Annotated in this window: 58 protein-coding genes and 1 tRNA gene (1 of these 59 running past the window's edge); 43 read left to right on the top strand and 16 right to left on the bottom strand. The window is 54.8% G+C overall.

Features of this window, described 5'->3' with window-relative positions:
- Positions 1–775 carry the beginning of a hypothetical protein gene (locus tag AACZ64_RS05155; RefSeq protein WP_272992070.1) on the bottom strand. 989 nt of this gene lie to the left of the window's left edge, so only the first 775 of its 1764 coding nucleotides appear in the window; it begins with the start codon at positions 773–775; its stop codon lies beyond the left edge, outside the window.
- A 321-nt stretch (positions 776–1096) separates the two neighbouring features.
- On the opposite strand from AACZ64_RS05155, the gene uvrA reads away from it, so the two are divergent.
- On the top strand, positions 1097–3922 hold the full coding sequence (gene uvrA / locus AACZ64_RS05150) for an excinuclease ABC subunit UvrA (protein ID WP_293614160.1): 2826 nt from the start codon (positions 1097–1099) through the stop codon (positions 3920–3922).
- A gap of 123 nt (positions 3923–4045) precedes the next feature.
- On the top strand, positions 4046–4228 hold the full coding sequence (locus tag AACZ64_RS05145) for a hypothetical protein (RefSeq protein WP_036859744.1): 183 nt from the start codon (positions 4046–4048) through the stop codon (positions 4226–4228).
- Here AACZ64_RS05145 and AACZ64_RS05140 read toward each other — a convergent pair.
- Entirely contained in the window at positions 4225–5154 is a 930-nt protein-coding gene (locus AACZ64_RS05140; RefSeq protein ID WP_081890856.1) for a mechanosensitive ion channel domain-containing protein, read from the bottom strand. The genes AACZ64_RS05145 and AACZ64_RS05140 overlap by 4 nt on opposite strands.
- Before the next feature lie 8 nt (positions 5155–5162).
- Positions 5163–6134 carry a magnesium transporter CorA family protein gene (locus AACZ64_RS05135; protein WP_036859743.1) on the bottom strand — a complete coding sequence of 324 codons (972 nt, stop codon included), beginning with the start codon at positions 6132–6134 and terminating at the stop codon, positions 5163–5165.
- Positions 6135–6258: 124 nt separating this feature from the next.
- Here AACZ64_RS05135 and AACZ64_RS05130 point away from each other — a divergent pair, with 124 nt between their 5' ends.
- The 4 genes from AACZ64_RS05130 (at position 6259) to AACZ64_RS05115 (ending at position 9241) form a co-directional block, all read left to right on the top strand.
- Entirely contained in the window at positions 6259–7488 is a 1230-nt protein-coding gene (locus AACZ64_RS05130; protein ID WP_293614161.1) for a multifunctional CCA addition/repair protein, read from the top strand.
- Positions 7485–8222 carry a pteridine reductase gene (locus tag AACZ64_RS05125; RefSeq protein WP_293614162.1) on the top strand — a complete coding sequence of 246 codons (738 nt, stop codon included), beginning with the start codon at positions 7485–7487 and terminating at the stop codon, positions 8220–8222. Before AACZ64_RS05130 ends, AACZ64_RS05125 begins: the two co-directional genes overlap by 4 nt.
- A gap of 218 nt (positions 8223–8440) precedes the next feature.
- Entirely contained in the window at positions 8441–8839 is a 399-nt protein-coding gene (locus AACZ64_RS05120; RefSeq protein ID WP_293614163.1) for an Hsp20/alpha crystallin family protein, read from the top strand.
- 81 nt (positions 8840–8920) lie between these two features.
- Positions 8921–9241, top strand: coding sequence for a TraR/DksA C4-type zinc finger protein (locus AACZ64_RS05115; protein ID WP_293614164.1), 321 nt, complete (start codon positions 8921–8923; stop codon positions 9239–9241).
- A 22-nt stretch (positions 9242–9263) separates the two neighbouring features.
- On the opposite strand, the gene folK is transcribed toward AACZ64_RS05115, so the two are convergent.
- Genes folK through tsaD form a run of 3 tightly spaced genes read right to left on the bottom strand, consistent with a single transcriptional unit; the run spans position 9264 to position 11214 of the window.
- A complete protein-coding gene (folK, locus tag AACZ64_RS05110) occupies positions 9264–9815 on the bottom strand; it encodes a 2-amino-4-hydroxy-6-hydroxymethyldihydropteridine diphosphokinase (RefSeq protein WP_293614165.1) in 552 nt (183 codons plus the stop codon).
- The gene (folB, locus tag AACZ64_RS05105) at positions 9815–10171 is read right to left on the bottom strand and encodes a dihydroneopterin aldolase (protein ID WP_293614166.1); all 357 of its coding nucleotides are present in this window, start codon (positions 10169–10171) and stop codon (positions 9815–9817) included. The genes folK and folB overlap by 1 nt, the downstream gene beginning before the upstream one ends.
- A 5-nt stretch (positions 10172–10176) precedes the next feature.
- Positions 10177–11214: a tRNA (adenosine(37)-N6)-threonylcarbamoyltransferase complex transferase subunit TsaD gene (gene tsaD / locus AACZ64_RS05100; RefSeq protein WP_036859729.1), complete on the bottom strand. Its 1038-nt coding sequence runs from the start codon at positions 11212–11214 to the stop codon at positions 10177–10179.
- A gap of 195 nt (positions 11215–11409) precedes the next feature.
- Between tsaD and rpsU the strand changes: the two genes are divergently transcribed.
- The 12 genes from rpsU to AACZ64_RS05040 all read left to right on the top strand — a co-directional run bounded on the left by rpsU (position 11410) and on the right by AACZ64_RS05040 (position 24722).
- Positions 11410–11625, top strand: coding sequence for a 30S ribosomal protein S21 (gene rpsU, locus AACZ64_RS05095; RefSeq protein WP_036859726.1), 216 nt, complete (start codon positions 11410–11412; stop codon positions 11623–11625).
- An 81-nt stretch (positions 11626–11706) separates the two neighbouring features.
- Positions 11707–12156, top strand: coding sequence for a GatB/YqeY domain-containing protein (locus AACZ64_RS05090; protein WP_293614167.1), 450 nt, complete (start codon positions 11707–11709; stop codon positions 12154–12156).
- A 112-nt stretch (positions 12157–12268) separates the two neighbouring features.
- Positions 12269–14191 (top strand): DNA primase, encoded by a 1923-nt coding sequence (gene dnaG, locus AACZ64_RS05085; RefSeq protein WP_293614168.1) that lies wholly within the window; start codon positions 12269–12271, stop codon positions 14189–14191.
- Positions 14192–14299: 108 nt separating this feature from the next.
- Entirely contained in the window at positions 14300–16117 is a 1818-nt protein-coding gene (gene rpoD, locus AACZ64_RS05080; RefSeq protein ID WP_293614169.1) for an RNA polymerase sigma factor RpoD, read from the top strand.
- 123 nt (positions 16118–16240) lie between these two features.
- Positions 16241–16317 (top strand) — tRNA-Ile (locus AACZ64_RS05075).
- Between the two features lie 928 nt (positions 16318–17245).
- A complete protein-coding gene (locus AACZ64_RS05070) occupies positions 17246–18808 on the top strand; it encodes an MBOAT family O-acyltransferase (RefSeq protein ID WP_293614170.1) in 1563 nt (520 codons plus the stop codon).
- Between the two features lie 10 nt (positions 18809–18818).
- Entirely contained in the window at positions 18819–20042 is a 1224-nt protein-coding gene (locus tag AACZ64_RS05065) for a hypothetical protein (protein WP_293614171.1), read from the top strand.
- Between the two features lie 350 nt (positions 20043–20392).
- Positions 20393–21781: a hypothetical protein gene (locus AACZ64_RS05060; RefSeq protein ID WP_293614172.1), complete on the top strand. Its 1389-nt coding sequence runs from the start codon at positions 20393–20395 to the stop codon at positions 21779–21781.
- Positions 21782–22018: 237 nt separating this feature from the next.
- Positions 22019–22345, top strand: coding sequence for a hypothetical protein (locus tag AACZ64_RS05055; protein ID WP_293614173.1), 327 nt, complete (start codon positions 22019–22021; stop codon positions 22343–22345).
- A 3-nt stretch (positions 22346–22348) separates the two neighbouring features.
- The gene (locus AACZ64_RS05050; protein WP_293614174.1) at positions 22349–23044 is read left to right on the top strand and encodes a redoxin family protein; all 696 of its coding nucleotides are present in this window, start codon (positions 22349–22351) and stop codon (positions 23042–23044) included.
- A 197-nt stretch (positions 23045–23241) separates the two neighbouring features.
- Entirely contained in the window at positions 23242–23634 is a 393-nt protein-coding gene (locus AACZ64_RS05045) for a lysozyme inhibitor LprI family protein (protein WP_339639749.1), read from the top strand.
- A gap of 209 nt (positions 23635–23843) precedes the next feature.
- Positions 23844–24722 (top strand): mechanosensitive ion channel domain-containing protein, encoded by an 879-nt coding sequence (locus AACZ64_RS05040; RefSeq protein ID WP_293614175.1) that lies wholly within the window; start codon positions 23844–23846, stop codon positions 24720–24722.
- 71 nt (positions 24723–24793) lie between these two features.
- Here AACZ64_RS05040 and AACZ64_RS05035 read toward each other — a convergent pair whose 3' ends face one another.
- The gene (locus AACZ64_RS05035; RefSeq protein WP_293614176.1) at positions 24794–25255 is read right to left on the bottom strand and encodes a hypothetical protein; all 462 of its coding nucleotides are present in this window, start codon (positions 25253–25255) and stop codon (positions 24794–24796) included.
- Positions 25256–25420: 165 nt separating this feature from the next.
- Between AACZ64_RS05035 and AACZ64_RS05030 the strand changes: the two genes are divergently transcribed.
- Genes AACZ64_RS05030 through AACZ64_RS05020 form a run of 3 tightly spaced genes read left to right on the top strand, consistent with a single transcriptional unit; the run spans position 25421 to position 27821 of the window.
- Positions 25421–25810, top strand: a complete 390-nt coding sequence (locus AACZ64_RS05030) for a PepSY domain-containing protein (protein ID WP_293614177.1) — start codon at positions 25421–25423, stop codon at positions 25808–25810.
- Positions 25807–26478 carry a response regulator transcription factor gene (locus AACZ64_RS05025; protein ID WP_293614178.1) on the top strand — a complete coding sequence of 224 codons (672 nt, stop codon included), beginning with the start codon at positions 25807–25809 and terminating at the stop codon, positions 26476–26478. The genes AACZ64_RS05030 and AACZ64_RS05025 overlap by 4 nt, the downstream gene beginning before the upstream one ends.
- Positions 26475–27821 (top strand): HAMP domain-containing sensor histidine kinase, encoded by a 1347-nt coding sequence (locus AACZ64_RS05020; protein ID WP_293614179.1) that lies wholly within the window; start codon positions 26475–26477, stop codon positions 27819–27821. Before AACZ64_RS05025 ends, AACZ64_RS05020 begins: the two co-directional genes overlap by 4 nt.
- A gap of 43 nt (positions 27822–27864) precedes the next feature.
- On the opposite strand, the gene AACZ64_RS05015 is transcribed toward AACZ64_RS05020, so the two are convergent.
- The 5 genes from AACZ64_RS05015 to AACZ64_RS04995 are packed head-to-tail and all read right to left on the bottom strand — an operon-like array spanning position 27865 to position 30470.
- Complete coding sequence (locus AACZ64_RS05015) at positions 27865–28899, bottom strand: FAD-dependent oxidoreductase (protein ID WP_293614180.1); 1035 nt, start codon at positions 28897–28899, stop codon at positions 27865–27867.
- Positions 28900–28918: 19 nt separating this feature from the next.
- The gene (locus AACZ64_RS05010; protein WP_339639748.1) at positions 28919–29335 is read right to left on the bottom strand and encodes a DUF3429 domain-containing protein; all 417 of its coding nucleotides are present in this window, start codon (positions 29333–29335) and stop codon (positions 28919–28921) included.
- A 19-nt stretch (positions 29336–29354) separates the two neighbouring features.
- Positions 29355–29519, bottom strand: a complete 165-nt coding sequence (locus AACZ64_RS05005) for a DUF2256 domain-containing protein (protein WP_293614182.1) — start codon at positions 29517–29519, stop codon at positions 29355–29357.
- A 30-nt stretch (positions 29520–29549) separates the two neighbouring features.
- Positions 29550–30275, bottom strand: a complete 726-nt coding sequence (locus AACZ64_RS05000; RefSeq protein ID WP_293614183.1) for an SDR family NAD(P)-dependent oxidoreductase — start codon at positions 30273–30275, stop codon at positions 29550–29552.
- 33 nt (positions 30276–30308) lie between these two features.
- Positions 30309–30470: a hypothetical protein gene (locus AACZ64_RS04995; RefSeq protein WP_339639747.1), complete on the bottom strand. Its 162-nt coding sequence runs from the start codon at positions 30468–30470 to the stop codon at positions 30309–30311.
- A gap of 202 nt (positions 30471–30672) precedes the next feature.
- Here AACZ64_RS04995 and AACZ64_RS04990 point away from each other — a divergent pair, with 202 nt between their 5' ends.
- The 6 genes from AACZ64_RS04990 (at position 30673) to AACZ64_RS04965 (ending at position 35459) form a co-directional block, all read left to right on the top strand.
- Positions 30673–31281 carry a sigma-70 family RNA polymerase sigma factor gene (locus tag AACZ64_RS04990; protein ID WP_293614184.1) on the top strand — a complete coding sequence of 203 codons (609 nt, stop codon included), beginning with the start codon at positions 30673–30675 and terminating at the stop codon, positions 31279–31281.
- Entirely contained in the window at positions 31275–31505 is a 231-nt protein-coding gene (locus tag AACZ64_RS04985; RefSeq protein ID WP_036859696.1) for a hypothetical protein, read from the top strand. Before AACZ64_RS04990 ends, AACZ64_RS04985 begins: the two co-directional genes overlap by 7 nt.
- A 276-nt stretch (positions 31506–31781) precedes the next feature.
- The gene (locus AACZ64_RS04980) at positions 31782–32114 is read left to right on the top strand and encodes a hypothetical protein (protein WP_036859694.1); all 333 of its coding nucleotides are present in this window, start codon (positions 31782–31784) and stop codon (positions 32112–32114) included.
- A gap of 98 nt (positions 32115–32212) precedes the next feature.
- On the top strand, positions 32213–32869 hold the full coding sequence (locus AACZ64_RS04975; protein WP_036859692.1) for a DoxX family protein: 657 nt from the start codon (positions 32213–32215) through the stop codon (positions 32867–32869).
- 152 nt (positions 32870–33021) lie between these two features.
- The gene (locus tag AACZ64_RS04970; RefSeq protein ID WP_036859690.1) at positions 33022–34533 is read left to right on the top strand and encodes a thymidine phosphorylase family protein; all 1512 of its coding nucleotides are present in this window, start codon (positions 33022–33024) and stop codon (positions 34531–34533) included.
- Positions 34530–35459 carry a ribose-phosphate diphosphokinase gene (locus AACZ64_RS04965; protein WP_036859688.1) on the top strand — a complete coding sequence of 310 codons (930 nt, stop codon included), beginning with the start codon at positions 34530–34532 and terminating at the stop codon, positions 35457–35459. The genes AACZ64_RS04970 and AACZ64_RS04965 overlap by 4 nt, the downstream gene beginning before the upstream one ends.
- Before the next feature lie 5 nt (positions 35460–35464).
- Here AACZ64_RS04965 and AACZ64_RS04960 read toward each other — a convergent pair whose 3' ends face one another.
- Positions 35465–36100 (bottom strand): class I SAM-dependent methyltransferase, encoded by a 636-nt coding sequence (locus AACZ64_RS04960; RefSeq protein ID WP_272980970.1) that lies wholly within the window; start codon positions 36098–36100, stop codon positions 35465–35467.
- 161 nt (positions 36101–36261) lie between these two features.
- On the opposite strand from AACZ64_RS04960, the gene AACZ64_RS04955 reads away from it, so the two are divergent.
- Together AACZ64_RS04955 and AACZ64_RS04950 are read left to right on the top strand one after the other, a co-directional pair.
- Positions 36262–38559, top strand: coding sequence for an ATPase, T2SS/T4P/T4SS family (locus tag AACZ64_RS04955; RefSeq protein ID WP_293614185.1), 2298 nt, complete (start codon positions 36262–36264; stop codon positions 38557–38559).
- Between the two features lie 10 nt (positions 38560–38569).
- Positions 38570–39655 (top strand): AAA family ATPase, encoded by a 1086-nt coding sequence (locus AACZ64_RS04950; protein WP_272980969.1) that lies wholly within the window; start codon positions 38570–38572, stop codon positions 39653–39655.
- Between the two features lie 194 nt (positions 39656–39849).
- Here AACZ64_RS04950 and AACZ64_RS04945 read toward each other — a convergent pair whose 3' ends face one another.
- From AACZ64_RS04945 to AACZ64_RS04935, 3 genes are all read right to left on the bottom strand, one after another.
- The gene (locus AACZ64_RS04945; protein ID WP_272980968.1) at positions 39850–40632 is read right to left on the bottom strand and encodes a gamma-glutamyl-gamma-aminobutyrate hydrolase family protein; all 783 of its coding nucleotides are present in this window, start codon (positions 40630–40632) and stop codon (positions 39850–39852) included.
- A 92-nt stretch (positions 40633–40724) separates the two neighbouring features.
- Positions 40725–41909 (bottom strand): CaiB/BaiF CoA-transferase family protein, encoded by a 1185-nt coding sequence (locus AACZ64_RS04940; RefSeq protein WP_036861438.1) that lies wholly within the window; start codon positions 41907–41909, stop codon positions 40725–40727.
- A 22-nt stretch (positions 41910–41931) separates the two neighbouring features.
- A complete protein-coding gene (locus AACZ64_RS04935; protein ID WP_293614186.1) occupies positions 41932–42822 on the bottom strand; it encodes an AEC family transporter in 891 nt (296 codons plus the stop codon).
- Between the two features lie 172 nt (positions 42823–42994).
- On the opposite strand from AACZ64_RS04935, the gene AACZ64_RS04930 reads away from it, so the two are divergent.
- The 14 genes from AACZ64_RS04930 to AACZ64_RS04865 all read left to right on the top strand — a co-directional run bounded on the left by AACZ64_RS04930 (position 42995) and on the right by AACZ64_RS04865 (position 57548).
- Positions 42995–44434 (top strand): tetratricopeptide repeat protein, encoded by a 1440-nt coding sequence (locus AACZ64_RS04930; RefSeq protein WP_339639746.1) that lies wholly within the window; start codon positions 42995–42997, stop codon positions 44432–44434.
- A 31-nt stretch (positions 44435–44465) separates the two neighbouring features.
- On the top strand, positions 44466–45185 hold the full coding sequence (locus tag AACZ64_RS04925) for a hypothetical protein (RefSeq protein ID WP_339639745.1): 720 nt from the start codon (positions 44466–44468) through the stop codon (positions 45183–45185).
- A gap of 4 nt (positions 45186–45189) precedes the next feature.
- On the top strand, positions 45190–46371 hold the full coding sequence (locus tag AACZ64_RS04920) for a hypothetical protein (RefSeq protein ID WP_036859676.1): 1182 nt from the start codon (positions 45190–45192) through the stop codon (positions 46369–46371).
- A 5-nt stretch (positions 46372–46376) separates the two neighbouring features.
- Positions 46377–47876: a hypothetical protein gene (locus AACZ64_RS04915; protein ID WP_339639744.1), complete on the top strand. Its 1500-nt coding sequence runs from the start codon at positions 46377–46379 to the stop codon at positions 47874–47876.
- Positions 47873–49930, top strand: a complete 2058-nt coding sequence (locus AACZ64_RS04910) for a PEGA domain-containing protein (protein WP_036859671.1) — start codon at positions 47873–47875, stop codon at positions 49928–49930. Before AACZ64_RS04915 ends, AACZ64_RS04910 begins: the two co-directional genes overlap by 4 nt.
- Positions 49931–49936: 6 nt before the next feature.
- The gene (locus AACZ64_RS04905) at positions 49937–50218 is read left to right on the top strand and encodes a hypothetical protein (protein WP_036859669.1); all 282 of its coding nucleotides are present in this window, start codon (positions 49937–49939) and stop codon (positions 50216–50218) included.
- Between the two features lie 72 nt (positions 50219–50290).
- Positions 50291–51088, top strand: coding sequence for a MotA/TolQ/ExbB proton channel family protein (locus AACZ64_RS04900; protein WP_036859667.1), 798 nt, complete (start codon positions 50291–50293; stop codon positions 51086–51088).
- A 20-nt stretch (positions 51089–51108) separates the two neighbouring features.
- On the top strand, positions 51109–52434 hold the full coding sequence (locus AACZ64_RS04895; RefSeq protein ID WP_272992131.1) for a hypothetical protein: 1326 nt from the start codon (positions 51109–51111) through the stop codon (positions 52432–52434).
- A 1-nt stretch (position 52435) separates the two neighbouring features.
- Positions 52436–53500, top strand: a complete 1065-nt coding sequence (locus AACZ64_RS04890; protein ID WP_272992133.1) for a VWA domain-containing protein — start codon at positions 52436–52438, stop codon at positions 53498–53500.
- Entirely contained in the window at positions 53497–54504 is a 1008-nt protein-coding gene (locus tag AACZ64_RS04885; RefSeq protein WP_339639743.1) for a VWA domain-containing protein, read from the top strand. The genes AACZ64_RS04890 and AACZ64_RS04885 overlap by 4 nt, the downstream gene beginning before the upstream one ends.
- A gap of 3 nt (positions 54505–54507) precedes the next feature.
- Positions 54508–55185: a hypothetical protein gene (locus AACZ64_RS04880; RefSeq protein ID WP_339639742.1), complete on the top strand. Its 678-nt coding sequence runs from the start codon at positions 54508–54510 to the stop codon at positions 55183–55185.
- A complete protein-coding gene (locus tag AACZ64_RS04875) occupies positions 55182–55856 on the top strand; it encodes a hypothetical protein (protein ID WP_293614746.1) in 675 nt (224 codons plus the stop codon). The genes AACZ64_RS04880 and AACZ64_RS04875 overlap by 4 nt, the downstream gene beginning before the upstream one ends.
- Complete coding sequence (locus tag AACZ64_RS04870) at positions 55856–57280, top strand: M48 family metalloprotease (protein WP_293614747.1); 1425 nt, start codon at positions 55856–55858, stop codon at positions 57278–57280. The genes AACZ64_RS04875 and AACZ64_RS04870 overlap by 1 nt, the downstream gene beginning before the upstream one ends.
- Positions 57281–57359: 79 nt before the next feature.
- Positions 57360–57548: a hypothetical protein gene (locus AACZ64_RS04865; protein WP_293614748.1), complete on the top strand. Its 189-nt coding sequence runs from the start codon at positions 57360–57362 to the stop codon at positions 57546–57548.
- Positions 57549–57671: the final 123 nt, after the last annotated feature.

Genomic DNA, 57671 nt, shown 5'->3' with positions numbered 1-57671 from the left:
AAAGAGCGGTGATTTTGTCGTGATTTTTAGTCAGTGCATAGATATGTCTAACCACAGATCCCAGATTGGCTATTATTTGTCTGGAAAGAATAAAGCTGACAAATGCAATCAAAAAGTTGGGGGGTGAAAGATAGAGAAAATCTATCACTATAAAAATGAATACAATAAAAAAACTCGCACCTACAGAACTATTAATCTTAAATGCGATTTGCAAGTGACTGAGCTTATTGAAGGAATATTCTGAATTACCAAAAAATGCATGGAAGTTGAGCAGCAGTACGGTACAGACCAGAATAACGATTGCAATTTCAGGGTAAAACCAGAATAAAACTGTAAGTGAGATAACACTAAAAAGTAGACAGGAAAGTAACCCTGAAAACTGTTGGTAAGCATTTTTAGCTAGTTCTTTCTGGTTATCAAACAATAGAACTTTATTGGAGCTATCTAATAATTCCTGCGCTCCTTTTATGCTACTTTTTTCAGCTACTTTAGTAGCCGCGATTTGCAGGAAATAAAAGAATAGTGTCAGAACGCAGAGCACCAGAACTAACAGTTCCAGACCCATGCCCTGGATTGGGCTGGGTAAAAAGTCTGGCAGGCGCTGAGTACTAATCAGCATCAATATCTTTAGTGGGAGCAGAAATGTGGTCAGGAGTGATAGCTGTGCAACCAGCGAAGCAACTACGGAGATTATCGTTGCTGATGGTGTAACACGGGTTATTTCACCTCCAAGAGAAACAAGCCACTTGGTGATATAAGAAAATGTGTTTTGCATATTAGAAGCTGTGGCCGATTAAGTATGGAGTATCTTGAGAAAAACTAATGTGTCTGAAAAAGTTTTTCTATAGTACAGGATTTCACATGGATTCTGACACATTAACTATTGACCTTCTTCTCAAAGAGTATCCAAATCTCGGTATCAGCCAATCGGCAATCATAATCTGACTTGGGCATTGAACAGATCCATGGAGTGGGTAGTCAGCTATGACAGCCCTAGGCTGTCAACAAGTTTGACACGGGAATAAACACGCTCAATGCTTGCTTTCCCACCCCGAGTTCACCATGATTTCCGGTTTTCTATCTGGATATCTGTTGAATGCAATACATCTCGATCCGTGGCGCACGAACCCACAATCTCAAGGCCGTTGATCTCGATCTGCCCCGCGACAAGCTGATCGTGGTGACCGGACTGTCCGGCTCCGGCAAATCATCCCTGGCCTTTGACACTCTCTACGCGGAGGGCCAGCGTCGCTATGTGGAATCCCTGTCGGCGTATGCCCGGCAGTTCCTCTCGATGATGGAAAAGCCGGACGTCGAGCACATTGAGGGGCTTTCCCCCGCCATCTCCATCGAACAGAAGTCCACTTCACACAATCCCCGTTCCACCGTGGGCACGATCACCGAAATCCACGATTACCTGCGCCTACTCTTTGCGCGGGTTGGAGAACCCCGCTGTCCCGAACACGGCGAACCGCTGGCGGCGCAGACCATCAGTCAGATGGTGGATCAGGTGCTCGCCCTGCCCGACGAGAGCCGCCTGATGCTGTTGGCACCGATTATTCGCGGTCGCAAGGGGGAGCACATTCATGTGTTTCAAACCCTCAGGGCCCAGGGATTTATCCGGGTGCGGGTGGACGGCCTGGTGGTGGATCTCGACGATGTACCGGTTCTGGAAAAGAACAAGAAACACGATATCGAGGTGGTGGTTGACCGCTTCAAGGTCAAACCCGATCTGCAGCTGCGGCTGGCGGAATCATTTGAAACGGCACTGAATCTCTCGGAAGGCCTGGCCATCATCACCGGGATGGAGGGTGAGCAGCTCAAGGAACAGGTGTTTTCCTCCCGCTTTGCCTGCCCCGTCTGCAATTACAGCATCGACGAGCTGGAACCGCGGATGTTTTCCTTCAACAACCCCGCCGGGGCCTGCCCCGGTTGCGACGGCCTTGGCGTCAAACAATTCTTCGATATCGACCGGGTCGTGCAACACCCGGAGGTGTCCATTGCCGAGGGCGCGATTCGCAGCTGGGACCGCAAAAACCTGTTTTATTTCAACATGCTGACCTCGCTGGCTGACCATTACGGTTTCGATATCAACACGCCCTTTGAGCAGCTCAGCCCACAACAGCAGCAAGTGGTGCTGTTTGGCAGCGGTGAGGAAGTCGTCACCTTCAACTACGTGAATGACAAAGGTACCGTCTTCAAACGTGCCCATCATTTTGAGGGTATTGTCCCCAATATGGAGCGCCGCTACCGGGAGACCGAGTCGCAGATGGTGCGGGAGGATCTGGCAAAATACCTGAGCACCCAAAGCTGCCCCGAATGCAAGGGTGCCCGGTTGCGCAAATCGGCGCGGCATGTGTTTATCGACGAGAAGACCCTGCCAGAGGTGGGCAATATCCCCGTGGGCGAACTGACGGACTATTACGAGCAACTCAGCCTGTCCGGCAGCCGTGGTCAGATCGCCGAAAAAATTCTCAAGGAAATCCGTGACCGCCTGCGCTTTCTGGTGGATGTCGGCCTGAATTATCTGAATCTGAACCGCAGCGCCGAGACGCTATCCGGCGGGGAAGCACAACGGATTCGCCTGGCCAGCCAGATCGGTGCCGGTCTGGTGGGCGTCATGTACATTCTCGATGAACCGTCCATCGGTCTGCACCAGCGGGATAACGAGCGGCTGTTGGCCACACTTACCCGTCTGCGGGATCTGGGCAACACGGTGATCGTGGTCGAACACGACGAAGAGGCGATTCGGGCGGCCGACTATATTGTCGATATCGGTCCCGGCGCCGGGGTGCACGGCGGCGAGATTGTCGCCCGCGGCACCTACGAGGACATTATCAATGCACCGAACTCCCTGACCGGAGACTACCTGTCCGGGCGCAAGATGATTGCGGTTCCGGCCAACCGCACCAAAGCCGGCAGGCAGCAGCTGCGATTGCTGGGAGCGAGCGGTAACAACCTGCAACAGGTCGATCTGTCCCTGCCATTGGGCCTGTTTACCTGCATTACCGGGGTGTCTGGTTCTGGCAAATCAACCCTGATCAACGGCACCCTCTACCCCCTCGCCGCCACGGTGCTCAATAAAGCCACCACACTCAAGGCCGCCGCCCATCGGGACGTGGAGGGACTGGACCTGCTGGACAAATGCGTGGATATCGACCAGAGCCCCATTGGCCGCACCCCTCGCTCCAATCCCGCCACCTACACCGGCATTTTCACCCCCATCCGGGAGCTGTTTGCCGGCACTCAGGAAGCCCGCTCACGGGGCTACAAACCGGGCCGTTTCAGTTTCAATGTCAAGGGCGGTCGTTGCGAGGCCTGCCAGGGCGATGGTGTCACCAAAGTGGAAATGCATTTCCTGCCAGATATCTATGTGCCCTGCGATGTCTGCAAAGGGCAGCGCTATAACCGGGAGACGCTGGAAATTCGCTACAAAGGCAAAAATATCCACGAAGTGCTGGACATGACCGTGGAGGATGCCTGGGATTTCTTCGAGGCACTGCCCGCCATTGCCCGCAAACTGCAAACCCTGATCGACGTGGGACTGTCCTACATCCGGCTGGGACAGGCAGCCACCACCCTGTCCGGCGGCGAAGCCCAGCGGGTGAAGTTATCGCGCGAGCTGTCCAAGCGGGACACCGGCAACACCCTCTATATTCTCGACGAGCCCACCACTGGGCTGCATTTTCACGATATTCAGCAATTGCTGGCCGTACTGCACCGGCTGCGGGACCACGGCAATACCGTGGTGGTGATCGAGCACAACCTCGATGTGATCAAAACCGCCGATTGGGTAGTAGACTTAGGGCCGGAAGGTGGCTCGGGAGGCGGCCAGATTATCGCCACCGGTACACCGGAACAGGTGGCCACTATCGATCGATCCCACACCGGGCAATTCCTGCGCAAACTGTTGGACAGTTAGGCTTTCTGTCATCGGGCAACCCCGTGCAGGCACCACTAGCAGTCATTTTTTTCTGTTGGGGTATTGTTATTTCAGCGAACATCGCTAAGATACTGTATAAATATACAGCCTGGAAGAATACCCATGTTTTCATCAAGACTTGTCTACCAATTCCGCTCACGGATTCGACTGGCAAAGTATGCCAGTCACTATCAAAAAAACCGCAAGCTGTTTGGCTGTGATGCCCATCCGGTCACCCTGGGGCCAGAGCAGCTGAGTCGCTTTTTTGCCTTTGTCGCCAACAATGAACGACAGCAGTGCCGCTAAGCGGATGACTCGCTGTCGCGCAGGTTAGTCGGCAGAGATTCCTCCTCAGTGTCAGGAACACTGGCCGCCAGCGGCACCGAGGAGGAACGCAGGTGCAAGTCCCGTTGCGGGAAGGGTATCTCGATGTGGTTGTCAACCAGCGCCCGGTGAATTGCCAGCAGGTATTCTGACCTGACAAACCCGGCCCGCTTGATCATCTCCCCTCTCACCCAGACCGACAGAGAAAAATCCAGACTGCTGTCGCCAAAGCCCTTCATAATTACAAAAGTTTGACGATTATTACCTTCGTAAGTCAGTGGCACAGCCTTTGCGGCCGCCAGCACCACCGCCAGAACCTTGTCGGTATCTGAGCCGTAGGCCACACCAAAGGGAATACTAAAACGGCGCTCGTCGTCCTCCAGTGTCCAGTTATTCACCCGTCCATTAATAAACTCCGAGTTCGGCACCAGAATATCGGCATTGTCCAGAGTGCGGATCAGTGTGCTGCGGATATTGATCTGTCTGACTTCGCCGAAGAGGTCGGCTTCCAGTTCCACAAAGTCACCGACCCGCAGGGATTTTTCGAACAGAATGATGATCCCGGAAATAAAATTGTTGGCAATGTTCTGCAAGCCAAAACCAATCCCCACGCCCAGAGCACCAGCCACCAGCAACATCTTGTCAAGACTGAAACCGAGGCTGGACAGGCCCACCAGAAAACCTACCAGCAGGATGATGTAGCTGAGCAACTGGGTAAAGGTGTACAGCTGGCTGGGAGAAATGCGACTGCGGGCACCCACCAGACGGGTGAGAACACGGCTGATACGACGTGCCATCACCAGGGTCACGGTCATAATAAGGACAAACTGAACCACATCGGCCAGTGTGAGCACGTAGTCGCCGATTTCCAGCAGCCTGAATTGCAGCCATTCGTTTAATGCCTTCATCACAGCCCCTATAGCCAGTGTTTGCGTTTGAATACTACCAGCAGAACGATGGCGATCAGGGCCATTGCCCCGAGCAACACAAAATAACCATTTTCGGTGCCCAGCTCCGGCATGTTCTCAAAATTCATACCGTAAATACCTGCCAGGAAAGTCAACGGTACAAAAATCGCGGTGAGCACCGTGAGAATCTGTACTGTGCTGTTGAGATTGTGAGACGTCAGGGAAATGTAGCCATCCACCAGATCACTGGCCACCTCGTAATACATGGTGGACAGCGAGAACAAACGTTCGTATTTCTCGTAGACATCCAGCAACTGATGGCGGTACTCCCGGGACTCAGCGTCGAACAGTGGAGTATCCACCTCGCGCAACGCCTCAAAGACGCCCGCCAGATACCTGAACACCCGGCGCAGTTTGCGCAGCCGGGTGCGATGGGTGGTCAGCTCACGCATGGTCTGGTCGTCGGGATGCTCCTGCAGACCATCCTCGAGCTCCGACAGGGTCGGTTCAAACGCCAACAGCAGGTCGAGATAGCGCTGGGCCACGGTTTTGGAAACGGCCAGCGCCAGATGGATACCGCCAGCTGCCATGGTTCTGGACAACTGGTCTGCCCCCCACCAGTGATTGATACTGACCGACAGACCATCCCGCCGGGTCACCAGGAACCGCTCCCCGGCAAACATCGCTATCTGTATCCTGCCAAAATCTAGGGTCTGACTCTCCGCATCAAGCCCCTGCAAGATAATGAACAGGTGATCGTCAAACACCTCCAGCTTGGGCGGATGGCGTTGCCTTCTCGCGTCCGCAATCGCTAGGGGATGAATGCCAAACTGGCCAAACAGGGCTGCTTCTTCGCTCTCGGCTTCACCGTACAGGTCCAGCCATAAAAAACTTTTGTCGGACTGACGCCACTGATCAATCAGTTCGACACCACCCTGTTGCAGCTGGCCACTGTCATCCAGCAATGTGGTACGCAACATATCCCGCTCCCGCTTGGTTTCCCCGAGTATATGACAGCTTATTCTTTATTCTGTAAATTTTTAGCCAATGATACCTGCCAGGTGGCACGACTGTTAACATAGCCATTCACACTGGAAATTACCTATGGAAGTCTACCTGGTCGGCGGTGCCGTCCGCGACAAACTGCTCGGCTACCCGGTTCATGAAAGGGACTGGGTCGTGGTCGGTGGTACACCGGAAATACTGACAGCCCAGGGCTACCGCCCGGTGGGCAAGGATTTCCCGGTATTCCTGCACCCGCAGAGCAACGAGGAATACGCCCTCGCCCGCACCGAGCGAAAATCCGGCAGGGGCTATCAGGGATTTCAGTTCTGCACAGACCCCGATATTACTCTGGAAGAAGACCTCAGCCGCCGGGATCTCACCATCAATGCCATGGCGATGGATGGCAATGACAATCTGATTGACCCCTATGGCGGCCAGCGGGATTTGCAGCAACGGGTGTTGCGGCATGTCTCGCCAGCCTTTGCGGAAGATCCCCTGCGCGTCCTGCGGGTAGCGCGTTTTGCCGCACGGTACGCACACCTTGGTTTTACCGTTGCTCCGGAAACCCTGACATTGATGACGAACATCACCCACAGCGGCGAATTGCAGTATCTCTCCGCCGAGCGGGTCTGGATGGAAACGGAGCGCGCACTGGCTGAGCGATCGTCTCGAACCTACATTGACGTGCTCCGTCAGTGCGGTGCGCTCAAGGCGCTGTTTCCGGAAGTTGACGCCCTGTTCGGTGTACCGCAGCGGGCGGATTATCACCCCGAAATTGATACAGGGCTGCATGTCCTGATGGCACTGGATCAGGCAGCCATATTGAGCAACGACCCGGTTGTCCACTTCGCCGTACTGGTACATGATCTCGGCAAAGCCATAACCCCGGCAGAGGTGCTGCCCCGCCATATTGGTCACGAAGCCAGCGGTGTCAAACTGGTCAATCAACTTTGCGATCGAATGCGGGTTCCCAACCGGTTCCGCGAGCTGGCAGTGGCCGTGACGCGGCATCACCTCAACTGCCACAAGGCACCTCACCTGAAAGCTGCCACCACCCTGCGACTACTGCAAGAAATTGGCGCTTTGCGCGATCCTGTCAAGCTGAGCTGCTTCGTTCAATGCTGTGAAGCCGACGCCAGGGGTCGGCTGGGATTTGAACAACGGCCCTACACGCCCGGCGAGTGGTTACGCCGTGCCTGTGATGCGGTTCTGGAAGTAAGCGCCGGAGAATTTATACAACAGGGATTAAGCGGTAAACAGCTCGGAGAAGCTATCGAGCAACACCGACTGGCCATTCTCAACGATCTTAGGGAGCCGTGTCACAAATGAGCCAAGTTGTCCTGATAACCGGCGCAGCGCGTCGTATTGGTGCGGAAATCGCCCATACTTTTCACCATGCAGGATTTGATGTGGCACTCCACTGTCGCCACTCAGTCGATGACGCCAGTGTTCTGGCCCATGAGTTAAACAGCCAGCGAGAGGGCTCAGCCCATGTTTTTTCTGCAGCACTGGATGACATCGGAGCCGTGCGCAACCTCGCAACCAAAGTGATGAACTGGCAAGGTCGATTGGACGTGCTAATAAATAATGCTTCCAGTTTCTTTCCCACACCCCTTGAACAGGCATCGGAACAGCAGTGGAACCAGTTGATAGACAGTAACCTGAAAGGTGCTTTTTTTCTCTGCCAGAATCTCGCCGAACCACTCCGCGAACATAGCGGCAGCATTATCAATATTGCCGATATTTATGCTCGCAGCCCACTGGCGGGTTACAGCATTTACTGCATCTCCAAGGCAGGCAATGCCATGATGACCAAAGCATTGGCCGAAGAGCTAGCTCCTCAGGTTCGCGTCAACGGCATTGCCCCCGGGGTCATCCTCTGGCCACACCACGACGAACAGATGAGCGAAGACGTCAAGCAGCAGGTCATTCAGCATGTACCCTTGCGGCGGATCGGCCATCCCCGTGATATTGCAGGCATGGCCCTATTTCTGGCCACTGACGCCAGCTATATCACCGGACAGATCATTGCGGTAGACGGTGGCAGCCACCTCAGCCACTAATCGTTGATACAGATCAAATCGGTATCGATTTACCCTCGCCCTCTGGCTTGAAAAGCCTGAATACAGCACCCAATGTAATGAATAGAGGTCCAAAAATTGCCATTTGGACTATGCTTTTTGAGCAAGGCATAACGCACTGCTCAAGCCTGAAAAAACGGATTATTAATGGAGGTTTTCTCATGTCACTAATACCAAGAACGAGAGGGAGTTTCTTCGACATGGATCGTTTTTTTGACGACTTCTGGGCACCGGCACGCAGCAGTGAAGTGGATACACCCGGCTCATTCTTTTCACCCCGGGTAGATATCCTGGACAAGAGCGATCACTACGAAATCACGGCAGAAATGCCAGGTATCAAAAAAGAGGATATCAAGATCACCCTGGAAAACGGTGTGCTACGTCTGGAGGCAGAAACTACCCAGGAACAAAAGGAAGAAAAAGAGGGCAAGGTCATTCGCCAGGAACGCCGCTATGGCAGATATGTGCGCAGTTTTGATCTGGGCGGGGATGTGCACGAGGAAGACATCAAGGCCTCTTTCAAGGACGGGGTACTGAAACTGACTGCACCGAAAGTTGCCAAGGCAGAACCGGAGCAAAAGCGCATCAAGATCAAATAGAACAGACGTTACTTTCAACCCGGTGACCGAACCTTCAATCAATGACAATCAAGGTTCGGTTACTTTTTTACAAGGCCAGCCATGACCCCTGAACTTCAAGCCATCAAGCAACAATTGCACACCCGTCAGACGGAGCTCTTAGACCGTTTATCCAACCTCAAAACCGATATTTCCCAGGTTCACTCCAGGGATTGGGAAGAACAGGCTCAGGAGCGTGAGAACGACGAAGTCGTTGAAGCCCTCGGCAATGAAGCACGGCAGGAACTGTCTCTGGTCAATCGGGCACTTGAACGCATCGAATCCGGCACCTATAAACTTTGTGGCCAGTGCGGCGGGGAAATCTCACTGGAACGACTCCGGGCGGTTCCCTACACCAGCCGTTGTATCACCTGTGCTACCTGATCCGACAAATCGCCGACGTTAATCAGGAGACTCCGGCGCCGTCACCCATCAACCGCGACAACTCATCGCCCCGCCAGCAAAAGGATACGGGCCAGAGTGACTGCCGACACTGGTCATACCGGCCAGAATAGTTGCGCCAAAGCGTTTCATAACAGGTACCCAGCAACGGATGCTGGGCACCGGGGGCCAATTCTGCCAATGGCCAGAGGACAAAAGCGTTTTCCAGAATTTCACCACGTGGCAGTGTGACTCCGTCCACACTGCCGGTGAGATCGGCATAGGTCAGGATATCGATATCCAGCGTTCGGCTGCTGAAGCGTGCACAATGGGGTTGGCGACCGTGGCGATACTCCAGCGCCTTCAGATACCCGGACAGCTCACCGACGGACAGCTCCGTGCAGAACCCCACCACCAGATTGTAAAAATTATCACCGACAAAGCCCACGGACTCACTTTCATAGACAGAAGAGATCTCCAGCTCGCCAAACTGATCCGCCAGGGCATCCAGCGCAGCCACAATGTAGTGGTCCCGATCAATATTACTGCCAAGACTGAGATAGACCTGTGCCGGCATCAGTGACGTGCACCCCGCTCAATCAAAACACCCACGTCATCTGCCTCGGCAATGGCGCCTGGCTTGCCGATACGCAAACGCAGCCAGGGCACCGAAAACTCCGTCCGCACAATCGTCGCCACCTGCTCCGCCATGGTTTCCAGCAGCAGAAATTCGCTGCCGCCGATAAACGCAGTCAGCCGGTCTGCCACGGCCTTGTAATCAAGGGCGTACTGAATGTCGTCGGTATCGGCCGCTCTGCTGATATCCGCGCCCATCTCCAGATCAAGGCTGACGATCTGGCGCACCTGCCGCTCCCAGTCATAAACGCCGATAATGGTGGCAATGCACAGGTTCCGAATATAGACAATATCCATCGATATCACTCCACAGCCAGCGCGGGCAGCGTATCCATTGGCCAGCGCGGCAACGCGCGAATAGCCAGGTCCTCCTGTTGCCCCGCCATCAGCCGACAACACCCGGCATAGGCAATCATGGCACCGTTATCGGTGCAAAATTCGTGGCGAGCGTAGAAAACCCGGCCATTGACCCTGGCAAGACTGGCACCCAGTTTTTCGCGCAAACGGCTATTGGCCGAGACACCCCCGGCAATCACCAGTGTGGTCAAACCGGTCTGCTCCAACGCTCTGCGGCATTTGATCGCCAGTGTATCCACCACCGCCTCCTGAAAAGCACAGGCGATATCAGCCATGGTCTGCTGATCCGGCAGCACATCCTCACCTCTATGTTCGGCAATGGTGTTCAGGGTATAGGTTTTCAGTCCGGAGAAACTGAAGTCCAGCCCGGGGCGATCCGTCATGGGGCGGGGAAAGTGAAACCTTGTCACATCACCCTCCAGGGCAAGCCGGGCGATTTCAGGCCCTCCCGGGTAGTCCAGGTCGAGCATTTTCGCTGCTTTGTCAAAGGCTTCACCCGCTGCATCATCCACAGACTCGCCGAGAATCCGGTACTGACCAATAGCCTGCACCTCGATCAATTGAGTATGGCCACCGGACACCAGCAATGCCACGAAAGGAAAGTCGGGAGGATCTGCTTCCAGCATCGGGGCCAGCAAATGGCCTTCCATGTGATGCACACCGATGGCTGGTATCTGCCAGGCATACGCCAGCGCACGTCCCAGACTGGCACCCACCATCAGGGCGCCGATCAGTCCGGGGCCAGCCGTGTAGGCTACACCGTCGATGTCGTTGGCCGACAGGTTGGATTCAGCCATCACCTGTCTGATCAACGGCAACAGCTTTCGCACATGGTCTCGAGAAGCCAGTTCGGGAACGACACCGCCATACTCTGCGTGAACGGCCACCTGACTGTACAGAACGTGGGTCAGCAGGCCGCGTTCACTGTCGTAAACAGCCACACCGGTCTCATCACAGGATGTTTCTATTCCCAGTACTCGCACCGCCGCTTATCCCCTGTTCGGAAACGCGCAATCATACGCCAAAAAAGTCGCCAATTCATGCAGTTAGCCCATCCGACCAGCGGCCAGATAAAGTTTTGCAACCATTGCGGGAAGTGTATAGAATACGCGCCCTTGAACGTTGCACCTTTTTATCGGGTACAACACGACCAATGAACAGAACAGGATAGAGGTTACATGCCCTTCGTTCGAATTAAAGAAAACGAACCCTTTGATGTGGCTCTGCGCCGCTTCAAACGCTCATGTGAAAAAGCCGGTGTGCTGGCAGAAGTGCGCCGCCGTGAATTTTTTGAAAAGCCCACTTGGGAGCGCAAGCGCAAGGCAGCTGCCGCAGTAAAACGCCACGCCAAGAAGCAGTCTCGCGAAACAAAGAAATTCCAGCGTCTGTACTGATCTGATTCCGATTAGTCAGAACTGAATAGCTATCCATCAAGCGCCGCAATGTCGGCGCTTTTTGCGTTTGAGGAACAGATCATGAGCCATACCCTGAAAAAGCAGATAACCGAGGCAATGAAAGAGGCCATGCGCGCCAAGGCCAAGGAAAGGCTGGGCGCAATCCGGTTGATTCTGTCGGAGCTGAAACGCATTGAAGTGGACGAACGTATCGAGCTGGACGACGCCAGAGTATTGGCGGTACTCGACAAAATGGTAAAACAGCGCCGTGATTCCATCACCCAGTATGAAAACGCCGACCGTTCTGAACTGGCCGAAAAGGAACAGGCAGAAATTGAGGTCATTCAGGCATTTCTACCCGCCCCGCTCAGCGACGCAGAGCTGGCCGACATGGTCACTGCCGTGATTGCAGAAAGCGGTGCTGAGTCCATGCGTGATATGGGAAAAGTCATGGCCATACTCAAACCCCAGATCCAGGGCAGAGCGGATGTCGGTGCTGTGAGCGGCCTGGTAAAGGCAAAATTAGGCTAGATAGGGATCAATATTGCCGCTAAGCTGTAAAGTTCATTCTGGTCGGCCAACGGATAAAAATGCATGTATTTCGGCCAGGCCAGTGTTTATTAACTGACCACTGATATTTTCTATGGCCGGCAAGATTCCTCAAACCTTTATCGACGACCTGCTGGATCGCGTCGATATTGTAGATGTCGTCGGCAGTCGGGTTGACCTGCGAAAATCCGGTAAAAACCACTCAGCCCGCTGCCCCTTCCACGATGAAAAAACCCCTTCGTTTACAGTAAGCCAGGACAAACAGTTCTATTACTGTTTTGGTTGCGGCGCCGGTGGCAATGCCATTGGCTTTGTCATGGATTTTGACAGAATTTCATTCCCGGAAGCCGTTGAAACCCTCGCCAAACAGACTGGTCTGGACGTTCCCCGCGAAGCCGGGCCCAGCGATGCTGCGACCGAACGACGCAAGGCGCTCTATCACACCGTTGAGCAGGCGGACCGTTTTTTCCGCAACGCCCTGCGACACCATCACTTCGCTTTTGAAGCCGTTTATTATCTGAAGTCCCGCGGCGTTTCCGGAGAGACCGCCCGCAAGTTCGGCATCGGCTTTGCGCCGCCCGGCTGGGACAACATGCTCAACCACATGGGTCACACTGATCACGATATCAAACTGCTGAAAGAGAGCGGTATGGTCATCAACCAGCTGGAGAAGCACAAGGTTTACGACCGTTTCCGCCACCGCATCATGTTTCCTATCCGGGATATCCGCGGTCGTACCATCGGTTTTGGTGGCCGCGTCCTGACAGATGAAAAACCCAAGTATTTGAACACACCCGAAACACCATTGTTTCACAAGGGCCGGGAGCTTTACGGTCTCTACGAGGCGAACAAGGAACTGCGTGAGATCCCCTTTATGCTCGTGGTAGAAGGGTATATGGACGTGGTCATGCTTTTTGAGCACGGCATCTTCAATGTGGTCGCCACACTCGGCACTTCGGCGTCCACCGACCACCTGGAAAAATTGTTCCGCTACACACCCGAAGTGGTGTTCTGTTTTGACGGTGACGCGGCTGGCAACGGTGCGGCCAGCCGGGCACTGGATACCTGTCTGCCATTGATGATTGACGGACGCTCGGCACGGTTCATGTTCCTGGAGAGTGGCGAAGACCCCGATTCTACGGTGCGACAGATTGGTCCGGATAAATTTCTTGAAACCGTGCAGTCGGCCACCCCTATCTCCGAGTTCCTTATGGAGACCATGGCGCTGGGCCTCAACACCGATAGCCCCGATAATCGGGCAAGGATGTGGAAACAGGCCGCGCCGATGATCAAACGCATGCCGCGCGGCGTCTTCCGCGAACTGATGCTGAGGGCAGTCGCCGACAAAATTGGTCTGGATATCGCCACACTGGGCGATTATATGGAGCCGGATGAACCTCAAGGCAAACCGGTATACCAGCCGCCACAACCGGATTGGGAGCACCCCGTTTACCCTGAGGAAGAACCTGCATCCCGCAGCAACAGCAACCAGTCGGTTCAGACCGGCCACCAGAAACGAATCAAAATGCCGCCTGCGCACACGCTGATCGCCCTACTGGCCAACCATCCAGAATTGGCAAAATTGGTCACGGATTTGGACACCCTGCGCAAACTCGATATCGAAGGATTGGATATTTTAGTGCCACTGGTCGAACTCATCCTTGAAAACCCGGGGTATAGCCTCAATCATATACTGGGTTACTGGCGGGGAATGCATGACCCCGCCCAAGCGGATCGACTGGCCAAAATTGCCGCCACCGATCTGCTCAGGCCCGTGGCAAACAGCCTCAGGGACAATGAAAAAGAGTTTCAGGAGATTCAGAATCAGCTACTTCGCCAGTCGATTCTGAAACTTGAACCACTGCAGGTGATTCAGTTCCTGGCGACCAGAGAAACCGTCGATGACCACGACCTAAAGCAGCTGAATAATGCCTGGTCGAAACTGCCATCGGATCAACGGACAGATGAGGTAAAAGCGCTTTTTAATCAAGTCCTTGCAAAATCGAAGCCAAGATAACCGACAGCTGGCTAATTGCAGCTATACCGAAAATCAGGTAAGACAGCGCCGGATTATTGCCGTATAATCCGGCGTCCTATTTTGCCCCAACGTGACAGCAGATCGTATATGAGTGGTAACGCACAGCATCAATCCCGGATCAAGGAACTAATTGCCCGCGGACGCGAACAGGGTTATTTGACCTATGCCGAAGTCAATGACCATTTACCTGAGGATATTTCCGATCCAGATCAGGTAGAAGATATCATTCAGATGATCAACGACATGGGGATCAGCGTTTACGAAACCGCACCCGATGCCGAGCAGCTACTGATCGCCTCCGGTGACTCCACCACCGATGAAATCGCCGCTGCCGAAGCCGCAGCAGCGCTGGCGGCTGTCGAGACAGAACAACACCGCACCACCGACCCGGTTCGTATGTACATGCGTGAAATGGGTTCGGTGGAGCTACTCACTCGCGAAGGCGAAATAGAAATCGCCAAGCGTATCGAGGAAGGCGTCCGGGAACTCATGGCAGCCCTTGCCGAATGGCCCGCCGCTGTAGACCACCTCCTCGCTGAATACGACCTGATTGAAACCGAGGAACGCAAACTCAGCGATGTGTTAATCGGTTATCTGAATCCGATGGACCACGTTCCCTCCGCCCTCGCCCAGGCCGAAGCGGCCAAAAACAAGGAAGAGGAAGACGAAGACGAAGATGAGGCGGAAGACACGGGTCTCGACCCCATCGAAGCCAAAGAGCGTTTTGACACCCTGCGGCAGCTGAACAACAAAGCCAAAAAGGCGATCAGTCGTTATGGCGTGGCCCATAAAAGCACCCAGCAGCACCTGTCTGCACTGGGCGAACACTTTAAGTTCCTGAAACTGGCACCCCGCCAATTCGAACCCATGGCAGAGGCAGTTCGCGAAGCCCTGAGTCTTATTCGTGCGGAAGAGCGCACTGTTATGGCGCTCTGTATTCGCCAGGCAAAAATGCCGCGCACCGACTTTATCGGCCTGTTTCCCGGCCACGAAACCGATGAAAGCTGGGCCACCGGACTGGCCAAAGGCAAGGAACCCTATGCCGCTGCAATCGCCGTGGTAGAACCGGACATTCAGCGGTCCCAGCGCCGACTGATGCAGCTGGAAGAAAAAACCGGCCTGACCATCAGCCAGATCAAGGACATCAACCGCCGCATGTCAATCGGTGAGGCCAAGGCTCGTCGCGCCAAAAAAGAAATGGTGGAAGCCAACCTGCGTCTGGTAATTTCGATTGCCAAGAAATACACCAACCGTGGCCTGCAATTCCTCGACCTGATTCAGGAAGGCAACATCGGCCTGATGAAGGCGGTGGACAAGTTTGAATACCGCCGCGGCTACAAATTCTCGACCTATGCCACCTGGTGGATCCGTCAGGCCATCACCCGCTCCATCGCCGACCAGGCGCGCACCATCCGTATTCCGGTACATATGATTGAAACCATCAACAAACTCAATCGTATCTCCCGTCAGATGCTGCAGGAAATGGGCCGCGAACCCACGCCGGAAGAACTCGGCGAAAGAATGGAAATGCCCGAGGACAAAATCCGCAAGGTGCTAAAAATCGCCAAAGAACCGATCTCCATGGAGACACCCATTGGCGATGATGAAGACTCCCACCTAGGCGATTTTATCGAGGACGTAAACATCATGTCCCCGGTGGATTCCGCCACCACAGAGAGCCTTACTGAGTCCACCCGTGACGTCCTCAACAACCTGACAGCCCGGGAAGCCAAAGTCTTGCGGATGCGGTTTGGTATCGACATGAACACCGACCACACCCTCGAAGAAGTGGGCAAACAATTTGATGTGACCCGTGAGCGGATCCGACAGATCGAAGCCAAAGCGCTGCGAAAACTGCGGCACCCCACTCGCTCCGATCACTTGCGCAGCTTCCTGGACGAATAACCCGTTGCTGAAATAATCCCTGCCGGGGCGGTTACAGAACCCCCGCTCCGGCAGCGCAAGGCAAGACGCGAACGAATACCCTGGACAGCAATGACATATATACTGCTATCCTTGCCTCTCAAAGGGCCTTTAGCTCAGTTGGTTAGAGCAGTCGACTCATAATCGATTGGTCGCTGGTTCAAGTCCAGCAAGGCCCACCATTCTTTTTATAATTCATAGACTCGCTATAAGCTGAGCATCCGACTCTATGAACAGAGCGGATGGCCTTTTTTGTGCCTGTCGTTTATTCAGGATAAGATGCCTTCTCTTCTGCTTTTGGATTACCAGAAAATTCTAATTTTTAGGACTATTTTTTCGTGGGGAGGTAGTGGTCGCGTACACAGCGATATCAGTCCGAGAGCCGGTGCCTCATAAATAGGCAAATAGCTAACAAACGGGTCAAGTTAGTTCGTATCATTCACTGGGACGCGCCCCTTACTTAAAGCGTTACGAGAAAAATTAAAGGGGTAGGTTGGGGTATTCATCATAGGGAAAGCTAACGATAGCCGCCGCGCACTCTAGATTTTCCCATCGACATTTGAATATTTATGGTCAAAAAAAAGAATGACACGATTTCTCACGGTGCTTTTAATAGCAGCCATTCCTTGGCCTGCGTGTCTATCCGGAGAGACGCCCAAGTATGACCGCTCGCTCTTTGACGAGTGGGCTGATGAAGATCAAGACTGCCTCAATACTCGTCATGAACTTCTAATAGAGATATCGACCAGCACAGTCCAGGCCGGCACCAATACTTGTACAGTAATCTGGAATGATCCCTACACCGGAAAGATATTCTTTGACGCCAAACAGATGAGTATTGACCATCTGGTTTATTTGAAGTGGGCCTAGGATAACGTGGCTTATCGCTGGTCATATGAGAAGCATAAAATTTTTGCCAACGGGGAAAACAACCTGTTTTCAGTGGAGGCCAGGTTGCTACCCTCGAGGTAGAATTGCTCATGATACCGGAACTGGCACTTGACTCCGCGGATGGTTACACGCTTCTTGTTCTGAGGCGCGCCTCTGGTTGATACAAAACTGGAGACGAGTCAAATGCGGTACCACGCACAAGCTAAGAGAAGCGTGTAAATGTTGTTCAACTCTTTTGAATTTCTACTTTTTTTCCTGCCCACAACACTGGCTCTATTTTTTCTCAGCGCGCGCTATTTTGGCAACGAGGCAGCTATCGGGTTACTTGTTCTCTGCTCCCTAGGTTTCTATTCATGGTGGAACCCCATTTACCTGTTGCTGATTCTGTTCTCCATGGCGTTCAATTTTCAGGTGGGCAAGCGCCTCGGTCAGCGCAGTCACAAGGGCTTGCTTGCCTTTGGCATTACGGTAAACCTTGGACTGCTCGCCTACTATAAATATGCCAATTTTTTTGTATCCAACGTGAGCTCTCTGCTCGCCACCCACTGGTCATTGGGTGATATTCTACTGCCTCTGGCGATCTCTTTTTTCACGTTTCAACAGATTGCTTATCTGGTAGATTCTCACCGAGGCATTACCCGAGAATACAGATTCTTGCACTACGCGCTTTTCGTTTCCTTCTTTCCACAGTTGATCGCAGGTCCAATCGTTCACCATCGAGATATGCTGCCACAATTCATGCGGACAACCCCCTTTTGCCTGAAACCGAATCATTTCGCGATAGGCTTGAGTATTTTTGCCATTGGATTGTTCAAGAAAACGGTATTGGCCGATGGGATTGCTTCCTACGCCAACCCGGTATTCAATGCCGCAGACAGCGGGCAGACTGTCGATTTTTTTACTGCTTGGGGAGGCGCGCTGGCATACAGCTTTCAACTCTACTTTGACTTTTCAGGCTATTCGGACATGGCTATAGGTCTGGCACGCATGTTCGGCATTGTACTACCACTGAATTTCTACTCTCCCTACAAAGCCGCCAGTATCTCCGAATTCTGGCGACGTTGGCACATCACCTTGTCTCATTTCCTTCGCGACTATGTCTATATCGCATTGGGTGGCAACCGGCGTGGCAGGACACGGCGCTTCGCCAACTTGATGACGACCATGCTACTGGGTGGTTTATGGCACGGCGCCGGCTGGAACTTTATTATATGGGGCGGCCTGCATGGCCTGTACCTCATTCTCCATCAGATGTGGCAAGCTTTGTTGTCAAAGCTATCCCTGAGTCCTTCTGGTTCTGCGTATTCCGCACTCGCCTGGCTGATGACCATGCTTTGCGTTGTTGTGGGTTGGGTTTTCTTCCGTGCAACCACCTTTGAAGGGGCCATTGGTCTACTGCAAAGTATGATCGGATTACATGGTTTTACCCTTCCCCAAGGCATAATGGCACGCCTCGGCGACGTAGGGGTACTCCTTCAGTCTCTCGGCATGGAAGTCGCTTTCGGCGGCGGTCAGGTTTTCGTGCTCACTTGGCTCTGGATCATGGCCCTGCTGATCATTGTTCTGGTGATGCCCAATGTCCAGGACATGTTCAACTGGGTCAGGTGCTCACTGCGTAACCAGCACTTTGATACCACTGATAGCGTGTGGCCAATGCTCTCCCGGGTGTGCAAACTGCAATGGAAAGAGAGCATTGGGTGGGCAATAACCTGCGCAGCCTGCCTTGCACTCGGGTTCCTCACCCTGTTTCAGGTAAGCGAATTTCTGTACTTCCAGTTTTAGGAGATAAGGCATGGTTTATCTGAATCGCTTCTTCATCTGTACTTTTGTCGTCATTGCAATAGTCTGTGCGGTAAACTGGTTTATCGACCCATATGGCATGTACTGGTCTCCAGTAATTGTAGGGATTAATAGCACCAAACCTGCTTCCGGAGATCGGGTTAGGGTAATAAAGGCTTACCGGGCCCCGGAATTCGCGCCTCAGGTGCTGATTGTAGGAAACTCTCGAGCTGAAATGGCTCTCCACCCCGAACACCCTTCCTTTGACAGTGCTAGAGTCTACAACCAGGCCATGCCTGGCGCAGGAATTCGTCTACAAACCGACTACGCGCGTAATACCATTGACACCACGCCAAGTCTGAAACGGGTCATCATGAGTGTGGACTACCTGGATTTTCTGGTGCGCCATGCTCGGTTCTCCGAGCCTCATATCGAAGACGCAGCACCGGACTACCTGTTAAGGCTGCCGCTGTATACCCCCGGCTGGTCTGGTCGTGCGATGCGGCTGCGCGAAAAGTCCGCCCTGCTGTTTTCACTTGATGGCTTACTCGATAGCGTACGCACAGTCTTTCAGCAAAGCGCAGCCGTAAACAGTATCGACCCGACCGGCTTCAATGATCCGGCGAGTTACGTCAACATACTGCGCCATGAAGGCATCAACGCGTTGTTCGTGCAAAAGTTGGAAGGGCTCGACGGAAACATGAGAGGTCGAGACCTCATGACTATCGACTCTGATACCGGACAGCGCTCACCTCAATACGGTATTCTTGCCGATTTTCTTGCCGATCTTTCCGAGCAGGATATTCATGTACAGTTGTTTATCAGCCCGTACCATTTCAGTTATCTCCACTTGCTTAATGACCTGAGCATGACCAAAGATTTTATCGCATGGAAATACGAGTTGCTGAAGGTGGTCGAGGAGAGCGGAGCAAACTTTAATTTGTGGGATTTCAGTGGCCCATCCATCTTCATACAGGAACCTGTGCCGGTTGGCTCAAATCGCGCCATGCAGTGGTACTGGGAACCCGCTCACTACCGCCGTGATCTAGGAGATAAAATATTGGAATCTCTTGCGACAGGCAAGGCTATATCACAGTTCGGGACCCCCCTCACAAAGGGTGCTATCGAAGCGGTAACCGAGGCACATTATTCACTATTGAGTGATACCCGCGACGACTGGCAGGCGCTTCAGCAATCACTAAATATCGATATAGATGCGTTACCAGAAAGTCAGTAGAGCGTGGCAGCACTAGCGAAGAGCTGAAGGTTCTGACGGAGTGAGTCGATTTTTACTGGACACTCATCTAGGATGATTAAGCATTTTGAGTATTATCATGAAATCACTGACAGTGATCGCCAGCTGCGCTGGATGAGCAATTCCCGCTGCCATATGAGGATGAAAACTAGTGGTGGTTCAAAGTTCATTGAACTCGCCCTGATAGTAACTACAAATTTTGGGTATAGAATTATTTTTTGTTTCGGTAATTCCCGTTGGAGTGTCTGGAGGTAGCATTGCGTACATTCCAATTTTTGAGATTGTTAAACATATTATTGTGTGCCATGTACTTGGGAGTGCCTCATGGAGTTATGGCTGGTGATAATTCCTGGGAGACATATCGGGCCATACGTCTACAGTCTGAAAAAGAACCGCGGGAATATTCTTGTGACGATCATGGGAATGAGCGCTGTTCTTCGAGTGATAGTGTCGGGTTACCCCAGAAAACCAATCCCCAGCTAGCTGAAAATGCGCCTCCAAACTGGAAAAAAATCGTTCACTGTCCGGACACGCCCACGTTCCAGAACGGCGCGGGTGCCAGGTGGTATTTTTGTGATGTAAATATTGCTACAGAGCCATACTACACCCCCTATGACAAAGACTTTCCTATCTCGTATATGATTCCAAGGGAAGATAACTTCCAAGACGCCAGGGTGCGGGTTTATCTACACCCCGATAGCGCCAATGGGGCATATGTCACAGGCCCATCATCCTTTGCATTCCGTCAAGACACCGTTGAGATACACCCAATGGAACAGCAGTGGGGAAATAACGGATATACCGGCTGGTGGCTGTACTCAGGAAATGAAGTTGGCACTATAGCCAACTACAATGGTCGTCAGATTGCGCTGGGCATTGACTATATTATGGATAAATACTCGGACAAGATCGACCTGGGCAAAGGTATCTATCTGGTAGGTAAGTCGCTTGGAGGCGCAGGTGTAATGCACCAGTCTATGATCTTGCCTAAGTATCAGGACAAGATTGCCATTGTGGATGGCATTATTGCCAGGATGATGATTCCCAAGAACGGAGAACGCGCAGTTAAACGCGCGTGGGGCACCAAAGCTGTCAACCCGGAGCTTTATGACTCCGTGGATATTCGCCTGCAATATGACAAGGTTAAGGACATTCACTTCATGTGGCGGGGCGGCTCCAATGACTCGCTTGGTCGCTTTGACATAGAGTTTCTTCAAATCTGTGAGCAGAGAAAAATCAGTTGCTCTGCTACCTGGCTGTTAAGCGGACACGGCATTAGTGAAGCCGGCTACTCTCTGAACATGCAGTTGTGGACTGACCCCAATCAAGATGCAACGCTGGACAAGATACTGCCGGTGATTACCAACAATACTTCAAACTACCACGGTAGATTGCGTGGTTATCACAACCGAGGCATTACTTGGAACCATAAAGCGATAGTGGATCAAGCCGACCGTATCGTGATTCCCTTGCAATACCGGGCCATGACGAATCTTGGTTCTGATTTGCCCGATCAGCCTCAACAGGTGATGTTTTCCGTTACCCTAAGACATGTAAAAAACTTCACTTTCCAGCCTGGAGATGAAGTGCAGTGGCAGTTTGGGCAACAGCGTGGAACAACTACAATTGCTTTGGACGGACTACTTACTATTGACGGGTTGAGACGAAAGTCCAGTCAAGGCTATCAGGAGTTAGTGATTAAGCTTTACTCCCCGCAATAACACAGTCCAGTTCTTGATCAAGGCTTACCTCGACACGTATAACGGTTAATTCAAAAGCCTATGGCTCTATAACAGCTTGGCCTTATATCACAGAAAACACCTGCATTCACTGGGCGGAGCGGTTCATTTACTGTCACAAGAAAACGGGTTCTACCATCACCAACAACTGCGGGACTTTGGGTATCTTATATGGAGAAAGCCTCTCCACACTTTATCAATCAATAAGAGGCAATAACCATGACAAATACCTTCCGCATCATCAAAAAATCCACATCCTCGAAACTCTCCCCTAAGTCCCCAAGCTCCCTCACCTACCACGTCGGCTATGACGACAACTCAAAATCCTTTCATTTCCGTATCACTGCCAACTCCGGTGGTGGTTTCTTCTCAAATGAATGGATACCCTTGAGTGATATTCTGGACACCATCGCAACAACCTTCCCTGTTAATCCCTTCAAGGCCATCATCTTCAAACCACTCTATCAATCCAAAGGCTCTAACAACCACGGCTTCTTGGCGGCGGCACTTCGAGCTGAGAAGCTATTTCTGCCCGTTGAGAAGTAGTTGATGTCTCACACTCTAGGTGACACCAAAGGTTTTAATACGGCTATGCAAGGAGTTCTACCCCGTTTCCACGAAGCGTGGCCAAATTTTCATTCGGGTGACTTTTTCAGATTGATGGAAACAACTCACGGTAAGCGTGATAATGACTTTCCTCTTCCAATCGTAAATCCTAGGCAAAGGCAAATTATGAGCAATAAAGTACCCAGTGTGATATTCAAAACGCGTGTCCGTGGCGAAAGCGTTGGCGGGAGAAGCCCATTTATCTGGAAGGATATTTCAACGGAAGACGTATTTTCGGGTAAAAATGTCGTTATATTTTCACTCTCGGCTGTATTTACTGAAACCAGCTCCCGCAATCATCTGCCTGACTATGATGCCAAGTATGAGGAACTGAAATCACTGGGTGTTGATGACGTGTACTGCCTGAGCGTTAGCGCTCCTTTTACCATGCTTCAGTGGGCAAAAAATTTAGGTCTTAAACATGTAAAAATGCTGCCTGATTCACATGGAAATTTTACTCGCCTGATGGGAATGCTGGTTAAAAAAGGGCCGGGTGAGGTGTCATGGCGTTATTCTGCCCATGTAGTTGATGGAGAAATAAAGCAACTCTTTGCTGAAACTGGGATGATGGATGATTGCCCAGATGACCCATTTGAGTGCAGTGATGTGGACACAATGATTTCTTACCTAAAGAAATAGAACTTCACCAACAGGATGTTGACCGAAACAGTTTCAGGTGAGCCACCCCTAACAAAACAAATTGTAGCTACCCTGCTATATGTGTATGGCTGCCTGGCGACATTATTTAGGAGAAGAACCGGGCAATGAGGTTCTTATTTAGCCTTACCGCTTTGTTAATAGCATTTCACACTTACAGTGATGAGCTACCTTCATGCATGGCAAACGCGCAAACGCAGTTAGAAATAAATCAGTGTGCAGGTATCAATTTGCTAACGGCGAGACGCACGCTTGAGAGCATGCTTGAAAAAATCAGGCACGCTTACAAATCAGCAAGCCCAGAATTTTTGACAAAACTCGACGTTTCCCAAAAAGCATGGGAAGAGAGCGTGAAAGCCAATATGGAGCTGAAATATCCGCTCGAGGATAAATGCCTACAATACGGTAGTGTTTACCCGATGTGTGCCAGCGGGTTTGAATCCAGACTTGTACTGGCCCGCATTGAGTTTCTGAGAGAGTGGTTGAACGGACATGAAGACGGTGACATTTGCTCAGGCTCAATTATCCACAGTTACTCTATCCAGAGGGATTGTTCCAACATTGGAAAGTAGCGATTGGCAAGTAACCTGATCTTCCCCAGCATAACGCCCCTCAACATTCAGTATCTGGCATACATACAGGGATTCATACTATATTCTGGCTGACACTGGATCGGTAATAGTCGGACATAAACCACCGACTATCAGCGATGAACCATCATCCATTTTTATTTTAATCAGCCCCTTTTCTGCAAGGAGGCTCGAACCCATTGGTCAAAAGTATGTTCGATCAGCTAACACTTCTAGCCGAAAACTTTACCCTTTCAGACTCGGTGACGGGTCTGCTGGTGAATACCGGTTTTTTGCTTGCGGCAATCATTATTCTCAGGACGCTCACCGCGCGCTTTATTCGGCACAAAGTGAAGGCTCCGGAGCTGAAAGGTCGCCTGCTGGCCAATACGCGCAACGGCTTTCTGTTGTTGATACTGCTGGGGCTGGCAATTATCTGGGGGGACCAGCTGCGCACTCTAGCATTATCCATTCTGGCTATTGCCGTGGCCTTTGTAGTCGCCACCAAGGAGCTGATCTCGTGTATCACCGGCTCTCTTCTGAAAGGTGGTTCAGGGTCCTTTAACATTGGCGACCGGATTCAGATCAAGGATTTTCGCGGAGATGTCATCGACCAGAGCCTGTTGACCACAACCATTCTTGAAGTGGGCCCCGGATCCGGCGTCCACCAACGCACCGGCCACGTGATCGTGATACCCAACGCGATATTTCTCTCTGAGCCGGTAGTCAACGAAACCTTTTCCGAGCGGTACGACTTCCATGTGTTCACTGTGCCCTTCATGCGCGAGGATAACTGGCGCGCTGCTCAGGAGGCCTTTCTCGCAGCGGCCAACCGTCATTGCCAACCCTACCTGGAGTCCGTACGCCGTCACATGAACAAAATTGGTGAACGACGGGGGCTGGAAATGCCGTCGGTGGATCCTCGGGTGACGATTCAGGTGCCGGCAGCCGAGGAGATCCATCTGGTGATCCGAATCCCGACGAAGACCGGTCAACGAAGCTATCTCGAACAGCTCATTCTTTCGGAAGTGTTTGCCAACAACGACTTTTCCAGCAAGTCCTCCGGGCAACAAACTGTCCGCGAGAAATAAAAAAGGCCCGCCACTGGTGTGGCGGGCCTGGCTCAGGCTATCGTCATTTCAGACGGAAGTCCCAATCCGAATCAGTCGTCGCGGCTAACCTTTACAGGCTCCTGATTACCTCTTTGAAAATAGACCTCGAGATCGCGACCACGCGCATCGTCACCTTCAACCTCGATCCTATCTCTTCGATTGATTTTAACTTCTTCGATGTCAACAATGCCGGCCTCAGCAGCCGCTTTGGTATACAGCAACAGATCGTCAGCTGTCATGCCCCAGGTACCGTTGAGACGTTTTTCACGTTCTTCATGAACGAGGTCTGGACTACCGGCACCGGTTTCAAGTTCCACATGCCAGTCCTGATCTATCCAGCCCTCAATTTCCATACGTCCGGAGCCTTCAAACTCAATACTGGTGAAATGTGTGATGCCATAATCTGAGCCAACTTTGATCGCCTGACTGATATTGCCCGCCGGGTCAGCTGTATAGGCAAAAGGGGTCACAGCCAGTGTCGCAATCGTCAGTGTTGTAAGTAACAGTTTCATATAAACCTCCGGATTGATTGATCAAAACAGGGCCAGATAAAGCACCGGGGGAAATCCAGAACGTGAGCTGACCCGCTTGATAGGCACAGTAACAAAGCCATCCTTACAGCACCCTGAGTAACCTGTTCATAGTCCATTCATGTTCTCTTTGGCAGAATGTCCTTCATGAAACATGTTTTCAGCCAACATTGCCTGTCACTCGCCCATCACTACCGACACCGCTCTCCGCGATGCAGGGGCCGCTATTTTCTGGCAGCCATTCTGACACTGGGCTTTATCAGTCCCGGCTGGAGTGACGATGATGATTGGCGACGGCTCCACGAAGATGTTCAAGCGGGCAAAATCAAGCCTCTCAATGAGATTCTGGCAAGCCTTAACACGCGCTATGATGGCCAGGTTATCGATGTGGACCTGGAGGATGAGAACGGCGTGATAATCTACGAAATAGAACTACTCGGACCACAGGGGCAAGTGGTCGAGTTTGACGTGAATGCCGCCACGGGGGAGCTGATTGGTATTGAAGGCAGCAATATTCGTGGGATGACCCGCCCTTGAAAGTCCTCCTGGTTGAAGATGACCAGCCCCTTGCAGAGGCACTCGCCGAAGCTCTGCGGAATGTAGGTGTACTGATTGAGATAGCGCCTGACGGCAAAACTGCTGACTTTCAGGTGAGTGTCGAATGTTACGATGCCATCATCCTTGATCTCGGCCTGCCGGACGGCAACGGTGTACAGTGGCTCTCGGGGTGGCGCGCCCGCGGTATGGACCTGCCTGTCCTCATCCTCACGGCCAGGGAGCGCTGGTCAGACAAAGCCGCCGGGTTTTCGGCCGGTGCCGATGATTATGTGACCAAACCCTTTGAAACAGCCGAGGTATTACTCCGCCTGCGGGCACTGATTCGCCGCAGCCACGGGCATGCCCACCCGATTATTACAGTGGGCGACCTGACACTGGACACCCACACGGGCCGATTTACCTACCTGGGTATGCCCGTGTCGTTATCGGCGCAGGAATTCCGTCTGCTCTCCTATCTGATACACGCAGCGCCCCGGGTCGTGAGCCGAACCGAACTTTCGGAACATGTTTATGACCAGGATCAGGAACCGGACTCGAACGTCATTGATGTACAGATAAGCCGGTTGCGGAAAAAACTGGACAGCAACTCAATCCGCACAGTACGAGGACAGGGCTACTGTTTACCGGACCATCCGACCGACCCATGAACCGGCACCTCCTGCGCAAACTGCCGATAGCTTCCCGCATGCTGGCCACCTCGCTGATTTTGGTGGTACTCGTTATCCCGGTTGCCGGTCTGTTGCTCTCCTACAATCTTCGCGAAGCCGTCAATACTGCATTCGATGAACGTCTGGAGTCCCTGCTCAACGTGGTTTTGGCCGGCATTGAATATGACCAGCAAACAGACACACTGGCACTCAACCAGCGACTCGGCGATGCCCGCTTCGATCAGGTGTTCTCCGGCTGGTATTGGCAGGTTTCCGACAATGCCTCCCGGGTTCTGACCTCCCGCTCCCTATGGGATCAGCGCTTACCTCTGGCAGCAGGCCCGCAACTGCAATACAGCACAATTTCCGGCCCAAATGGGGAAACCCTGCGCAAGCTGGAGCGGGATGTACGACTGCCAAGGCTCCCTGTCACTCTGCACGTTGCCGTGGCTGCTGACCTCAGCGAAGTGGATGCCGCGCTGGCCCGCTTTGAGCAACTGCTCTGGCTCTCGTTAGTGTCGCTGGGAATTTTGCTGCTGCTGGGCATCTGGTGTCAGTTGCACTGGGGACTGGAACCGTTAAGACGCATCCGAAGCAATCTGCAGGCGGTGGAAAAGGGTGACTGTGAGCGGCTCGATACCGACCTCCCCGAAGAGTTGAACAATCTGGCAACCGCGATCAATACCGTACTGGAACGCGACCGGCAGTTGATGTCCCGCGCCCGCACCGCGGCGGGCAACCTGGCCCATGCCATCAAAACGCCGGTCAGTGTAATGATGACGACAACAGAGCAACTGCCTGCCGGTCAGCGCGAGATCATGGCATCCGAACTGAAACGACTGAACGAAGCTGTGCGACACCACCTGGCCCGGGCTTCCGCCGCTGGCCCAGTGGTGCTGAGGCCGAGAGTGACACTATCGGTGGCACTTGAGCCTGTCTTTAACGGTATTTCACGATTGGCCGAACGAAAGAACATCGCCTTTCAAAAACCCGAAGTACCACCACTGCAGTTGCAAATCGATGCCCAGGACCTACAGGAAATTGTCGGCAATCTGCTGGAAAATGCACTGCACTGGGCCAAATCGACAGTGGTGATGGCGATCTACAGTGAAGCTGACAACCTGCACCTCAGCATTATGGACGACGGGCCGGGGATGTCGTCCCAGAGCCGGGATGAAGCGTTGCAACGCGGTGGCCGGCTGGATGAGCAACGCTCTGGCTCGGGCCTTGGGCTCGCCATTGTCAGCGAGTTGATCCAACTGTATGACGGGCAATTGCAATTAAAACCGTCTCCCATGGGCGGTCTGCTGGTAACCGTATGCCTGCCTTGCCTGGCTGCTTAAAATTGACGACTGGTCCAGGAACCAGCTCAAACGCAGGCGGGGATTAAAAACGTTGTTTCAGCCCAGTCGCCAGCGCCAATCCGCTCAGGTAAGCAGACTCCGCCCTGCCACCCAACAGCCAGTCACCACAGACACCCAACTGCAACTGTTCATCCATTAAACACTCCGCTTCCGGCGATACTTCAGGTGTTGCTTTGTCTGTTGCTTCGGGTATTGGCACGGTATTGGCGTAGCGCCAGCGATGCAGTCGAGAGTACTTTGGCTTCGGCAGCGTTTTAGCCATGAGCCGTTCCAGTTCGTGCCACAGGGCCCGCTGAACCTGCCGGGAATCGCTATCCAGATGCTGCTCGGCCCAGGTATTGGTTGAATGCACCATGAGGCCACAACCGCCAGTGCGACCGGGACGGGATGACTCAAACGCCAGCCAGCCAATGGGAGAATGCTTCACTACCGCCGCCTGCCACAGACTCTGAAGCGGTTCGGCAAAGCCCAGCAGCAGACTGTAACAACCGAGCATTGCCGTGTTGGTCACCTGCTCGTAACCGGTAAAGGCTGACGGCAGCAGTGCCGCAGATTGTGGCGCTGGCATGCTACAAACGACCCAGTCAAAAGGACCGTGGCAGGTATCGTTGCGATCCCGCAACAACCAACCGGCGATGGTTTTTTCAAGTGACGCAATCGCAGTATCAACCATCAGGTTTTTGCCCTCGGCGGCAAGCTGGCATAGGGTATTCATGCCGGGAACCGCCACATAGTGGGGTTCAAACCAGTCACGCCGATAGGATTTTCGGTCGTCTCCCAATGTGATGACCCGCGGGTGCCATTCGGCCACCCGGCCTGTGGCAATCAGTGGTTTCAGGTAGTTCTGAAAGGCAACTGAGCGGGCAGTGAAGAATTGCGCACCGTAATCAAACTGGAAGCACTCCCCGGTACGTGTGGCGATACGCCCACCGACGCGCGGAGACTTATCGAAAACCGTCACCTCGGCAAAACCATCCAGCTCACCCGCCAGGGTCAACCCGGACAGGCCAGCTCCGATAATCGCCAGACGGGGGAGCTCGGTTACAGAAGGTATCATCCCGCGTCTTCCCCCGGTATCACAGTGCAATCACTGCATAACTGACCAGGGATAACAGGGCCAACGCACTGGCACGTACCCTGAGCCGGTAAAACCAGGGTTCGAGCAGTTGCTGTCTGACCAGAACCGTATCAATCCACAGCAGGTACAGGAAGCAAAACAGCAATATCACCACACCCCACAACAGGGTCGACAGGAGGGATAACCAGGACAGCAAGGCAACGATGTTGCTGTGCAGGAACAGGTTCAGTGAGCATTGCCTGAACAAAAAGACACCCCAGTGAATACCGGCAATAAAAGCGACAATCACCGCACTATAGGCCATCAACAGATTTTGGACATCAACGGCAAGCAATGTGCTGCTCCCTGTGAACAGCCGGTAACAGAGAGGAAATAGAAATGGCAGTACGCCACCGTAGGTGAATAGCCTGGCCACAATCTCTTTGCTTGTCGAACTATTGCTCAATGGTTTTCTCTCTGATGCTCTTGCCCCGGCTGCGCCGACACCTTTCGGAACAATATTTCACATCCTGCCAGACGCGCCACCACTTTTTCCGCCAATGAAAAGGCCGACGGCAGACCACACAGATTTTGCCGGGCAGATCAGCTTTTTCCGGCATGCTGCCAACCCGTTCGCCTCACCATTCCAATCACCAGGGGATTTCCCTGCCCTGCCAATCAAGGTATAGCGCGTGCCCGACCGGTGTCATATTTTCAACAATGGACAGTAGCTGTTCCGCCACAAAATCGGCAGAAAACAGTTTGCCTTCCGGCACATTGCCCTGGAACGGTCTGGACAGCGCTGTGTCGGTGGTGCCTGGATGGAAGACCACCAACTGGACATTTTTTGCCCGCCTGGCGTATTCGACTGAAGCAGTCTGAACCAGCATATTCAGGGCCGCCTTGGAGGCTCGATAGCCATACCAGCCACCCAGCTTATTGTCACTGATACTGCCAACCCGGGCACTGAATAGTGTCAGGGTGCAGATCTGTTCACTGCGCAGGGAACCCACGAGATGCTTCAACCACAACAGGGGTGTGAACGTATTGGCCCTAAACACCGTTTCAATACTGGACAAATCTATCTCTTCAAGCCGCTTTTCGGGACGAATCCTGTCACCCTCGTGGAGCATACCGTTACAGATAAACACCCGTGAAAACTCACCGGGTTCGCCATTGAGCAGTGCAACCGTCTCGGCGATACCCGCCTCTGAATAGTCGCACGTCAGCCAACTCACTCGCGCCGGCAAAGCGACCTCGGCGGGACTGCGACTGACGGCGTAAATCCTCGCAATGCGCTGATCGCCGCTGAGTCGGCAAATCAAACGCCGGGCAATGCCACTGGAAGCACCGACCACCAAGGCTTTTGAACTCATTGCTGCGACTCCCGTGACCGATATGACCGGTCATCAACTACCCGGCTGGAGATCTTCCTCATCGCCCACCCGAACCCCCTGTCGATCAACCGGCATGCGCCAGAGCTTGCCCTCACATACGTAAAAATACGGGCAATCCCGCATGCAGCCCCGGCAGGGCAACCTTTCAACGGTCTGTTCAGTAGGTGAAGGCATCGGTTGGTCCTTGGTTAATGGGTGAGTGTACGCAGACATGTCCCGATCGGTTCAGCCTGACCCGATACACCGCAGGGAGGTGAATTTTTTTATCGTGAAGCCATGGTTTTTGTCACTGTCTATGGCTTAGTCTTGACGGGAGTAACAACCTGTCTGGTCATATTGCGCCAGAGAGAAACAATCGGCGAGGCTTTTTGAACGCGTGGAAACAGACAAACTGGCACAATTGAGATCCGGCGACCCGGTACTTTTTGCAGAACTGGTTCGCGACCACCACCGCGCCCTCATCGCCCTCACGGTGCCCATTGTCGGTATCAGCGAAGCCGAAGAAGTGGTGCAAAATGCCTGGCTGAAGGCCTACCAGGCCATTGGCAGCTTTGCAGGGAAATCGGCGATTCGCACCTGGCTGGGTAGTATCGCCATCAATGAAGCAAGAATGCAGCGGCGCCAAAGGAAACGGGAATTGTTGTTCAGCGATCACGGCGACGAGAACCAGAATACAGAAGATGGCCTGACACAAAGGTTTACCGAGCGCGGCCACTGGCAACACCCTCCGGCCCATTGGCATATAGATTCTCCCGAGAGCCTGCTGACCGGTGAGCAGCTGGCCGAATGTCTGGAACGACTGCTAGCTGCCATGCCAGACAACCAGCGTTGTATTCTCGAAATGCGGGATGCCAGCGGACTGTCTTTTGAGGAAATCTGTAACGCACTGACGGTTTCTGCATCCAATGCGCGAGTGCTCCTGCACCGTGCGAGAACACAATTGTTCAAACTTGTTGACCATTATGAGGAGACTGGCGAGTGCTGAGCTGCCGCGACTTTGTGAACAATGCGGATCAATTACTGAATCGCGATTTGCGTGTTTCCACACGTATCTCCCTGCAGATTCACCTGTTGCTCTGTCGGCACTGTCGCCGCTATCTCAAACAGCTGCACAGACTTGTCGAAGCCATCCCCTTTATGCACAACAAAGCCACGGAAGAGGAAGTGCACAAAGTAATGGACTGTATTCATTCCCACAACAACCTGTAATCCCCGCAACAAAAGCCCCCTGCTCCGGCAAAAGAAACACAAACGCTGCCTGCAGCCGTAACAAATTCCTTTTAACGGCATCAGTTAGGCAGATTGCCGACAACATTTGTTGTGTGTTTCCTCACCGTGAAAACGTTGCCGGAGCAGACGCAGCCGGCAATCACATCCTATTAACGGTTAAAGAAATGTCATCAAAACCCGTTATGCGCTGTAACAAAAAACATCCGACGGCATCTCATTGCGGACACCTTACATTAACGAAACAAGGAACTGACTATGAAACAACCAACAAAAAACACCTTCAAATCAACCATTGGTATGGCCTTTATTTCCACCAGCCTGATACTCCCCATGGCCAGTATGGCCGACAATCCCTTCGCTGCAACCGATCTCGGCAATGGCTATCAGCTCGCCGGTAAACATGCCGCTGACAAGCCCGGGGAAGGCAAATGCGGCGAGGGCAAATGCGGTGAAGCAAACGCTGCCCCAAAGTCTGAAGAGGGCAAATGTGGAGAAGGCAAGTGCGGTGAAGAAAAACCTGCACCGAAATCCGAAGAAGGCAAACGCGGTGAAGGAAAGTGTGGTGAAGGAAAATGTGGCGGACAGTAATTTTTCCGGTTACTGCTGATTTCACGCTTCAGGGGGGGCGGCCAAGTGGTCGCCCTTCATCCTTAATTCCTGATATTCAATCAATCCGGTAAACCATCATGACCACAATGGCAATTACTCAACGGCTTAACAGGGGACTCAATGTCGCGCGACATGCAGACTTTCTCGCCCCACTGCTGCTGCGACTTTTTCTGGCACCGGTTTTCATCACGGCGGGCCTGACCAAACTGCTCGCCTTCGAGAGCACAGTCAGCTGGATGGGCAACCCGGATTGGGGGCTGGGATTGCCTCTTCCCTGGCTGATGGCGGTTCTGGCTACCGCCACAGAGCTGGTTGGCGGATGGCTGCTGTTGTTCGGGTTGGGGACACGGCTAATTGCCATCCCGCTGATGGCAACCATGCTGGTGGCCGCCTTTGCGGTTCACTGGCACAACGGCTGGTTCGCGATTGCCCCCTCGGACCCGTCAACCAGTATGGCCCGCCCCCTGGCCGCCATCGGCATTCCGACGGCGGAACAGAGTCTCGAAAACAGCGAGGCAGTGGGTGAACGATTATCAGCTGCCCGACAGATTCTTCGGGAACACGGCAATTACTCATGGCTTACAGGCAAGGGCAACATTGTCATTCTGAACAATGGCATCGAATTCGCAGCCACCTACTTTATCATGCTGCTGTCACTGTTTTTTACGGGCGGCGGCCGCTACTGCAGTGCAGACTACTGGATAGGTCGCCGGTGGCTCAATAACAGGGACTGACGACCGGCGTTTACCCCTTATGCTGCTCAATGGTTGGCCAGCACAGCCTCCCTCACCACTCCGAAACAGGAAAATATCCGATTGGCGATAAAATTACCCTAGAATAGTGCCGGTATCAGACGTTGATGATCGCTGTTCAGGAGAAGTCGTGTATGGAGGTGGACCATGTTGTCAAAGTGGTCGATATGGGTATCGATACCCACCAGGAATCCGTGGTGTACATGCGCAAGGATTCGCCGGTTTGTCAGTCGGAAGGGTTCTCTGCGAGCAGTCGCCTGACACTGAAAAGCAATGGTCATTCGCTGATTGCCACCTTGAATGTGGTGGACAATCACATTCTTCCTGAGGGTTATGCAGGCCTGTCAAAGGTCGCCATGCATGACTTACAGATCAAAAGTGGCGACACGGTGAAGATACATAACGCGCCATTGCTGAACTCACTGAGTCTGGTCCGCAAGAAAATTTACGGTCACAAGCTCAGCGAATCCGAAATCAAAAGTATCATCACGGACATCAGCGGCCACCACTACACCGACGTTGCCATCGCCAGTTTTCTCAGCGCCTGTGCAGGCAACAGACTGGACGTAGACGAAATTATCAGCCTCACCAAGGCGATGGTGGAATGCGGCAAACGGCTCGAGTGGCCGGGCCACCTTCGTATTTTCGACAAGCATTGCATCGGTGGCTTACCGGGCAATCGCACCACACCGATCCTTGTTTCCATTGTCAGTTCAGCGGGATTGATTATCCCGAAGACGTCCTCGCGGGCGATCACCTCGCCATCGGGCACCGCAGACACCATGGATACTCTGACCAACGTCAACCTCAAGCTGGAGGAAATCCGCCATGTGGTCGGTGCCACCGATGCCTGTCTGGTGTGGGGCGGCGGAGTTAGCCTGAGTCCGGTTGATGATCTGCTGATCCGGGTAGAACGGGCACTGGACCTGGATGGCGAAGGCCAGATGATCGCGTCAGTGTTATCCAAAAAAATAGCGGCTGGCTCAACCCACGCGGTAATCGATATCCCCGTTGGCGCAACAGCAAAAATCAGAACCCAGGACGAAGCCGAAAAGCTGGCATCCATGTTCACCCTGGTGGGCGCGGCCTGTGGCATTCAGCTGCGCTGTTTGATTACGGATGGCAGTGCACCAATCGGCTATGGCATCGGCCCGGTTGAGGAGGCCCGGGATATTTTATCCGTACTACAATGCCAGACCGACGCACCTCAGGATTTGCGGCAACGTTCGCTGTTTCTTGCCGCCAACCTGCTGGATATGGCCCAGGCCAACGGCGTTGCAACCTGCATCGATCAGGCCACGGAAATACTGGACAGCGGGCAGGCATGGCGACAGTTTCAACGTATCGCCAAGGCCCAGGGCGGGCTGAAAACCCTGCCCACGGCCCGTTTCCGGCATATTGAGGTGGCCGATCGGGACGGCGTGGTCACGGCAATCGACAATCGCAGGCTCGCCAGAGTGGCGAAACTGGCTGGAGCGCCGACCGATCCGGCAGCGGGGCTTCGTCTGGCGGCCTCACTGGGGGAGCCTGTCACAAAAGGACAGGCACTCTTTACCCTCTTTTCAGAGAGTCAGGGAGAACAGGATTATGCGCTGGCTTTTTACCGGGATAATGGCCCTGTGTTTACGATTGGGGAGTCGTCATGAACCCTGCCGACCAACATCCACCCCTGTTGTTCTCCCTTGATGACCATCCCCTGCTGGTACCCCTCTGCCGCGAACTGGCAGCGACCTTGGGAACGCTCGAGACCCGCCTGTTTCCGGATGGGGAAACCTATCTCAAGGTTGCCATACCGGTGGCCGGCCACCACTGCATTGTGGTGGCAAACCTGGCCAACCCGAATGATAAATTGCTTCCGCTGATATTTCTGCTGGAAACCCTGCGGGAATTGGGAGCAAGTTCGGTGGGCCTGGTCGCCCCCTACCTGTGTTACATGCGTCAGGACTGCCGTTTTCATAATGGCGAGGCAGTCACCTCACGATTGTTTGCCCGCCTGCTGTCGACCCATATCGACTGGCTGGTGACAGTGGACCCACACCTTCATCGCTACCATTCACTGGCCGATATCTACACCGTACCCAGTGTCAGGGTTGAAGGCACAACAGCTCTCACTGACTGGCTGACCAATCAATCCTCCCTGTTACTGATCGGGCCGGACAGCGAGAGTGAACAGTGGGTCTCGCGGGTTGCCCTGGCCAGTGGCCATCCCTATGTGATCGGCGAAAAGCAGCGGCACGGCGACCGGGATGTGGTAGTCACACTTCCCGACCTTGCAGGCTATCAGGATCGAACAGCAGTAATCATCGATGATGTCATCTCCAGTGGCCAAACCATCCTGAAGTGTCTACAGGCAGTCCGGCAACAGGGTATAAGCCGGGTTAAATGCGCGGCGATCCACGGTATTTTTGCCGACCGTGTCGATGAGCTGCTGTTGCAGTCCGGCCTGACGGAACTGGCCACCTGCAACACCATCCCCCATGCCACCAACTGTATTGATGTGACTCCCCTGCTGGTTCCCGCCATTCAGCGATGCTCGGGAATCGGGGGCAATCAGGGTTCTGGCAACAGGTAAAGGGTTCAGGCCACCCTGGCAACAACGGCAAACAACGGGTCGCCGCACGGAGGACTCCGGTCCATCAGCTCAATCTGCCGGTAGCAACCGGCCTCCTCAAGAAAGGTCTTGATCAGATAGGCGCGCTGCTCATCATTAAGATACAACCAGGCAGCAGTCGCCTTCGACTCAAAGTAGCGATTTGAATAGGTGATAATCAACGGGGCATCTGGCTTGAGCACCCGACCCGCATCCCGCAGCACCGCGACAGGATTCGTCAGATAATCAATCGAGACACAGATCAATACGGCATCAAATTCCCCGTCAATAAACGGCAGTGAAGGTTCACGGTTCAGATCATGCACCACCCACTGGTCGAGCTGTGGATTCCGCGCCATCTCCCGGTCATTCATGCCCAGACCGACCACGCGACCAAGCGCCAGCTCCTCGGGCAGATGGCTGAGCCAGCTGCTCATCAAATCCAGCACCGCCGTGTCGGCAGACAGGTATTCGCGGTACAGTTCAGTCACCCGGTCAATCGCATCGGGATCAATATGGCTGACAAAGCGCGGAATCCGGTAGAACTGGTCATCCGGGGCCTCGTCCATGCGCCGGAAAGTGCTGTCGGTCAGCTGAATTTTATACTTCTTGTCGAAACGCATGAACAGCAGACTAAACCAGACCCGATCACCGGTAAACCTTTCGATTCACGAAGTGCCAGGCACTGTTATCAACCGCTGCAAAGTGCTACGTTTAATAGCCGAATAATAATTCACCGGGAAAGCCCTCCGGTTCTGTCACTGTCGTGGTTAGAGCAGACATTATGAAAATATCCACCACCCAACAGGGCAATCCTGCCAATCGCAAAATTGATCCACGTTTCGAGGCGGCCCTAGAGACAATTGACCGACAGCACTTTATCAATTGCGAAAATGGATCGCTGGTGGCGGGGGAAAGTATTCCCACCACAGAAGTACTGAAACAGATATTCAGTGTGTTGACTTTGCCGAACTACCCCAGGGTCCTGCATGTGGGTGCAGGGCTGGGCTACCCCTGTGCGGTGCTGGCCAAAATCGCCAGCAAGGTCGTCGGTATCGAAAAGGTCGCCACCCTGGCCGATGCCGCAATGGACAAGCTCAGCCAGCTGCAACTGAAAAATGTCATTGTACTGCACGGCGAAGGCGAAGAGGGCTCGGCACAGTTTTCGCCCTTTGACATCATCATGGTCACCACGCCCGGCCTCAAGACGCTCTCGACCCTGCTCCACCAATTGGCCCCGGGTGGTCAGCTGGTATCTGTTGAACGAACGGAATCGACACTGTTGAAACTGGTCAAGTACGTTCAGGACGAACAGCAGAAAATCCATCGCATTGAACAGGGGCTGGTGAGCTTCGACAACAAAAGTGACCAGACCCTGATTGAACTCGGCATCGTCAACCGGGAAATTCTCAACGAGGCGAAAATCCGCGCAAAAACCAACAACACTCTGATTATCGATGAAGTCCGACAACTGATAAATGTGGATGATCTGGCGTTATACCGCTCCCTGGCCAAGCGCTACAACCTGGAGCTGGGTAATGTCGATATTTTGCTCAGGCGACTGGACCCCGCCATTTTCAACCGGTTTTCCCAGGCCTTTCTCGATCATGACCGCCTGATCCCTCTGTTCACTGATCACGACACCCTCCGGGTTGCCACCAGTGATCCGGATGCGTCGATGGATGAAATCCAGCAGGTTTTCCCCCGGCACAGGCTAGTAAAAATCCTGGTCACACCAACGGATTTCAGACGCCTCTGGTCCGCCACCGACCTATCGGTTCAGGCTCACACCACCCCCCTGCCCGACTATGAGGAAAAGGTCCTTGCAGAAAAAGATCAGGACCTGCTGGGCAAGGCCAGGCCGGAAGTGGGTGCCCACCTGATTTCGCTGTTTGAAGCCATGTTGCTCGATGCCGTGGCCGAGCGCGCCAGCGACCTGCACATTGAGCAGTATCATCGCACCGTGCGAATCCGCCTGCGGGTGGATGGTGAACTGCGTGACCTGCCGCACTACGAGATCACTCCCGGCGAACTGCGCGGTCTGATCAACGTGATCAAACTCCGCGCCGACCTGAATATCGCCGAACGCCGTTTGCCCCAAGGTGGCCGTTCGCGACTGCGGGTGGGAGACGCGCTGTTCGATTTGCGGATTCAGGTACAGCCCTCATTGCACGCCGAGCATGTGGTGATCCGCCTGTTACCGCAGAATTCGGAGCTGATCAGCATTGACAAGCTAGGGCTGTCCAGTGCCATTGCAGACAACTACCGGCGGCTACTGCGCAACCCTGCGGGTCTGGTACTGGTGGTTGGCCCCACCGGATCGGGCAAAAGCACCACACTGTATGCCGGCCTGCAGTTACTGGCCGATGATGGCGCCCGAAAAGTGATTACCGTGGAAGACCCGATCGAATACTCCATTACCAACATCCAGCAAACCCGGGTCAGGCCGGAGATCGGCTTCAGCTTTGCTGATGCCATGCGCTCCTTTGTCCGTCAGGATCCGGATGTGATCCTGGTGGGTGAAATCCGTGACAACGAAACCGCTGTCGAAGCCATGCGGGCCTCTCAGACCGGTCATGTGGTGCTCTCCACGCTCCACTGCAACGATGCTGTCGACGCCATGCAACGGCTCTATGACCTGGGTGTTCACCCGAACTCACTGGCCAGTGAACTGCTGGCGGTAATCGCCCAGCGGCTGGCAAAACGTATTTGCCTCAACTGCCGGGTTCCGGCAGAGCCGGATGAGGCCATTCTTCGGGAGGTGTTTCCCGATGGCACCCCCCACAGTTTCCGCTCCTTTATCGGCAAGGGTTGTGAGCAGTGTAATGACAGCGGCACCCACGGCCGCATGGGGGTTGTGGAATACCTGCACATCGACCCGGAGTTGCGCAATGCCATCGCCCGCCAGATTCCGGTGGGAGAGCTGCGCAAACTGGCACTGGACTGCGGACTGATAACCATGCGCGACAGCGCTCTGGACCACGTTATCCAGGGCAACATTCCTCTCTCCGAATTGCCCCGTATTCTCCCGGCCGAGCGGATGGCACCCGAAGCCCGCTGGCAGTGGGAAAAACCCTCCTGAGACATTGATCATGAATGACAAAGCCATACAGAGACCCAGCGCCGAGAACCTCTACCGGGACGAGCTGGAACGACTGATTGACTGGGACCCAGGCCCGGCACCACCGGGCTGGAAGATGTCTCCATTCGCCGTGGAAAAATTCATCCTCGGTGATGACAAGCTGGGCATTCAGCGAAAATTTGTCGCCCAAAGGGAGCTGGTTACCCGGATTATCATCAGTCTCGCCACCAACCGGGGAGCCATGCTGATCGGCGAACCGGGTACGGCCAAATCCTGGTTGTCGGAATTATTGGCCAGCGCCATCTCCGGCCAATCCACCCTCACCATTCAGGGCGGAGCCATCACCAATGTCAGCCAACTGCTCTACAGCTGGAACGAAGCCTTATTGAAGAGTGCGGGGCCAACGCCCGAGGCGCTGATTCCAAGCCCGGTTTATCAGGGCATGATGGAGGGCCAGCTGGTGCGTTTCGAAGAAATTGCCCGCTGCCCCCAGCACATTCAGGATGCCATGCTGTCGATCATGTCAGAGAGGCAGATCCTGGTGCCTGAGCTAGGCCGCGAAAACGGCGTTCTCTTCGCCCGAGAGGGCTTCAATATCATTGCCACGTCCAACTCCCTGGACCAGGGCGTCAATGCCATGAGTGCAGCCCTCAAACGTCGCATGAACTTCGAAACCATACCGCCGATTCGGGAACTGCAGGACGAAATCGAGGTGGTCGCCAGCGAATCGGAAAAACTGATTCGTCTGTCCGGTGTCGATGTGAAGCCCGATGCCCAGATCATCGAGGTACTGACAACGATTTTCCACGAGCTGCGCAACGGGCAGACGCTGGATGGACGCAGTACCGACCGACTTGCAGCCACCGTGATGTCCACCGCAGAGGCCGTGTCTGTGGCCCACGCCATGGGCGTGCACGCCTACTACTATCGCAACGGCAAGATGGAGATGGGCGACCTGGTGCATTTCCTGATCGGAGCGGCCCTGAAAGATAACAAAGACGACCGGCGGCGCATGAAACACTATTTTGAATCCGAAGTGGCCGTCAAGGAAGGGGCGCACTGGCAAGCGGTATTTGAACAGCGGCGGTTACTGTAAATCCTCTAACCTAAAGAGGCAGAGACTAAAACCACTCTCAGAGATCCAGGTATCTGAAGCCACGGTCACCGTTGAAGGAAACCGTCTCAGAATAGTCAGCGAGGCATACAAAACCCCGGTCAGTCCACCGAGAAACCAACCCGGCAATCGATATTTCAGAAGGTTCAGGCAGCCATGACCTTTCAACCCTTCGGCTATTTACAAACAGCCCGTCTCTCGCGGATTGCATCGCCAAAGGCCCTGAACAACGCTGCATAGAAAATATCCTCAGGATATTGCCACTCGGGATGGAATTGCACACCGACGGCGTAGCGGCTGTAATCGGCCAGCCGCACAGCTTCCACCAGCCCATCGGGAGCGACAGCTTCTACTTGCAGGCTCGCCGCCAACCGATGAACACCCTGGCCGTGAACAGAGTTGACCCGCACTTGCCGGGATCCGGCGAGGGTGGCCAACAACCCGCCCGGCGTCAGGGTAATGTTGTGGGCATAATCGTACTGGCCTTCTCTGAGGAGGCTCCGGTCTTCCCGGTGATCGAGCATCCCCGGCACTTCATGCACATACTGATAGAGCGAACCGCCAAGAGCCACATTCAGTTCCTGCATGCCGCGACAGACCGCAAAGAGCGGGATGTTTCGTTCGATGGCGCGGCGAATCAACGGCAGGACGGTGGTGTCGCGCTGGGGGTCCAGCAGGTTACCGGAACGACTTGGCTGACCATAGTACTGCGGGTTCACGTTGGAAATATTGCCCGTTAGAAACAGTCCATCCAGCGAGTCCAGCACCTCATCCGGGGAACAGATGTCCGCAAGGGAATGCAGATCCCGGCCGGTACCCACCGCAGGTAGCATAACCGGTCTAACACCGGCACCATGGGCCAGTGCGTTGATATATTTTTCACCGCTGCCATGAAAGGGATGCAGTCCCTGCGTCACCACATCACAGGGAATGCCCACCACCGGCCAGTGTCCAGCCATGTTCACCTACTCCTGAATTGCGTGTGGACAACCCACCACACCGGGTTTGCACTTCTGGTTTGTATTCCTTTTTAGATCTCCTGTTTGCACTGTCAAATAACACCCTCTGCCTTTAGCTGCTGCAGGGCAGCTTCATCCAGTCCCAACAGCCCGCCCAACACCTCGGCATTGTGACTGCCCACCTCGGAGCCGGGCCAACTGGTGTTACCGGGGGTCTCGCTGAGTCGGGGGATCATCGCCGGAATTTTCAGCGGTTCACCATTGATCTCCACCTGCTCGAACAGGCCCCGTGCATTGAAGTGAGGGTCCGTCAGCATATCGCCCGCGTGATAAATCGGTCCTGCGGGTACCCGCTGCTCGGCCAGCAACGTCAACAGTTCTGCACTGGGAAGTTCGCTGCACCAGGCCGACAAGGCGCTATCGATCTCCTGCTCGCACTGCACCCTGCCGGCATTATCGGCACAGCGGGGGTCCTCTGCCAGATCCGGCCTGCCCGCCGCCAACATCAAGCGTTTGAAGATGGAGTCGCCATTGCCGCCGATCACCACGTACTTTCCATCGGCGCAGCGATAGGTGTTGGTAGGTACGATACCGGTCACTGTGGTACCGGAGGGTTCACGGATAATACCAGCGCCATCGTATTCCGGCACCACCGCCTCCAGCAGATTGAACATCGCCTCGTAGAGCGCCACATCCACCACCTGCCCCACGCCGCTGGACTGTCTGGACAGCAGCGCCAGCGCCACACCGAATGCTGCATGCAACCCGGCAATACTGTCGCCAATGCTGAGATTGGGTCGCACCGGGGCCTCGCCGGGAAACCCATTCAAATAACGAAAGCCACTGATCCCTTCACACACCGAGGCAAAACCGGGTCTGTTTGCATAGGGACCGGTCTGGCCGTAGCCGGAAATACGGGTGTAGACCAAGCCGGGATTGGACTGTTTGAATTGCTCTGGCCCCAGCTCCCAAGCTTCCATGACCCCAGGCCGGAAATTCTCGATCACCACGTCGGCCCCGTCGATCAGCTGCTTTGCCAACTGCCGCCCCCGCGCCGTCTTCAAGTCCAGGGTAATGCATTTCTTGTTGCGTCCTAGACTTCGCCACCACAGTGATGTGCCGTCCCTGACCACCCGCCAGTTGCGCAGCGGATCGCCTTTCCCAGGCGGTTCAATCTTGATCACTTCAGCCCCGAAATAGGCCAGCAGTGCCCCGGCGAAGGGGCCGGCCAATAATTGGCCGAGTTCGATCACCCGGTATCCCGACAAGGGCTTCATTTCTGTCACAACTTTCTCCCGGTTATAACAACACGGCCAACAATACTGGTACGGCAACCAGCGCCATGACGGTGGAGGCCACCACAATACCCGCCACTGCGGTCGGCTCCTGGTCATACTTCAGAGCCAGTAGATAATTGAATACTGCCGCAGGCATAATGGCCTGCAGCAGCACCACACCCCGGGCAGTGCCGGTAATCTCCAGACACTCAACCACCAACCAGGCCATCACCAGGCCACCGCCAATTCGCAGCACCGAGTAACCCAGACTCCGCCACCATCCCGACGTACTCAGCGTGGAGAGGGAAACACCCAGCGTGATCAGCATCAGTGGAATGGTGAACCCGGCCAGCAGTTCAACAGACCGGTCAAGCCATTGCGGCAGGTCGATATTCCCCACCAGAAGAACGAGTCCAATAATGACCGCAAGTATTAACGGTTGAAAGGCAAAGCCTTTCAATATTGACCAGATATTGCCGGATTGCCTGTCGAGTAGCGGGGTGCCAAATACCATCATGGCAGTCATCTGTACGATGAAAAAGCCCACCGCCAGGGCCAACCCTTCCTGGCCAAAGGCAAACAGGCAAAGCGGCAACCCCATATTGCCATTGTTGGGAAACGTCACCGATGGCAGCAGCGCCCGGAGATCGCCGCCGGAGGCACGAATGCCCCCCCAGCCCAGCAGTGCTGAGCCGGCCAGAACAAACGCAGCGGCACCGGCAACCTCGGCAAACTCCGACCCTGAAATCTCCGATCGACTGATCGCGGAGACCACCAGACAGGGTGCACCGATATTCATCACGGCACGGGTGACGAATTCCGCGGCGTAGGGCACCCGGGAGCGGCCCCAGCAATAACCAATGGTGATGGCGATCAATACCGGCGCCATCACATTCCAGAGAGCCAGAAACATTATTTGTTGAACCCCGATAATTCATCTGTCCGCGGCGTTATACTGCACCTGTGCAGCGCGTGAAAGTGCAACATACCGCAAGGAACTTTCACCTGCCAGCCATCTCTAAGACCGCTAGCATTACTGGGCTTTCACTATGGGGTATTCACTAAAATATACTACCGGCGCGTTGATGCTACTGCTTACCTTTGGCAGTCTGCCCGCTGCTCAAGCTGACACCCCGGCTGACCTACCGGAAACGGGCACGGTTGAACAGGGCTCCGGGCAACACGAATCCGCCCGCCAAACTATCGAGAGTGACCCGGCTCACGGCGAAACCACTGCTCAGGCAGAAAAGTCCGACCTCCAAGCCGCCGAAGCCGCCGAAGCCGCCGAAGCCGCCGAAGCCGCCGAAGCCGCCGAAGCCGCGAAGATTATTGCCGATTACCAGTCGGCTATTGACCGGCGCGAAGCACTAGCCGGTCCTTTTGATCCGGAGTTATCCGAGTTGACCTTTGCGCTGGGCAAAACCCTGCAGCGCCAGAACCGCCTGAAAGAGGCTATTCAGGCCTTCCGTCATGCCATGTACGTGAATCGTGTTAACAACGGCGTTTACAGCCTGTCCCAGGAACCGATGTTGCGCGGTATTATCAACACCCACATCCAGCTCGGACTCATCAGTGAGGCCGCCGAAGCCTACCAGAAACTACTCTGGCTGCACCGCAAAACCTATGGTACCGATGATCCCCGCATACTCCCGCTACTGGACGAAATCGGTCAATGGCACCTGCGGGCCTACAATGCCCGGGGACACAGAGATGATATTTACCATCTGAATGTTGCCCATGGCGTTTACAATCGGGCACTGGCCATCACCGCGCAGCAACATGGCGAGGATCATCGCAGCATGACCGGGCTGTTGTACAACTCGGCAATGACAGACTACTACCTCGACAGGCATCAGAAAAAATACGCCAACAGTTGGGAGAATACAGACCTCCTGTCTGAGCGATTTCAGCAGGCGCGCTGGGTGGCCGACGACCCATTCCTCAGCAAAAACTATTTTCAGAACGGTCGCCGGGCTAATGCCAGGATGATTGATATTCTGGAACAGGACCCCTCGGCATCCGCGGCCGACAAGGCTACCGGTTATATCAAAACCGGTGATTGGTTTATGCTATTCAATCTAACCGGCCCGGCCATTGACAACTATCAAAAAGCCTACCGCGTCTTGCAACAGACGAATGACACAGCGCTGATTGCCGCGTTGCTGGGTGAGCCGAAAATGCTGCCCAGGCCGATCGATTCGGCCATTATGGAGACCGAATCCGTGCTCACGGCCCAAACCACCTCCACCGAACGCTCATCAGAACAACAGGAAACCCCAATGCCCGACATCACAGAAATTGTGACCAGCCCGTCAATACCCGCGGCCTATGTGATGCTTGCCGTTAATATCTCCGAAAAAGGGCAACCCCGCAAAATCACAACATTGAGTGTTTCCCCGGAAGGGGGCGATGGGCTGGAACGCCGGGCAAGGAAAACCATTATTGATACCAAATTCAGACCGCGCTTTGACAATGGCCAGCCTGTGCCAACCGAAGCATTGCCGGTCAAGGTCCTGATACAGTAGTCTCCCAATGATGAATCGATCATTTCTCATAATGTTACTCAGTGTTGGCCTGCTCAGTGCGCCGGGATGTCAGAGTCCGACCCAGTCCCCCACGGCGCAGTCCCAGCAGCCTCCACAACCGCAAGCCCAGTCACCGGCAACAGAGGAGGCCAACGAGCAGGACAGTCCTCCGGAAACGGCTTCGACGACAGGCGAGAGCCAGTCCAGTGACGTCAGTGAGCCCAGCGAAATGCCTGAAGCCAACCCGGATCAGGGTAGTCCGGCAAACCAGCCATCGCCCCCACCGGGTGGCGCACTCAGCGCAGATGAGGAAATTGCGGTTCTCGATCAACGGCTGGATGCCTCCATGGCCGAATTTGACGGTATGATTATGGATGCACGGGCCGCCGCTACCGAGAGGGAACAGGACAGCGACGGTGAAGGGGCACCCGCCGACACGGGAGGCCCCCTGTTTGAAGAGGCAGATATCACCGAGGAACTCGGGGGCGGTCCATCAGGAAGACCCGGCGATGAAGAAGCCAGCGGCCCGGACGGCGCCAGCGAACCACCATCGGGACAAGCCACCACCTACGGTGGAGACGGTGCAATCATCGGTCGCAGTGGAGGCAGTACGGTTCCAGCAAATATTCCCGATGGCCACGATGACGATATTGTGGCTCGCCAGATCCGTGAGGCAGCCATGAAAGAACAGGACCCGGTATTGAGAGAAAAACTCTGGGACGAGTACCGCAAATATAAAGAGGGGCGATAACAGGTTGGTCAACTGGAAGTATCTACTACAACGGGTATTCGTATTGTCTGCGCTGCTGTTATTGGCGGCCTGCAGCACCAACCGGGTCACCAGTACAGTCGTGACACCGCTGGAGCAGCAGACTGCGCCAGTGGTTGAGTCACAGCTACTCGACTTGGCAGTGCTGCCTTTCGAGCCCGGTCTGGAAAACATCGAATCGGACGATACCAGTGTCTCGCCAACCGTGCGCACAGCCGAAGCACAGTACCTGCCAAACCAGCTGGCCGCGACCATTCAGAAAACCGGCGCCTGGGGCGCAGTGCGACTGGTACCCGGTAGGGAAACGGTCACAGAGGTCTATGTGGCCGGGAAAATCGTCGCCTCCAACGGCGAAACACTGGCACTGGATATCACCGTCACCGATTCCAGCAATCGCCACTGGTATACCAAGTCCTACACCGAAACGGTGGGCAACTATGCCTACAACCGGCAAAACCAGCTACAGCGAGATCCGTTTCAGGGCCTTTATAACCGGATTGCCAACGACCTCCTGGAATACCGTCAGCAGATGAGTGCAGAAAATGTCAATAAACTGCGCACCATAGCGGAACTGCGATTTGCGCGGGACTTTTCCCCGGAGGCGTTCAGCGACCATATCAGGGAGACACCGGGTGGCCAGCTGGAAATCAGCCGTTTGCCGGCAGAGAATGACCCTATCCTGCAACGCATCCGGCAGATTCGCCAGCGCGACTACCTTTTCATTGATACCATGCAGGAACATTACGACGCCTTTACCCGCCGCATGGACAGCCCCTATCAGGAATGGCGAGCCGCCAGTTACAACGAGCTCGTGGCCCTCAGAGAACTGAAACGCCAGTCCCGCAATCGCACCATCGGTGGAGTAGCCGCGATTATTGGTGGCATTCTGGCCTCCGGCAGCAACAGCGGTTCCGGACGCGCTGCCGGGGCAGTGGCTATCGGTAGCGGGGCCCTGCTGGTAAAAAGCGGTCTGTCAAAAAGAGCCGAACTGCAGATTCATGAGGACACACTCGCCGAGCTCGCCCAATCACTTGAAGCCGAGATAGAACCGAGAGTCATTGAGCTGGAAGATCGCACAATCACTCTGACCGGCAATGCTGCCGCCCAATATGCACAGTGGAAAACCCTGCTGCGGGAGATTTATCAGGCCGAACGCGGTGGAATTTAAGCCCCATGAGCGGAAGTAACGACCAGGACCCGATCAGGCCGAGCGACATAGCATTTACTCCTGTCACCCCCGAAGACAGCCGCAAAGCGGATAACCTGCCCTGGCAACAACGACCCGCCAGCTGGGTAGCACTGGCTCTCTGTGTGCTGCTGGCGTTGGTGGTGATCTTTGTACTCCCGGCACTGATTCAACCGCCGGACACCCCCCCCGTGCCAATTGTATCTGACCGCACGGCGGCCCCGACGGCAGAATCACCGTTCCGAGACGCACAGTTAGCCACAGCGAGACGTGCGGCACAGGATGTATTGAGCAAGATTCTTGAAAAGCAGGCCTTTCTTGAGAGCAAAAATGTAGAACTCTGGGACAGGGAAGCCTTTGACAGGGCACTTGCGGTTGCTGCAACCGGCGATACCCACTATCGCCAGCGCGCCTTTGATCAGGCACAGGACGCCTACCAGTCAGCCCTGAATCAACTCACCGCACTGGAAACGTCTATCCCTCAACGAGTCAGCGACGCACTGACGGCGGGACAAACCGCACTCAATAACGGTGATGCCGAAGAAGCAACCCGGCAGTTTGAACAGGTGCAGGCCATCGCGTCGGATAATGCCGAGGCGGCCCGCGGCTTGGCCAGAGCCGAGGTACTGGACCAGGTCACCGAGCTGGTGACAGAGGCTACCATTGCCCGGCAAAACAACGACCTGCCCCAGGCCAGAACCCTCTACCGGAAAGCCCTGGAACTGGACGCTGACCACACGCCCGCCGCTGCCGGACTGGAAGCCGTCAATGCCGAAATCTTGGACAATCGGTTTAATGAGGCCATGAGCCGTGGTTACACCGCACTGGAACGCAACCAGCTGGACAGCGCAAAAACCGCGTTCAAACAGGCCCTGCAACTCAAGCCAGATGATCCGGCGGCCCGCAGCGGACTTACCCAGGCATCCAGTGCCGCCACCAAGCAAACCCTTCAATCCCTGCTGAGCCAGGCCACAGCACTGGAAAGCCGCGAACAGTGGCATCAGGCCCGGGATACCTACGCCAAAATTATGGCGATCGACAGTTCCGTGATGGAAGCCCGGCTGGGACAGATTCGAAGCAATGCCCGCGCACAACTGGACGACCAGATTCGCGGCATACTCGATCAGCCGCTGCGTCTGTCATCCGATAACGTACGACAAGAGGCTCAACGGATTCTGGCAGACGCACGAGCCATCAAGTCTCCCGGCACCAAATTAAAGGAACAGATCAGCCGCCTGGATCAAACAATGAAAACAGCGACCACCCCGGTTCAGGTGGAGCTGGTGTCCGACCAGGACACCCTGGTCACACTCTACCGACAGGGCGAACTGGGTAAATTTCAACGCAAGCAGATCTCACTGATTCCCGGAAAATACGTCGCAGTGGGAACCCGTCGCGGCTATCGGGATGTACGGGTGGAGTTCCAGCTTGGCCCGGAAGGGCTCAGTCAACCGGTGGTAGTGATCTGCAAGGACCCGATTTCGTGACCGAACATCGACAACAGCCTCAGACTATCGAGCCGGCAACCTTTGTCCCCCTGGGCGAGACCGTTGCCAGCAGACGTTTCACTGTCAAACCCCTGACGGGCATTATCGCCGCGGCACTGCTGGTGAGCGGCCTGGTTCTGGGATTTTTGTTCACTGCCAAATCGGTGGTCGTACAAGTCAGCCCCGCCAGCGCCGACCTCTCGATCAGCGGTGGCATCACGTTCAAGCTGGCTGACCACTATCTGATTCGTCCGGGAGATTATCGGATAAGTGCCATGGCTGAGGGCTACCTCCCCTTGCAACAGGCCTTTTCAGTCGGTCCCGACAAGCATCAGTTGCTGGAACTGGCGATGGCTAAAAAACCGGGCCATCTGGAGCTTTCCAGCACCCCCGCCGGTGCAGAGGTACTGGTAAACGGCGAACATGCGGGAACAACACCCCTGACGGTTCGTGACCTGCCACCGGGCGATCACCAACTGGTCGTCCAGGCCCCGCGCTATTCCCCCGCAAAAGACACCGTGACCATCGTCGGACTGGATCGCACCCAATCACTGGCCGTGACCCTCGCACAGGCCTGGGGTCAGGTTCAGTTAAGCTCCAAACCCAGCGGCGCGGAGGTCATTATCGAGGGCGAGTCGCGAGGCCGCACCCCCCTGATCACAGAACTCCTTGCCAAGGGTGAGAATGTCCGTGTGCAGCTAGAGGGGTTCAAGACCTGGCAGCAAAAACTGCGCGTCGACGTGGGTGAAACCCTGACACTGCCAGAGATCATTTTCGAGCCCGCCGATGCGACCCTCTCAGTGACCAGTTCACCGAACGGTGCCACCGTAACGGTAAACGGTGCCTATCGGGGCGTCACACCACTGGATCTCGAATTGCCGCCAGACCAGTCACACCAGCTGTCCTTTTTTGCCAACGGCTATGTCACCAGCAAACAGGCCCTGACGCTGTCTGCTGGTGAGAAAAGGCAACTGTCGATCACCCTCAATGCGAGCATGGGGAAAATCCGGGTGTCCGCCAGTCCGGCAGATGCGACTGTCTGGATCGACGGGGTAGCAAGGGGCAAACCGGGGCAGACCTTCAGCCTGCCCGCCCGCCCCCACCGGATAGAAATTCGCAAGCCCGGCTACGCCACTGAAACACGCACCATCACACCAAAACCCGGACTCGATCAACTGGTACAGGTAAAGCTGCTCACTGAGCAGGCGGCCAGGTGGGCCAACACACCCACCAGCATTACCAGCAAAGCGGGGCAGGCATTGACACTTTTCCGACCCGAGGGCGCTTTCAAGATGGGCGCACCGCGCCGTGAAAGCGGTCGGCGGGCCAATGAGGTGTTGCGCGATGTGCAACTGACACGTCCATTTTACCTCGCCACCAAAGAAGTGACCAATCGGCAATTCAAGCAGTTTGCCCGTCAGCACAGCTCATCACATGTGCGCGGCACAACGCTGGATCAACCAGAACAACCGGTGGTCAATGTCAGCTGGGATCAGGCTGCCCGTTATTGTAACTGGCTGAGCGCCAGAGAAAATCTGCCGCCTTTCTACAGAGAGTCCGGCGGCAAGATCACCGGCACCAACCCCGCTGCAAACGGCTACCGCCTGCCCACTGAAGCGGAATGGGCATGGGCGGCACGGGCCACCTCCGGCGACGCAAAACGCTTTGGCTGGGGACAGCAATTTCCACCGGCCGACGGTGCCGGAAATTTTGCCGACAGCAGCGCTTCGAGAATGGTTGACCAAGTCCTGACCGGTTACAACGACGGTTTTGCCGTCTCCGCCCCAGTGGGCAGTTTCTCCGCCAATCACCGGGGGCTCCACGACCTGGAGGGCAATGTGGCAGAGTGGGTCAATGATTATTATGGTATTGAATTCAGTCTTGGTAGCAGTGCCGAAAAAGACCCCACCGGCCCGGCTTCCGGTGAATTTCGCGTGATTCGGGGAGCCAGCTGGCGCCACGGCAATATCATTCAATTGCGGCTGTCCTACCGCGATTACGGTCTCGATGGCCGGGACGACCTGGGCTTCAGGGTGGCGCGCAATGTGGAGTGATATCCTATGGCGCTAAAGACTCTCAAGACCTGCCTCGCGGCGCTGCTGATAGGCGGACTCCCGATCTGCCTGATCGCCAATCCTAATGCTAATGAACCGGAGCAAGGCAAAGAGCCAGACACAAAACAGGTGACAGGCGCGTCCGGCAAGCAATCAAGCGACGATGCCGCCAGCTCACCACCAGCCAAACCGGCCCCGTCAAGCACGTCGCGGCGGACAAGCCCGGACTTTTCCCCGACGGAAGAAATTTCCGAGGATATTGCCATCCCCTTCCCGGTGGATATATGACATCCTCACACAGCCATCACAACCCTGCCAGTTATCATCAAACCGGCCCGGATATTTGCGGAGTAGCCACCTATGCGGAATAACACCTCCTCGGAGTTTCTCTACCAGCTGTTCGCCCTGATTCTGGCCCTGATTCTGGTGCACAGTTTCTACGTGACGCTGATCCGCCCCAACGCCAATGCCATTTTACAGGAGCAGTTGGCCCGGGAGGCTGCCGGCGAAGCCTATGTGGCAGAACGCTCTTTTTACATTGTGGTGAAGGATTACGAACAGGAAGCCTGCTTTATCCTGATGCTGTGGGCCTTTGCCATCATGGGTTACAAAGCGCGGCGCACTGTCAATGAACGAAAGCTGCTGTCCCTACCACTGCTCGGTGTCAGCGAGGGCAGCCGTGTGCTGCCGGAGGATGCGCGACAAATGTCCCGTCCTGTTCAGGCATTGCCCGAGGCACAACAGGGCTATCTGGTGCCCCGAACACTGCTGGCGGCACTACAGCGCTTCGGTTCCACGCGCAATATCCAGGACGTTTCCAGCGCTGTGGGCGACGTACTGGACACCGAATCCGACCGACTCGACTCGGAATTATCCATGGTTCGCTATATCGCCTGGGCGATTCCATCCATCGGTTTTATCGGCACGGTTCGCGGTATCGGAGAGGCCCTCAGTCAGGCACACAAGGCGGTGGAAGGCGATATTGCCGGTGTCACGGCCAGTCTTGGGGTAGCATTCAACTCCACATTTATTGCTCTGGTTATCAGTATTGTAGTGATGTTCATGCTGCATCAACTGCAGCTGCTCCAGGAACGGCTGGTGCTGGACACCCACAGCTACTGTGACAGCAATTTGCTGCGTCACCTGAAAACCGACTGAACAGCGGGACAGACCACATCATGAGTGTTGCCATCATCGAATTGAATGACGCAGGTATTTGCTGCGTAAACGATCGGGGTGATTTGACCGTCAGTCCCGGCTATGCACTGCTCACCCCGGAGGGTATTACCACCGGCGAGGCCGCCCTGCAGCGCGCCTACCTCGAACCACAACAGAGTTTCAACCAGTACTGGTGGCAACTCAATCTCTCCCCCCTGCCCGTCACCAGCAAGCACGCGCGTCACTACGCCGATATGGCCTACGCGCAACTTCTGGCACTGCACCGCGACAGCGGTCACCCGGATCAGGTGGTCTTTGCCGTTCCCGGAAGTTTTGACCGGGGCCAGTTATCCATTCTGCTGGGCCTGGCGAAAGCCTCGCCATTTGAGGCAACCGGGCTGGTGGACGCCGCCGTGGCGGCCGCCAGTCACGCTGACGCAATCGGGACCCTGGTTCATTTGGATATTCAGCTCCACCAGACCGTGATTACCCGGCTTAATGTGGCGCAGCAGATTGAGCGCACCGGCGTGGAAATCATCAGCAACGTTGGCCTGAAAACTTTCCATGACCTCTGGGCACAACACATTGCCAACCAGTTTATCCGCCAGTACCGCTATGACCCCCTGCACACCGCTGCGGGAGAGCAACAGCTGTACAACCGTTTGCCAGTCTGGTTATCGGCACTGCAGGGCCAGGCGGAAATCACTGCCGAACTTGACAGCCCACAGGGACATTACCGGCTGGTACTCAGTCGCACCGAGCTGCTGGCCAGCAGCGCATCGCGATTCCAGCTGTTGCAGGGCAAACTGTCGGACCTGAAAACCAATGGCGAGACCCTGCTACTCAGTCATCGCGCCGCGCAATTGCCGGGCATCCGGGAGCATCTCGCCCCGTCTGCCACGCTGGATGAGAACGCCGCCATTACCGGTTGTCGAAATCACCTGGAGGTCATCACCGGTGACCCCGAAAATCTCCACTTTATTACCCGGCTTCCCTGCAGATCAGCTGCCACGAGCACGGCAACAGCGGCGATATCCGAGCAGCCGTCGGAGCAAGCCCCACGGCCGGTTGTTGCTCCGGAAAAAACCTCCGCTCCAGCGACCCACTTACTTTATCGGTACCGGGCCTATGCCATTGGCAATCGTCTGGCGATTACGCGGGATGGCGATCAATTGCGTTTTACGCAAGGTGCCGGAGGCGACTGCTGTCTGGTTCGTGAACAGGACAGTGTGCAGCTCAGGACTGCCAGTGCTGCTGTTACGGTCGAAGGTAACCCCGCGGACCTGCGGGCCGGCCACAGCCTCCAGATAGGCGTCGATCAGCTGGACCTGATCGAGGTGACCTGATTTGCGCCGCTCAAAACACAGGATAAGCGCCTTCAGCCTGTCGTTCCTCGACATCATGGCCTGCGGTTTTGGCGCAGTTACCCTGCTTTTTCTGATCCTTAAACATGACGCAATATCCCTGGAATCCGCTGACCCCCTGCTGAATGCGGAAGTGAATCTGCTGCAGGAGGATTTGCGGGTCGGCGAGGAAGCGCTGGTGGCGCTGCGCAACAGCCTGGCACGCATCGATGAATCACTGGTGGAAGCGCAGGGGTTATCGGCAAGGGTGGTCGCCGATATCGAAAAGACCCGCCGCGAACTCAGCGCCCAGGCGGATCCGGAACAGCAAATCGAAATCCTGCGCAAGCAGGTCGAAACCCTGGAACGGGAAACCGCCAATCTCCGGGAACAGGGAAATGCCGACAATGTGCGGCAATTTATCGGTGATGGTGAACGACAGTATCTGACCGGTTTAAAACTGGGTGGGAGGCAAATCCTGATCCTGGTGGATGCGTCAGCCAGCATGCTGTCGGACTCTATTGTCAACGTGATCCGGCGTCGCAACATGAGCGATTCCGTCAAGCGAAACTCCGAGAAATGGCAGCGGGCCATCCGCACCACCGAATGGTTGGTGGCGCAGTTACCTCAGGACAGCCGCTACCAGATCTATGTATTCAACACCGCAGCCGGGGCGGTGGCGGGCGATGACCGGCGCTGGCGGGATACCGCCGATCGCCAGGGCCTTGATAATGCCATCAAAAAACTGACACAGGTGGTACCCGCCGGAGGCAGCAGCCTGATCAACGCGTTTCTGGCCATTAACAGTTTCGATACACCGCCGGACAACCTGTTTTTAATCACCGATGGCCTGCCCACCCAGGGCAGAAAACCCTCGGGGTTCAAAACCATCACTGGGCGGGATCGCCTGAAGCTGTTTGCCGAGGCCACACAGATATTACCCCGTCGCCTGCCGGTCAACATTCTGCTGTTTCCGATGGAAGGTGATCCCATGGCAGCAGCCAGTTTCTGGCAGTTGGCCCTGTCCAGCCGGGGCTCTTTCATGAGTCCCTCGAGGGACTGGCCATGAGTACCCGTCGGCGCAAAGAGCGGGGTAATACAGCCGAGATCAGCATTTCCTTCCTGGATGTCATCAGCTGTGGGTTCGGCGCGATCGTGCTGTTATTGCTGATCGCCAAAACCGTCGACTCGACAGCTTTTGAGGACTCGGCGCAACCGGCGGAAGGCAGCGTGGCCGAATTACAGCAGCAGGTCTTCGAGATACGCGGAGAAGCCCGCATTTTGAATCGCGATCTGCTATCGAAGGAGGAACAACTGTCTGATATTCGCCAACGCATCGCCCGGCTGCAATCCGAGCTGGCCAGCGTTCGCCGACAGCGGGACGCCGTGGCACAATCGGATACCACCGAACGGGATAAGCTGACACTGGCCCTGCAGGTGCTCACAGAGGAAATGGCTCGCCTGAAAGCTCGGCAGACGCCCGACAAGCGATCATTGATTGGCGGCATACCGGTGGACAGCGAATACATCGTTTTCATCATCGACACCTCTGGCAGCATGTTCAATTTTGCCTGGCCACGACTGCGCCAGGAAATGATCAATATTCTCAATATCTATCCCAAGGTAAAAGGTATCCAGGTGATGAACGACATGGGGGGCTATATGTTCTCCACCTATCGCGATAAATGGATTCCCGATACACCGGCCCGGCGCAAGGCGATTATCGACCGGCTGGCCAGCTGGACACCCTTCAGCAACTCCAGTCCGGTGGAGGGTGTACAGCATGCGATTCGCCGGTTCTATGCGCCGGACCGGAAGATCAGCCTCTATGTGCTGGGTGACGATTTCACCGGGCAGTCCATAGCGGAGGTCCTGAGCAGTGTCGAGAAAATCAACCGGGAGGGGCGCAGTGGACAGCAACTGGTTCGTATCCATACGATCGGTTTCCCGGTACATTTCATGGTCAAGGGCGGCAATCTGCAAACGGCGTCAAGATTTGCTGCGCTGATGCGCGACCTGAGCTATCGTAACGGAGGAACTTTTGTCGGGCTGAACGGCCTCAAACCTGAGTGATCTATGACACAACCCCAAGCGTCAATGAATGTGTACTGCACTTTGCGGTTACTGACCTCTTTGCGTCTACTGCCAATTGTCGTGGCACTGACCCTGCTGATCGGTTGCAGCACCAATGTCACGGTCAATGGTGATTACCCCTCCGCGCTGGTTGCCCGGCAGCCCCTCAGCGTGGGCCTGGTTCTCGATAACAGCTTCAGCAGTTATCGATTTACCAGTGAGAAAGATAACCGTCAACCGGTCACCATGGCATTAGGGGAATCCCAGGTACAACTCTTCAATCGGGTATTCACCGATATGTTTCAGAGCAGCGCGACCCTGAAAACCCTGCCCACCGGCCAGAACACCCTGGATTTGATGATCGTGCCCGAAATTACAGAAGTACAGCTGGCCACACCCATGGAGACCCAGTTGAACGTCTACGAGGTGTGGCTGAAATACAATCTGAAAGTCTACGACGGCAATGGCCAGCCTGTCGCAGACTGGATGATGAGCGCCTATGGTAAAACCCAGAGCCGCTTCCTCAAGTCGGATGAAGAGGCACTGAATCAGGCCACCGTGATGGCCCTGAGAGATGCGGGGGCACGGCTGCTGACCGGCTTTCAGCAAATACCGGAAATTCGCCAGTGGCTGGCCAACCGTGAAGCGCCCGCCAAATTGAGCCAGAGGACAGAGCGGTGAGAGGTGCCCTCCCCTGGATCCTGTTGTCCGTGCTCGCGACCAGTGCCTGTGGCACGTCCACCCAAGTCGACGAATTTCGTCCATCCAGCACCCTGTTGCCGTTGAACGACAACGAGAAAGTGGTGGTGGTCGGGCGGCGGCACAGCGGCGCCTACGAAACCGACCCGGACTTCATCAATTGTATCGGCACCAGACTCGCCAATCGGGGGCAGCTGTCAGTCATGCCCGAGCAACAGTTTCTCGACAGTTTCTACCCATGGTTTGAACCGCGCATGGCACCGCTCGGGCTCAAGCGCATGGGAGGCATGCTGGAGGATCCACTGATCGGCAAGCGGGTCCGTGAACTGGGTATTCGCTACATGATCTGGGTGGACGGCAATACCGAGACCACAGAAAAAAGCGGTGCCATCAGCTGTGCTGTCGCCCCCGGGGGCGGTGGTTGCTTTGGTTTTTCTTCCTGGGACAAGGCCGCCAATTATGAAGCGATTATCTGGGACCTCGACAAATTGGGCGAAAAGGGGCGGGTGCAGGTAGACAGCAAGGGATCATCGTATTTGCTGGCGGTAGGTGCACCAATCCCCTTTATCGCCAGGGTTCAGGGTGAAGCCTGCGAAGGGATAGGCACTCGACTTCAGAGCTTTTTTGCCCCGGTAGGCCCCGGCAGCCCGTGATGTTTGCCATGCAACTGGGTTTATCGCAATACCGCGTGCTCCTATTGATAGCGCTGCTGGGTTGCTGTTGCGCTGCGATGGCTGCGGGCAAGCCCCCGGAAACGCCAGAGGAAATGCACCGCGAAATTATCGCCAATATGCCACTGGTGGAGGGCAAACTGGCTGACTATGTCGACCAGGTTGGTCAGCGCATTGTCCGCCACTCGGATCAGGCCGGGGATTCATTTACGTTCACGGTCATCGACAACCCCGATATCAATGCCTTCGCCCTGCCGGACGGCTATGTTTACATCCACCGCGGTCTGATTGGCTATCTCAACTCCGAAGCCCAGCTGGCAGCCGTGCTGGCCCATGAAGTCGGCCACGTCACGGCGGGGCATCACGCCCGCCAGAAGCGGGCCCAGACCGGATCAAAATTCGTTGCGGGACTGCTCGCCATTCTCACCCGGAGTATGGAGGTGGGTCAGGCCAGTGCAATGTGGGGCGCATCCATGGTCAGTGGTTACGGACGGGATATGGAGCTTGAAGCCGATGAAATCGGTAGCCGCTACCTGTACAAGTCCGGTTATGACCCCCAGGCCATGATTGAGGTGATCACCATGCTGAAAGATCACGAACGGCTGGAAAAAAAACGGGCCCTGGAGTCCGGTCGGGAACCGCAAACCTACCACGGTCTGTTTGCCACCCATCCACGGAACGATCAGCGACTGCGGGAAGTGGTCAGCAACGCAGGGTCAACCCCGAATGACATGAAGGTTGAGCACAATTTCACGCCCTTTCGTATTGCCACTGATGGCATGGTCTGGGGTGAAAATGTTGCAACGCGACGACTGCCAGAGAATGTCTACCTGAACGAAGAACTGGCCTTTATGATGTATTTTCCCAAAGGCTGGCAATTCAGCGAACAGCCGCCACTGGTCAACGCCCACAACGACACCGGCGATGTCAAAATCTCGGTCACGGCAATGAATCGCACCAGAGTCAGCCCGGACCAGTTCATCAAACAACAGCTGGGGATTCTCCTGCTCAAACAGTCTGAACCCCTCTCCCAGTTCCGCCTTCAGGGTCATACCGGCCTGATACCGGGCACACAGGGGCAACCGGACCAAAGACTGGCGGTGCTTTACTACGGCTACCGCACCTTTGTCTTCCGGGCAACACTGGAGCGCGGCGCTGATCAGTCACTGGGCAACCGACAACTCATGGACATTATTGGCAGCTTTCGACCCGTCTCAAAACGTAGCCTCCAGGCCACTGAGGCAAAGAAAATTCACTACGTCAAAGCCACCAAAAACAGCACGTTTGCCCTGTTGGCCCAACACCTGAAATTGGGTCAGTACGGGGAGGACGAGTTGCGCATCATCAATAATTATTACCCGGTTGGGGAACCGGAGCCCGGCGAGTGGATCAAAATCATTCGTTAGAACGGGCTCGTTGTCATGGTATTGCCATCACACTTTCATGCTGAGCCGTCACACTGGTCTGGTCATCAAGGAGGTAGCCATGAACCTGAACCACAGAGAACCTGACAGAATATTGCCAAAACCGGCGATTCCCAAACATACTGCGTCACCGGAAGTGATTCATTACAAACCTCTCCCCCGCCAATGGCAGACAGATCACCGGGAGACTGATGACCAGACTGTTAGTCTGGAGCAAATTGTCTTGAACAGTGATCTCGATTTTTTCTAGGCACGTCTCTTTTTCCAGGCCCGTCTCTGTCGCCGCTCCACAGCACTGCGCACCTGGCACGCGGCTTACAGTATTTTCCAATCCCTAAATGAGTCTGAAGGCCGGGATTGAGTCAACCTGTGT

The organism is uncultured Porticoccus sp. (genome assembly GCF_963975625.1).
Taxonomy (GTDB): domain Bacteria; phylum Pseudomonadota; class Gammaproteobacteria; order Pseudomonadales; family Porticoccaceae; genus Porticoccus.
The sequence above is the reverse complement of the archived record's forward strand: the minus strand, read 5'-3'. Positions and strand labels throughout refer to the sequence as shown.

Excerpts from the sequence above, each read along its gene's own strand:
- uvrA (WP_293614160.1), top strand. The coding sequence starts at position 1,097 with ATGCAATACATCTCGATCCGTGGCGCACGAACCCACAATCTCAAGGCC.
- AACZ64_RS05145 (WP_036859744.1), top strand. The coding sequence starts at position 4,046 with ATGTTTTCATCAAGACTTGTCTACCAATTCCGCTCACGGATTCGACTG.
- AACZ64_RS05140 (WP_081890856.1), bottom strand. The coding sequence starts at position 5,154 with ATGAAGGCATTAAACGAATGGCTGCAATTCAGGCTGCTGGAAATCGGC.
- AACZ64_RS05135 (WP_036859743.1), bottom strand. The coding sequence starts at position 6,134 with ATGTTGCGTACCACATTGCTGGATGACAGTGGCCAGCTGCAACAGGGT.
- AACZ64_RS05130 (WP_293614161.1), top strand. The coding sequence starts at position 6,259 with ATGGAAGTCTACCTGGTCGGCGGTGCCGTCCGCGACAAACTGCTCGGC.
- AACZ64_RS05125 (WP_293614162.1), top strand. The coding sequence starts at position 7,485 with ATGAGCCAAGTTGTCCTGATAACCGGCGCAGCGCGTCGTATTGGTGCG.
- AACZ64_RS05120 (WP_293614163.1), top strand. The coding sequence starts at position 8,441 with ATGGATCGTTTTTTTGACGACTTCTGGGCACCGGCACGCAGCAGTGAA.
- AACZ64_RS05115 (WP_293614164.1), top strand. The coding sequence starts at position 8,921 with ATGACCCCTGAACTTCAAGCCATCAAGCAACAATTGCACACCCGTCAG.
- folK (WP_293614165.1), bottom strand. The coding sequence starts at position 9,815 with ATGCCGGCACAGGTCTATCTCAGTCTTGGCAGTAATATTGATCGGGAC.
- folB (WP_293614166.1), bottom strand. The coding sequence starts at position 10,171 with ATGGATATTGTCTATATTCGGAACCTGTGCATTGCCACCATTATCGGC.
- rpsU (WP_036859726.1), top strand. The coding sequence starts at position 11,410 with ATGCCCTTCGTTCGAATTAAAGAAAACGAACCCTTTGATGTGGCTCTG.
- AACZ64_RS05090 (WP_293614167.1), top strand. The coding sequence starts at position 11,707 with ATGAGCCATACCCTGAAAAAGCAGATAACCGAGGCAATGAAAGAGGCC.
- dnaG (WP_293614168.1), top strand. The coding sequence starts at position 12,269 with ATGGCCGGCAAGATTCCTCAAACCTTTATCGACGACCTGCTGGATCGC.
- rpoD (WP_293614169.1), top strand. The coding sequence starts at position 14,300 with ATGAGTGGTAACGCACAGCATCAATCCCGGATCAAGGAACTAATTGCC.
- AACZ64_RS05070 (WP_293614170.1), top strand. The coding sequence starts at position 17,246 with ATGTTGTTCAACTCTTTTGAATTTCTACTTTTTTTCCTGCCCACAACA.
- AACZ64_RS05065 (WP_293614171.1), top strand. The coding sequence starts at position 18,819 with ATGGTTTATCTGAATCGCTTCTTCATCTGTACTTTTGTCGTCATTGCA.
- AACZ64_RS05060 (WP_293614172.1), top strand. The coding sequence starts at position 20,393 with ATGGCTGGTGATAATTCCTGGGAGACATATCGGGCCATACGTCTACAG.
- AACZ64_RS05055 (WP_293614173.1), top strand. The coding sequence starts at position 22,019 with ATGACAAATACCTTCCGCATCATCAAAAAATCCACATCCTCGAAACTC.
- AACZ64_RS05050 (WP_293614174.1), top strand. The coding sequence starts at position 22,349 with ATGTCTCACACTCTAGGTGACACCAAAGGTTTTAATACGGCTATGCAA.
- AACZ64_RS05045 (WP_339639749.1), top strand. The coding sequence starts at position 23,242 with ATGGCAAACGCGCAAACGCAGTTAGAAATAAATCAGTGTGCAGGTATC.
- AACZ64_RS05040 (WP_293614175.1), top strand. The coding sequence starts at position 23,844 with ATGTTCGATCAGCTAACACTTCTAGCCGAAAACTTTACCCTTTCAGAC.
- AACZ64_RS05035 (WP_293614176.1), bottom strand. The coding sequence starts at position 25,255 with ATGAAACTGTTACTTACAACACTGACGATTGCGACACTGGCTGTGACC.
- AACZ64_RS05030 (WP_293614177.1), top strand. The coding sequence starts at position 25,421 with ATGAAACATGTTTTCAGCCAACATTGCCTGTCACTCGCCCATCACTAC.
- AACZ64_RS05020 (WP_293614179.1), top strand. The coding sequence starts at position 26,475 with ATGAACCGGCACCTCCTGCGCAAACTGCCGATAGCTTCCCGCATGCTG.
- AACZ64_RS05015 (WP_293614180.1), bottom strand. The coding sequence starts at position 28,899 with ATGATACCTTCTGTAACCGAGCTCCCCCGTCTGGCGATTATCGGAGCT.
- AACZ64_RS05005 (WP_293614182.1), bottom strand. The coding sequence starts at position 29,519 with ATGCCGGAAAAAGCTGATCTGCCCGGCAAAATCTGTGTGGTCTGCCGT.
- AACZ64_RS05000 (WP_293614183.1), bottom strand. The coding sequence starts at position 30,275 with ATGAGTTCAAAAGCCTTGGTGGTCGGTGCTTCCAGTGGCATTGCCCGG.
- AACZ64_RS04995 (WP_339639747.1), bottom strand. The coding sequence starts at position 30,470 with ATGCCTTCACCTACTGAACAGACCGTTGAAAGGTTGCCCTGCCGGGGC.
- AACZ64_RS04980 (WP_036859694.1), top strand. The coding sequence starts at position 31,782 with ATGAAACAACCAACAAAAAACACCTTCAAATCAACCATTGGTATGGCC.
- AACZ64_RS04975 (WP_036859692.1), top strand. The coding sequence starts at position 32,213 with ATGACCACAATGGCAATTACTCAACGGCTTAACAGGGGACTCAATGTC.
- AACZ64_RS04970 (WP_036859690.1), top strand. The coding sequence starts at position 33,022 with ATGGAGGTGGACCATGTTGTCAAAGTGGTCGATATGGGTATCGATACC.
- AACZ64_RS04965 (WP_036859688.1), top strand. The coding sequence starts at position 34,530 with ATGAACCCTGCCGACCAACATCCACCCCTGTTGTTCTCCCTTGATGAC.
- AACZ64_RS04960 (WP_272980970.1), bottom strand. The coding sequence starts at position 36,100 with ATGCGTTTCGACAAGAAGTATAAAATTCAGCTGACCGACAGCACTTTC.
- AACZ64_RS04955 (WP_293614185.1), top strand. The coding sequence starts at position 36,262 with ATGAAAATATCCACCACCCAACAGGGCAATCCTGCCAATCGCAAAATT.
- AACZ64_RS04950 (WP_272980969.1), top strand. The coding sequence starts at position 38,570 with ATGAATGACAAAGCCATACAGAGACCCAGCGCCGAGAACCTCTACCGG.
- AACZ64_RS04945 (WP_272980968.1), bottom strand. The coding sequence starts at position 40,632 with ATGGCTGGACACTGGCCGGTGGTGGGCATTCCCTGTGATGTGGTGACG.
- AACZ64_RS04940 (WP_036861438.1), bottom strand. The coding sequence starts at position 41,909 with ATGAAGCCCTTGTCGGGATACCGGGTGATCGAACTCGGCCAATTATTG.
- AACZ64_RS04935 (WP_293614186.1), bottom strand. The coding sequence starts at position 42,822 with ATGTTTCTGGCTCTCTGGAATGTGATGGCGCCGGTATTGATCGCCATC.
- AACZ64_RS04930 (WP_339639746.1), top strand. The coding sequence starts at position 42,995 with ATGCTACTGCTTACCTTTGGCAGTCTGCCCGCTGCTCAAGCTGACACC.
- AACZ64_RS04925 (WP_339639745.1), top strand. The coding sequence starts at position 44,466 with ATGTTACTCAGTGTTGGCCTGCTCAGTGCGCCGGGATGTCAGAGTCCG.
- AACZ64_RS04915 (WP_339639744.1), top strand. The coding sequence starts at position 46,377 with ATGAGCGGAAGTAACGACCAGGACCCGATCAGGCCGAGCGACATAGCA.
- AACZ64_RS04905 (WP_036859669.1), top strand. The coding sequence starts at position 49,937 with ATGGCGCTAAAGACTCTCAAGACCTGCCTCGCGGCGCTGCTGATAGGC.
- AACZ64_RS04900 (WP_036859667.1), top strand. The coding sequence starts at position 50,291 with ATGCGGAATAACACCTCCTCGGAGTTTCTCTACCAGCTGTTCGCCCTG.
- AACZ64_RS04895 (WP_272992131.1), top strand. The coding sequence starts at position 51,109 with ATGAGTGTTGCCATCATCGAATTGAATGACGCAGGTATTTGCTGCGTA.
- AACZ64_RS04885 (WP_339639743.1), top strand. The coding sequence starts at position 53,497 with ATGAGTACCCGTCGGCGCAAAGAGCGGGGTAATACAGCCGAGATCAGC.
- AACZ64_RS04880 (WP_339639742.1), top strand. The coding sequence starts at position 54,508 with ATGACACAACCCCAAGCGTCAATGAATGTGTACTGCACTTTGCGGTTA.
- AACZ64_RS04870 (WP_293614747.1), top strand. The coding sequence starts at position 55,856 with ATGTTTGCCATGCAACTGGGTTTATCGCAATACCGCGTGCTCCTATTG.
- AACZ64_RS04865 (WP_293614748.1), top strand. The coding sequence starts at position 57,360 with ATGAACCTGAACCACAGAGAACCTGACAGAATATTGCCAAAACCGGCG.